Source organism: Noviherbaspirillum aridicola, assembly GCF_019656455.1.
GTDB lineage: Bacteria > Pseudomonadota > Gammaproteobacteria > Burkholderiales > Burkholderiaceae_D > Noviherbaspirillum > Noviherbaspirillum aridicola.
The window spans coordinates 332,396-383,009 of sequence record NZ_BPMK01000001.1 but is presented as its reverse complement, the minus strand read 5'-3'; the positions used below and the strand labels follow the sequence as shown (position 1 = coordinate 383,009).

The 50,614-nt window shown below is 65.3% G+C and carries 52 protein-coding genes and 1 rRNA gene (1 of these 53 only partly in view); 35 read left to right on the top strand and 18 right to left on the bottom strand.

Going from position 1 to position 50,614, the window contains the following annotated elements; all coding sequences use genetic code 11:
* The first annotated feature begins 127 nt into the window (after positions 1-127).
* Both rrf and NCCP691_RS01870 read left to right on the top strand, forming a co-directional pair.
* Positions 128-240, top strand: a 5S ribosomal RNA gene (gene rrf, locus NCCP691_RS01875).
* 167 nt (positions 241-407) lie between these two features.
* Complete coding sequence (locus tag NCCP691_RS01870) at positions 408-626, top strand: hypothetical protein (RefSeq protein WP_220806524.1); 219 nt, start codon at positions 408-410, stop codon at positions 624-626.
* Positions 627-656: 30 nt separating this feature from the next.
* Here NCCP691_RS01870 and NCCP691_RS01865 read toward each other — a convergent pair whose 3' ends face one another.
* From NCCP691_RS01865 to NCCP691_RS01855, 3 genes are all read right to left on the bottom strand, one after another.
* Positions 657-2,435 (bottom strand): carboxylesterase/lipase family protein, encoded by a 1,779-nt coding sequence (locus NCCP691_RS01865; protein ID WP_238482268.1) that lies wholly within the window; start codon positions 2,433-2,435, stop codon positions 657-659.
* Positions 2,436-2,592: 157 nt separating this feature from the next.
* Positions 2,593-2,982 (bottom strand): hypothetical protein, encoded by a 390-nt coding sequence (locus NCCP691_RS01860; protein ID WP_220806523.1) that lies wholly within the window; start codon positions 2,980-2,982, stop codon positions 2,593-2,595.
* A 91-nt stretch (positions 2,983-3,073) separates the two neighbouring features.
* The gene (locus tag NCCP691_RS01855; protein ID WP_220806522.1) at positions 3,074-3,772 is read right to left on the bottom strand and encodes an SDR family NAD(P)-dependent oxidoreductase; all 699 of its coding nucleotides are present in this window, start codon (positions 3,770-3,772) and stop codon (positions 3,074-3,076) included.
* A gap of 255 nt (positions 3,773-4,027) precedes the next feature.
* Here NCCP691_RS01855 and NCCP691_RS01850 point away from each other — a divergent pair, with 255 nt between their 5' ends.
* The 4 genes from NCCP691_RS01850 (at position 4,028) to NCCP691_RS01835 (ending at position 5,636) form a co-directional block, all read left to right on the top strand.
* The gene (locus NCCP691_RS01850; protein ID WP_220806521.1) at positions 4,028-4,366 is read left to right on the top strand and encodes a hypothetical protein; all 339 of its coding nucleotides are present in this window, start codon (positions 4,028-4,030) and stop codon (positions 4,364-4,366) included.
* Positions 4,367-4,518: 152 nt separating this feature from the next.
* Positions 4,519-4,704 (top strand): hypothetical protein, encoded by a 186-nt coding sequence (locus tag NCCP691_RS01845; RefSeq protein WP_220806520.1) that lies wholly within the window; start codon positions 4,519-4,521, stop codon positions 4,702-4,704.
* Between the two features lie 348 nt (positions 4,705-5,052).
* Entirely contained in the window at positions 5,053-5,277 is a 225-nt protein-coding gene (locus NCCP691_RS01840; RefSeq protein ID WP_220806519.1) for a hypothetical protein, read from the top strand.
* A gap of 161 nt (positions 5,278-5,438) precedes the next feature.
* Positions 5,439-5,636 carry a hypothetical protein gene (locus NCCP691_RS01835; protein ID WP_220806518.1) on the top strand — a complete coding sequence of 66 codons (198 nt, stop codon included), beginning with the start codon at positions 5,439-5,441 and terminating at the stop codon, positions 5,634-5,636.
* A gap of 66 nt (positions 5,637-5,702) precedes the next feature.
* On the opposite strand, the gene NCCP691_RS01830 is transcribed toward NCCP691_RS01835, so the two are convergent.
* Positions 5,703-6,002, bottom strand: a complete 300-nt coding sequence (locus NCCP691_RS01830) for a hypothetical protein (protein WP_220806517.1) — start codon at positions 6,000-6,002, stop codon at positions 5,703-5,705.
* A 9-nt stretch (positions 6,003-6,011) separates the two neighbouring features.
* The gene (locus NCCP691_RS01825) at positions 6,012-8,567 is read right to left on the bottom strand and encodes a DNA translocase FtsK (protein WP_220806516.1); all 2,556 of its coding nucleotides are present in this window, start codon (positions 8,565-8,567) and stop codon (positions 6,012-6,014) included.
* 174 nt (positions 8,568-8,741) lie between these two features.
* Here NCCP691_RS01825 and NCCP691_RS01820 point away from each other — a divergent pair, with 174 nt between their 5' ends.
* Positions 8,742-9,509 carry an SDR family NAD(P)-dependent oxidoreductase gene (locus tag NCCP691_RS01820; RefSeq protein WP_220806515.1) on the top strand — a complete coding sequence of 256 codons (768 nt, stop codon included), beginning with the start codon at positions 8,742-8,744 and terminating at the stop codon, positions 9,507-9,509.
* A 1-nt stretch (position 9,510) separates the two neighbouring features.
* On the opposite strand, the gene NCCP691_RS01815 is transcribed toward NCCP691_RS01820, so the two are convergent.
* From NCCP691_RS01815 to NCCP691_RS01805, 3 genes are read right to left on the bottom strand one after another with little or no spacing between them, the layout of a single operon-like run.
* On the bottom strand, positions 9,511-10,272 hold the full coding sequence (locus NCCP691_RS01815; protein WP_220806514.1) for an anti-sigma factor family protein: 762 nt from the start codon (positions 10,270-10,272) through the stop codon (positions 9,511-9,513).
* The gene (locus NCCP691_RS01810) at positions 10,269-10,787 is read right to left on the bottom strand and encodes a sigma-70 family RNA polymerase sigma factor (RefSeq protein ID WP_220806513.1); all 519 of its coding nucleotides are present in this window, start codon (positions 10,785-10,787) and stop codon (positions 10,269-10,271) included. Before NCCP691_RS01810 ends, NCCP691_RS01815 begins: the two co-directional genes overlap by 4 nt.
* A gap of 32 nt (positions 10,788-10,819) precedes the next feature.
* Complete coding sequence (locus NCCP691_RS01805) at positions 10,820-11,209, bottom strand: COG4315 family predicted lipoprotein (RefSeq protein ID WP_238482267.1); 390 nt, start codon at positions 11,207-11,209, stop codon at positions 10,820-10,822.
* A 169-nt stretch (positions 11,210-11,378) separates the two neighbouring features.
* Between NCCP691_RS01805 and NCCP691_RS01800 the strand changes: the two genes are divergently transcribed.
* From NCCP691_RS01800 to NCCP691_RS01775, 6 genes are all read left to right on the top strand, one after another.
* Complete coding sequence (locus NCCP691_RS01800; protein WP_220806512.1) at positions 11,379-13,037, top strand: GMC family oxidoreductase; 1,659 nt, start codon at positions 11,379-11,381, stop codon at positions 13,035-13,037.
* The gene (locus NCCP691_RS01795; RefSeq protein WP_220806511.1) at positions 13,034-14,770 is read left to right on the top strand and encodes an aldehyde dehydrogenase family protein; all 1,737 of its coding nucleotides are present in this window, start codon (positions 13,034-13,036) and stop codon (positions 14,768-14,770) included. The genes NCCP691_RS01800 and NCCP691_RS01795 overlap by 4 nt, the downstream gene beginning before the upstream one ends.
* 55 nt (positions 14,771-14,825) lie before the next feature.
* Complete coding sequence (locus NCCP691_RS01790) at positions 14,826-15,446, top strand: TetR/AcrR family transcriptional regulator (protein ID WP_220806510.1); 621 nt, start codon at positions 14,826-14,828, stop codon at positions 15,444-15,446.
* Between the two features lie 13 nt (positions 15,447-15,459).
* Positions 15,460-16,518: a heme-dependent oxidative N-demethylase family protein gene (locus NCCP691_RS01785; RefSeq protein ID WP_220806509.1), complete on the top strand. Its 1,059-nt coding sequence runs from the start codon at positions 15,460-15,462 to the stop codon at positions 16,516-16,518.
* Positions 16,519-16,582: 64 nt separating this feature from the next.
* Positions 16,583-16,750, top strand: a complete 168-nt coding sequence (locus NCCP691_RS01780) for a hypothetical protein (RefSeq protein ID WP_220806508.1) — start codon at positions 16,583-16,585, stop codon at positions 16,748-16,750.
* Positions 16,751-16,976: 226 nt separating this feature from the next.
* Complete coding sequence (locus NCCP691_RS01775) at positions 16,977-17,423, top strand: CBS domain-containing protein (RefSeq protein WP_238482266.1); 447 nt, start codon at positions 16,977-16,979, stop codon at positions 17,421-17,423.
* A gap of 90 nt (positions 17,424-17,513) precedes the next feature.
* On the opposite strand, the gene NCCP691_RS01770 is transcribed toward NCCP691_RS01775, so the two are convergent.
* From NCCP691_RS01770 to NCCP691_RS01760, 3 genes are all read right to left on the bottom strand, one after another.
* On the bottom strand, positions 17,514-18,788 hold the full coding sequence (locus NCCP691_RS01770; protein WP_220806507.1) for an RNA polymerase sigma factor: 1,275 nt from the start codon (positions 18,786-18,788) through the stop codon (positions 17,514-17,516).
* Positions 18,788-19,204 (bottom strand): YciI family protein, encoded by a 417-nt coding sequence (locus NCCP691_RS01765; RefSeq protein WP_220806506.1) that lies wholly within the window; start codon positions 19,202-19,204, stop codon positions 18,788-18,790. Before NCCP691_RS01765 ends, NCCP691_RS01770 begins: the two co-directional genes overlap by 1 nt.
* A gap of 118 nt (positions 19,205-19,322) precedes the next feature.
* On the bottom strand, positions 19,323-19,679 hold the full coding sequence (locus NCCP691_RS01760) for a YciI family protein (protein WP_220806505.1): 357 nt from the start codon (positions 19,677-19,679) through the stop codon (positions 19,323-19,325).
* A 460-nt stretch (positions 19,680-20,139) separates the two neighbouring features.
* On the opposite strand from NCCP691_RS01760, the gene NCCP691_RS01755 reads away from it, so the two are divergent.
* The 8 genes from NCCP691_RS01755 (at position 20,140) to NCCP691_RS01720 (ending at position 28,969) form a co-directional block, all read left to right on the top strand.
* Positions 20,140-21,528 (top strand): ethanolamine ammonia-lyase subunit EutB, encoded by a 1,389-nt coding sequence (locus tag NCCP691_RS01755; RefSeq protein ID WP_220806545.1) that lies wholly within the window; start codon positions 20,140-20,142, stop codon positions 21,526-21,528.
* Positions 21,525-22,271 carry an ethanolamine ammonia-lyase subunit EutC gene (gene eutC, locus NCCP691_RS01750; RefSeq protein ID WP_220806504.1) on the top strand — a complete coding sequence of 249 codons (747 nt, stop codon included), beginning with the start codon at positions 21,525-21,527 and terminating at the stop codon, positions 22,269-22,271. The genes NCCP691_RS01755 and eutC overlap by 4 nt, the downstream gene beginning before the upstream one ends.
* 109 nt (positions 22,272-22,380) lie before the next feature.
* The gene (locus NCCP691_RS01745; protein WP_220806503.1) at positions 22,381-23,286 is read left to right on the top strand and encodes a queuosine salvage family protein; all 906 of its coding nucleotides are present in this window, start codon (positions 22,381-22,383) and stop codon (positions 23,284-23,286) included.
* 440 nt (positions 23,287-23,726) lie between these two features.
* On the top strand, positions 23,727-23,912 hold the full coding sequence (locus tag NCCP691_RS01740) for a hypothetical protein (RefSeq protein ID WP_220806502.1): 186 nt from the start codon (positions 23,727-23,729) through the stop codon (positions 23,910-23,912).
* Positions 23,913-24,074: 162 nt separating this feature from the next.
* Positions 24,075-25,346 carry a polyhydroxyalkanoate depolymerase gene (gene phaZ / locus NCCP691_RS01735; protein WP_220806501.1) on the top strand — a complete coding sequence of 424 codons (1,272 nt, stop codon included), beginning with the start codon at positions 24,075-24,077 and terminating at the stop codon, positions 25,344-25,346.
* 104 nt (positions 25,347-25,450) lie between these two features.
* Complete coding sequence (locus NCCP691_RS01730) at positions 25,451-26,599, top strand: acyl-CoA dehydrogenase family protein (RefSeq protein WP_220806500.1); 1,149 nt, start codon at positions 25,451-25,453, stop codon at positions 26,597-26,599.
* 26 nt (positions 26,600-26,625) lie between these two features.
* Complete coding sequence (locus tag NCCP691_RS01725) at positions 26,626-27,765, top strand: CaiB/BaiF CoA transferase family protein (protein WP_220806499.1); 1,140 nt, start codon at positions 26,626-26,628, stop codon at positions 27,763-27,765.
* Positions 27,766-27,787: 22 nt separating this feature from the next.
* Entirely contained in the window at positions 27,788-28,969 is a 1,182-nt protein-coding gene (locus NCCP691_RS01720; RefSeq protein WP_220806498.1) for an acetyl-CoA C-acetyltransferase, read from the top strand.
* On the opposite strand, the gene NCCP691_RS01715 is transcribed toward NCCP691_RS01720, so the two are convergent.
* Complete coding sequence (locus tag NCCP691_RS01715; protein ID WP_220806497.1) at positions 28,966-29,760, bottom strand: helix-turn-helix transcriptional regulator; 795 nt, start codon at positions 29,758-29,760, stop codon at positions 28,966-28,968. The genes NCCP691_RS01720 and NCCP691_RS01715 overlap by 4 nt on opposite strands.
* A 141-nt stretch (positions 29,761-29,901) precedes the next feature.
* On the opposite strand from NCCP691_RS01715, the gene NCCP691_RS01710 reads away from it, so the two are divergent.
* Together NCCP691_RS01710 and NCCP691_RS01705 are read left to right on the top strand one after the other, a co-directional pair.
* On the top strand, positions 29,902-30,381 hold the full coding sequence (locus NCCP691_RS01710; RefSeq protein ID WP_220806496.1) for a DUF3237 domain-containing protein: 480 nt from the start codon (positions 29,902-29,904) through the stop codon (positions 30,379-30,381).
* Positions 30,382-30,426: 45 nt separating this feature from the next.
* Positions 30,427-31,425 carry a Bug family tripartite tricarboxylate transporter substrate binding protein gene (locus NCCP691_RS01705; RefSeq protein WP_220806495.1) on the top strand — a complete coding sequence of 333 codons (999 nt, stop codon included), beginning with the start codon at positions 30,427-30,429 and terminating at the stop codon, positions 31,423-31,425.
* Here the strand turns inward: NCCP691_RS01705 and NCCP691_RS01700 are convergent, their stop codons facing one another.
* A complete protein-coding gene (locus NCCP691_RS01700) occupies positions 31,426-32,826 on the bottom strand; it encodes an App1 family protein phosphatidate phosphatase (protein WP_220806494.1) in 1,401 nt (466 codons plus the stop codon). It lies immediately after the preceding gene.
* A gap of 192 nt (positions 32,827-33,018) precedes the next feature.
* Between NCCP691_RS01700 and NCCP691_RS01695 the strand changes: the two genes are divergently transcribed.
* A complete protein-coding gene (locus NCCP691_RS01695) occupies positions 33,019-33,714 on the top strand; it encodes a haloacid dehalogenase type II (protein ID WP_220806493.1) in 696 nt (231 codons plus the stop codon).
* A 3-nt stretch (positions 33,715-33,717) separates the two neighbouring features.
* Here NCCP691_RS01695 and NCCP691_RS01690 read toward each other — a convergent pair whose 3' ends face one another.
* Positions 33,718-33,885, bottom strand: a complete 168-nt coding sequence (locus NCCP691_RS01690) for a hypothetical protein (RefSeq protein ID WP_220806492.1) — start codon at positions 33,883-33,885, stop codon at positions 33,718-33,720.
* A 261-nt stretch (positions 33,886-34,146) separates the two neighbouring features.
* Between NCCP691_RS01690 and lhpH the strand changes: the two genes are divergently transcribed.
* Complete coding sequence (lhpH, locus tag NCCP691_RS01685; RefSeq protein WP_220806491.1) at positions 34,147-35,157, top strand: trans-3-hydroxy-L-proline dehydratase; 1,011 nt, start codon at positions 34,147-34,149, stop codon at positions 35,155-35,157.
* A 123-nt stretch (positions 35,158-35,280) separates the two neighbouring features.
* The gene (locus NCCP691_RS01680; protein WP_220806490.1) at positions 35,281-39,534 is read left to right on the top strand and encodes an ankyrin repeat domain-containing protein; all 4,254 of its coding nucleotides are present in this window, start codon (positions 35,281-35,283) and stop codon (positions 39,532-39,534) included.
* A 111-nt stretch (positions 39,535-39,645) separates the two neighbouring features.
* Here the strand turns inward: NCCP691_RS01680 and NCCP691_RS01675 are convergent, their stop codons facing one another.
* Positions 39,646-40,938 carry an MFS transporter gene (locus NCCP691_RS01675; protein ID WP_220806544.1) on the bottom strand — a complete coding sequence of 431 codons (1,293 nt, stop codon included), beginning with the start codon at positions 40,936-40,938 and terminating at the stop codon, positions 39,646-39,648.
* Positions 40,939-41,152: 214 nt separating this feature from the next.
* Here NCCP691_RS01675 and cyoA point away from each other — a divergent pair, with 214 nt between their 5' ends.
* Genes cyoA through NCCP691_RS01640 form a run of 7 tightly spaced genes read left to right on the top strand, consistent with a single transcriptional unit; the run spans position 41,153 to position 47,926 of the window.
* The gene (cyoA, locus tag NCCP691_RS01670; protein WP_220806489.1) at positions 41,153-42,181 is read left to right on the top strand and encodes a ubiquinol oxidase subunit II; all 1,029 of its coding nucleotides are present in this window, start codon (positions 41,153-41,155) and stop codon (positions 42,179-42,181) included.
* Between the two features lie 8 nt (positions 42,182-42,189).
* Positions 42,190-44,193: a cytochrome o ubiquinol oxidase subunit I gene (gene cyoB, locus NCCP691_RS01665; protein WP_220806488.1), complete on the top strand. Its 2,004-nt coding sequence runs from the start codon at positions 42,190-42,192 to the stop codon at positions 44,191-44,193.
* Positions 44,186-44,821, top strand: a complete 636-nt coding sequence (cyoC, locus tag NCCP691_RS01660; RefSeq protein ID WP_220806487.1) for a cytochrome o ubiquinol oxidase subunit III — start codon at positions 44,186-44,188, stop codon at positions 44,819-44,821. The genes cyoB and cyoC overlap by 8 nt, the downstream gene beginning before the upstream one ends.
* The gene (gene cyoD, locus NCCP691_RS01655; protein WP_220806486.1) at positions 44,818-45,240 is read left to right on the top strand and encodes a cytochrome o ubiquinol oxidase subunit IV; all 423 of its coding nucleotides are present in this window, start codon (positions 44,818-44,820) and stop codon (positions 45,238-45,240) included. Before cyoC ends, cyoD begins: the two co-directional genes overlap by 4 nt.
* A 29-nt stretch (positions 45,241-45,269) precedes the next feature.
* Entirely contained in the window at positions 45,270-46,070 is an 801-nt protein-coding gene (locus tag NCCP691_RS01650) for an SURF1 family protein (RefSeq protein ID WP_220806485.1), read from the top strand.
* Positions 46,071-46,092: 22 nt separating this feature from the next.
* Positions 46,093-47,400, top strand: a complete 1,308-nt coding sequence (locus tag NCCP691_RS01645) for an ATP-binding protein (protein WP_238482265.1) — start codon at positions 46,093-46,095, stop codon at positions 47,398-47,400.
* Entirely contained in the window at positions 47,384-47,926 is a 543-nt protein-coding gene (locus tag NCCP691_RS01640) for a response regulator transcription factor (protein ID WP_220806483.1), read from the top strand. The genes NCCP691_RS01645 and NCCP691_RS01640 overlap by 17 nt, the downstream gene beginning before the upstream one ends.
* A 15-nt stretch (positions 47,927-47,941) precedes the next feature.
* On the opposite strand, the gene NCCP691_RS01635 is transcribed toward NCCP691_RS01640, so the two are convergent.
* The gene (locus NCCP691_RS01635; RefSeq protein ID WP_220806482.1) at positions 47,942-48,187 is read right to left on the bottom strand and encodes an MbcA/ParS/Xre antitoxin family protein; all 246 of its coding nucleotides are present in this window, start codon (positions 48,185-48,187) and stop codon (positions 47,942-47,944) included.
* 38 nt (positions 48,188-48,225) lie between these two features.
* Positions 48,226-48,576 carry a winged helix-turn-helix domain-containing protein gene (locus NCCP691_RS01630; protein ID WP_220806481.1) on the bottom strand — a complete coding sequence of 117 codons (351 nt, stop codon included), beginning with the start codon at positions 48,574-48,576 and terminating at the stop codon, positions 48,226-48,228.
* 80 nt (positions 48,577-48,656) lie between these two features.
* On the opposite strand from NCCP691_RS01630, the gene NCCP691_RS01625 reads away from it, so the two are divergent.
* Complete coding sequence (locus NCCP691_RS01625; protein ID WP_220806480.1) at positions 48,657-49,226, top strand: hypothetical protein; 570 nt, start codon at positions 48,657-48,659, stop codon at positions 49,224-49,226.
* 231 nt (positions 49,227-49,457) lie between these two features.
* Positions 49,458-49,667: a hypothetical protein gene (locus NCCP691_RS01620; protein WP_220806479.1), complete on the top strand. Its 210-nt coding sequence runs from the start codon at positions 49,458-49,460 to the stop codon at positions 49,665-49,667.
* A gap of 4 nt (positions 49,668-49,671) precedes the next feature.
* Here NCCP691_RS01620 and NCCP691_RS01615 read toward each other — a convergent pair whose 3' ends face one another.
* Positions 49,672-50,614, bottom strand: the 3' portion of a protein-coding gene (locus NCCP691_RS01615) for an MFS transporter (protein ID WP_220806478.1). The gene runs 281 nt beyond the window's last position; 943 of the gene's 1,224 nt are visible here — the last part of the coding sequence; its start codon lies beyond the right edge, outside the window; it ends in the stop codon at positions 49,672-49,674.

Below are 50,614 nucleotides of genomic sequence, written 5' to 3'. Positions count from 1 at the left end.
ACAAGTATGCGTGTGAATGACTGATCACTCACACCCGCCAAAATAAATACCCGTAGGTCCCCTACGAAAACTACTGCTTCTTCCCAGATTGGGTTGCGCGTCCCCGACGAGCAACCAACAAGTCATGCCTGATGAACATAGCAAGTCGGAACCACCCCTTCCCATCCCGAACAGGACCGTGAAACGACTCCGCGCCGATGATAGTGCTGCAACCAGTGTGAAAGTAGGTCATCGTCAGGCTCTTACCCCAGAAAAGCCCCGACTCATACCGAGTCGGGGCTTTTTGCTTTGCAGCGACGATTTGCAGCGTGTGACCGCTGAGTGGGCATGTGCCCCGGCTTGTGCGGGAATGTTCCGGTCCCGCTCATGTCTCATTCTCAAGTTGCATGAATCGCAAGGAGTCGAGAATGGCAGCGGATGAAGCCAGCGACGAGCAGATCGAACAGATGGCCGCCCTGATGGCGCAAGCCATCCCGGAACTCGATTGCCCTGAATGCTGCGATTGTGGATGGGTGTTTCAGTACGTCGAGCGTAGTGCGCAGGTGTACCAGGAAGAGTATGAATGGGCCCTGCTGTTCCAGACACTGCTGGTCCGCCGGGCACGGCAACGCCAGTCCGGGAGCTAGCCGGACTGGCCTTGCTCGCATCAGCGTCAGTTACTGGACGCTGATGGCGAGTTCTGACGGCGTGGCGTCAAAGATCAACTTCTGCGGCCAGGTGGGCCATTGAACGCCGAGCGTCGCGTTGTTGGGGTCTCCTTGCCGCGCGAAGCTGCCGATACTGCGCATCATCGCGTTGGAAAGCGCGAGCCGTCCCGGCCGGTTCGCGGCGGTGTTCATAATGTTGGACATCAGGGACGGCCCAAAATTACCGAAGACAAACGGCAGGTCGAACAGATGCGCGGCACCGTAGATGTCGTTCCATGGCGCGGGTTGCTCATCCCAGTCGAAGCGGTAATACCAGACGTCGGGCTGCCTGGCCTTCAATGCGTTGAGAATGTTGTCGCGGCTCGCCAGGAAAAAGACCTGATTGAACTGTTCGGCACGCGCGGTAAACCCGGTGACTGGCGCATTGACCGGCAGATAAGCCGGCGCGATCCATTCTTCGACCCGCGTCTGCGGCGGTGCTTCCGGATTGTAGTTGAAGTGGTTGGCGAAGAGCTGGGCGTCGGAGACGATACGGGCGCTGCCGGGAACGCCGCTCACCAGGGGCAGGAAGGCGGGGAAGAGTTTTCCTTCGTCGCGTGTATTGCCTGCGAGGACCGGGACCCGAACATAGCTGCCGGCGTTGATTGCCCCGATCGGGTCACTGGCGACGACCGTGCCGTCGGGGATCGGCCCCGAGCCGGCGAGGCCGGCGGGTGCGAGTCTGGTGAGCAGTGTGGTGAACAAGGCCGACGGTGATTTGCCGCGCAGGTAAGCGGCGATCTGCTCCGGAGTCTGAGTGGCGACGTAGGCCTGCGCCGACGTCGTATCGGTAGCCTTGCCATCCGCGATCAACAGATTCTGAAGCAGGGCATTCCCCTGCGCGAGGTAGGTTGACGCCGGGGACATCGTCGGAATGCTTCCCGTCGGCAGAGTGGAGGCCAGCGACAGGCCGCCGCTCATCGGCACGACCCGGTGGAACAGTTTGTGGTTCGCTTGCGCGAGTCTGGGTGAGGTGAGCAGCGCGTAGACATTGATGGCGCCCGCCGACTCTCCCATGATCGTGACATTGCCCGGGTCGCCGCCAAAGCGCTCGATATTGCGCTGGATGAATTGCAGCGCCTTGATGCTGTCGAGGATGGCGAAATTGCCGGAGTCGGTGTCTGCATCCGCGCCGGTCTTGAGCTGGGGAAGATTGATGAAGCCGAGTATGCCGAGCCGGAAGTTCGCCGTGACCACGACGGCGTTCGCGGTGCTGGCCAGATTCGAGCCCTCGTACATGGGATCGGCCGTGTAACCCGACACGTTGCTGCCGCCATGGAAGAACACGATGACGGGCAGCTTCGGCTTGCCGGTCGCCGGCCTCCAGATGTTGAGGTAGAGGCAATCCTCGCTGCCGACCGCCTGGTTCAGGGTCGTGCCGATCGTCTCGTCATAGCGGTTGTTGGCGCCCGGACCATAGATGCGGCCGTACTGAGAGCACGCATTTCCGAACTGTTTCGTCGCCCGGATGCCCTGCCACGCTTCCGGATCCGCCGGCGGGCGCCAGCGCAGTTCTCCGACCGGCGGTTTCGCAAACGGTATGCCTTTCCAGGCGAGTGTCCTGGACGTGGCGGAATTGTCGATTCCCTCGATGGTGCCGTATTCGATGCTGCGGACGGTACTGCCGACGCCGTTGCTGCCGGCATCGGCGGCATTGCCGTTATCCCGGCCGTTTGACGCCTGCGCGCAGAGAAGGGGGAGGAAGAGGCTGGCCGCCGCCAGGTGGCGGGTAGTGCGACTGAACATCATGCGTCTCCTTGATCTATTGTTCGGTGTGCGGCGTCGCGCCGCTGAAGCAGCAGACCACGCCGACGCCCGCCGGACGTCGCGCCAGATCAAGGAGGCGTTTGCGTCAACTCAAGCGATTGCGGAAACGCATGGAGATACGGCGTCTTCGTGCCCGGAACTAGATGTTGTAGCGCTCAAGGGCTTCTTTCGCCGCCTCGTGATAGCAATCGTCGTTGAGTCGGATGTCGCAGCCGGAATCGCGCCGGCAGGGCTTGCGTGCCCTGGTGCTGGAGGCCATATTGTTGAGCTGCTTGCGAAGATGCCGGGCGAGCGATACCCGCTTGTCGGAACGGGTCAGCGGGTAGCGACTGTGCAGGCGGAAACCGTCTTCGAAGACGATGTGCACTTCGCATTCCGCGTTGCGCGTTTCCTGTTCATCATGCACCCATCGTTCCAGTACATGGTTCGCCGCTTCCATTGACGTGACACGCGCATTGGCACGCGTGCCTTCCACGGTTTCGAGTTCGATCTTCGATACGTCGACCTTATCAATTACGTCTGTTGCCACTTTATTCAATCCGCCAAAAAGGAAACCTTCACTTCGCGCAATTGGGGACGAACGGTGGCATTTCAATTGGTTTTATGGTGCTGCCCGCATGTCACACGCGGCCCGCTACCGGCAGGCAGGCGCCGGTGATCGGCGCGCTTTCATCCGACAGGAGAAAGGCGATCACGGCGGCAAGCGCCTGCGGGGTAACCCAGCGGGTCGGGTCCGCATCCGGCATGTCCTTGCGATTGGCTGGCGTGTCGATGATGCTGGGGAGGACGGCATTGACGGTAATACCGGTGTCCTTGAGTTCTTCCGCCAATGCCTCGGTGAAGCGGGCGACGCCCGCTTTCGACGCAGCGTAGGCGCCCATGCCCGTGCCTGCCTTCACCGAGGCCAGTGCGCCGACGTTGACGATTCGTCCTCCGGTGCGTTCGAGCAGATGCGGCAGGGCGGCCTGGGACGCGACCACGGCGGTGCGAAGGTTGATTTCATACATGCGGTCCCAGGTCGAGACCGCGCCGGATTGCAGCGTTTCCCATGCAAAGCCGCCGGCGACGTTGACGAGACCGTCGATGGCCCCAAGCTGCTCCCGCACCCGCGCAAGCGCGGCGCCGGCTGCCGCTTCGTCGCCGAGATCGACTCCGCCGATGGCGAGTGTGGCGGAAGGAACGCCGGCGCCGGCCGAGTCGCTACGGTCGAGCAAGGCGACTCGCGCGCCACGCTTGACGAGTTCTTCGCCCACTGCACGGCCCAGCGCGCCGAAACCGCCGGTAACGATGAAGACCTTGCCTGAAAGGTTTGCAGCCATGTCGTTTTCTCCTTGTGTTTTTGTCATGAGAGCGCAGTCGCTTGTGCCGCTATTGTAGTGAGAGCCGCACGGTTTCACAGCGCATGGAGGATGGTGAGCCGGCGGCGGATGCATGTCCGGTCAAGAAGTTGAAATTTTTCGAACGTGTATTTCGCGGAAACGCAAAATTGTCGGTATATATAAGGAACTTGATACGGGTTAAGGGCGTCTGTAGGGCATTGCTTGTCGTCGTTTCTTTTTTGCTTGGGAAGACAAATGACCTCCACTGAACACCCACTCCTTAACCAGGAATCCTACGACCCGAACCGCATGCTCGATGGCGTGATCGAGAAGATGGGTTTGAAAAACGATGCGGCATTGTCGCGGGTGATGGAAGTCGCGCCGCCCGTCATCAGCAAGGTCCGTCACCGCCGCCTGCCGGTCGGTGCGTCCCTGCTGATCCGCCTGCATGAAGTCTCCGGACTGAGCATTGCCGAATTGCGCCAGCTGATGGGCGACCGTCGGCAGAAATTCCGTGCCAGCGATACCTACGGTCGTCCGCCGTCGGCCCAGATGACCAACATGGGCTCTCAGGGAATGGGCAACCAGGCCTGAACGATACATATTCCGTAGCGCTGCCGCAGATCCGATGCCATCCGTGTCTTGACCGGATGGCATTTTTTCAATCGGCCGCAGGCGGCTTTGCTTGATTCTTTGGCTGTATGTTTGTACAGTATTCGCGTGTGCGAAGCGCGAAAGGAGATCCAATGCAAAGCGGCACCGCGCTGTCCCGTTTGAAGGACGGCGAACTCTGCGTCATCGTGACGAAGCGGGGAGAGTTGCAGGCGCGCTGGAGCGTGAGCGGCTGGTGTTTCTTTTATCTGGAACGGGGGACGCCGATAGTGTGCGATCCGGATCAGATCGAGGAATGGCGACCGTTGGAAAGGCAGTAGGCAGCCCTTCGGGTGGCCGTCGCACGCAGCGACGGCCACCGTCGTTTACATCCCTGCAAAGCGTGCGGCAAAGACTGCCAGGGCGGAAACGGAAACCGCGGCAATCGTGGTGCGAAGCATGATGTCGGCAATATCGCGAAGTAACATGGCGTGTGAAAAATCAGGTGACGGCACGCACAACAATAGCAGCGAAATTTCCTCCCATAAACTAGAAAATGAAGGCGCTTCCCATCGCAGTTCGATGACGTGGCGCAGCCGCTACACCACCCTTTACTGCATGGCATGGCGTGGCCTGGCACGAGACGTGCGACGCTGCACGGCTTTCGATTTCTTCTTGAAAGGTATGCCATGCAATCGACGCCACTCCCTCCCAAGCCACCGATAGAAACCCGTCTGCGAAGCCTGCTTCCCGATACGAGCGATGCGACCTATGTCGGCCAAAGAATGGTCAAGCTCACGCAGGAAGAACTGGAGGAAGCCATCGACACGATCACCCGGCTGCGGGACGCGGCGGGGAGCGGGTATCCGGGCAGCGACGAGGCAGGGTTGAATGCGGGGAATGAGCGGCGCTGACAGTGCCGGGGCACTGCCAGAAAGGGCTCCCACTGAAATTCCTATCCCGTGTAGGACAATTCCGAATTCTTCTTGCGAATGGTCAACGGGGCCCGGGCGGTGTGGAAGGATACTTTGGTTTCCCGAGTCACCCCCTTCACTACTTCACAGACCGTCCTACTATGTACACTGCACCTGCGATTGAAGACCTGATCCTCGCAACTCTCGGCGAACAAGCCAACGCGCGTGAACGTCACGTGCTTCGCCAGTCCCTGCTCAATCTCGTCCGTCTCGCACGCGCCGAGCAGTGCGCCGAGATGCAGGCAAGCGTCGACAAGGCGGTACAGGCGATGCCGGCGGAATCCGTCCTGCTTGCATAAGCGAAAACTGTTTGCATCAAGTCGGCGCAATCCTGAACGGAGGCTGCAATCGCAGCCTCTTTTTTTTTATGCGTCGGGCTGGAGTGTGTTGAGCTGATCGAGTTCGGCCGCCGCCCAGGCGACAAATGCCTCCACCGAGGCGCGAAGCGCGCGCAGTTCGGTTTCGTCATTGTCCTGCGCGCCACGGGCGCAGCGCAGCAATTGGGCCCATCCGCTCCCGGTCTGCAGCAGGTTCTCGAGGATCTGGCGCCGGTTGGCCATCATCATGATCTTGAACTGATCGGTCATCGCCGTTTCAAGGTCGACGGATTGGCGCCACGCCGCCAGCATTGCCTCCAGGTCTTCTACGGCGATATCCAGTCTCATGTCTCTCGCTTAGTCGGTGGAAGGAGGGACGAGTATCTCACGACTGCCGTTGGCGGCCATGGTGGAGAGGATGCCCGCGGTTTCCATCTGCTCGACCAGGCGCGCCGCGCGGTTGTAGCCGATGCGCAGCTGCCGCTGCACCGCGGAGATCGAAGCGCGCCGGCTGCGGATGACGAAGGCGACGGCTTCGTCGTACAGGGGATCCGACTCGGGATTGCCCTCTTCGCCGAATAGCTCGGTCTGCTGCTCTTCCGCAGCCGGCCCCGCGAGAATGGCTTCCTCATATTCGGGCTCGCCGAATTGCTTGAGGAACTCGACCACCCGGTGCACTTCCTCGTCCGACACGAAGGCGCCGTGCACGCGTTGCGGATAGCCGCTGCCGGGCGGGAGGAACAGCATGTCGCCGTGGCCCAGCAGGCTCTCCGCGCCCATCTGATCCAGCACCGTGCGCGAGTCGATCTTGGAAGACACCTGGAAGGCGACGCGGGTCGGGATGTTGGCCTTGATCAGTCCGGTGATGACATCCACCGAGGGGCGCTGGGTGGCGAGTATCAAGTGAATGCCGGCCGCGCGTGCCTTTTGCGCCAGGCGGGCGATCAGCTCTTCGATCTTCTTGCCGGCCACCATCATGAGGTCGGCGAGCTCGTCGATCACGACCACGATCAAGGGCAGCGTCGACAGCGGCTCCGGCGCGTCGGGCGTCAGCGAGAACGGATTGGGCACCTTGCATTCGCGTGCTTCGGCGTCGCGGATTTTCTGGTTGTAGCCCGCGAGATTGCGCACGCCGAGCGCGGACATCAGGCGGTAGCGTTTTTCCATCTCGCCGACGCACCAGTTGAGCGCGTTGGCCGCCAGCTTCATGTCGGTGACGACCGGCGCCAGCAGGTGCGGGATGCCGTCATAGACGGAGAGCTCCAGCATCTTGGGGTCGATCATGATCATCCGCACTTCGGCGGGCGTGGCCTTGTACAGCAGCGACAGGATCATGGCGTTGATCGCCACCGACTTGCCCGAGCCGGTGGTGCCGGCCACCAGCATGTGCGGCGCGCGGGCGAGATCGGTGACCACTGGCGCGCCGGTGATGTCCTTGCCCATGGCCAGCGTCAGGCGTGAGGCGGAGCCGCGATAGGCGGTCGACTCCAGCATCTCGGACAGCCGGATGGTCTGGCGGCGCGCGTTGGGCAGCTCCAGCCCCATGCAGGTCTTGCCGGGAATCGTCTCGACGACGCGGATCGATGTCAGGCCGAGGGCGCGTGCCAGGTCCTTCATCAGGCCCACGATCTGAGCGCCGCGCACGCCGACGGCCGGCTCGACCTCGAAACGGGTGATCACCGGGCCCGCGCACGCGCCGAGGACCGTGACCGGCACCTTGAATTCCTTGAGACGCTGCTCGATGAGCTGCCCGGTCTCCGCCAGCTCCTCTTCGCGGATTTCTATCGCGTCGGCGCGCACGTGGTCGAGCAGGTCCAGGCCCGGCAGGTCGATGGCCTGGGACAGGGGCGCGGGCGGGGCGACGGCGTCCATGGCCGGAACCGGCGCGGGCGCCCTGGCTGGCAACGGCGCCGGTGCAAGGACCGCGGGCTCGGGATCTGCTGCCGGCACCGCTTCGGGTGTTGCGGGTTCGAACGCGTCCCCGGGGAGAACATGATGCTCCGGCGCGGCGAAAGAAACGTCGGGTGGCAGGGCCGGCAGTCCGGGCTCGACTTCCCTGTCGAGGCGAGGCGGGGCCTCCGGGGCGGAGTCGATGACAGGAGACGGAGCGATGACAGGAGACGGAGCTTCGATGCTGCGGATCGGTTCGGGAGATGCGGAAGCGGCAGGGATGGCGCGCGGCTCTGCCCGCTCCTGGGCGCGGGGTTCGATGCGTGGCGGAGGCGGCTGCTCCACGGGCTTCGCCGGTGCTTTCTTGCCCGGGATGTAACGCGCGAACGACGGCAGGGGCTCGCGGACGTGCTGCGACTGGACCGCGCGTTCGCGCTGCCGCGCGAGCATGGCGGAAGTCGGGCGGATGCTCTCGAACGGCGCCCACTCGGTGCGCGCTTGCGGGGTCGCGCCGGCCGCCGTCTTCGGCGGGGCGGGTGCGAATTTTCGCTTGCGCTCCGCCTGAGGAGCGGGCAGGCGCCATGGCTCACGCCGGCGTCCGTCGGCCCGAGGGCGGGCATGATGGGGTTCCGGAAGGGGTGGCGCCACGGCGGCGGTCCTGGCGGGGAGGGGCCGACGCGGTGCCTCGCCTAGCCCCCGCCGGCGCAACAGCGCGGGCAGGCTGGTGCCGAACAGCCAGGGCAGCGCGAATGCGAATGTCAGGAGCAGCAGCAATGCGGAGAAGACGCCGCCGAACACCGCCGACAGCGCGCCGGACACGGCCGCGCCGAAGGCGGGTGCCGGTCCGGACATCATGGCCTCGAGGCCGCTGCCGCATGCAAGCACGAGCAGCGTGCCGAGCCAGAGCCGGATCGACCCCTGGCCCTGCAGGCGCGCGGACTTGAGAACCCACGCCCGGCATAGCCGCCACAGCAACGGGAGCAGCCACAGCACCGACCACCCGAACCACTCCGACAAAAGCATTTCTACTCTCTATTCCACATATGCCAGCGAATGCGTGCCGCGGTGGCGGGCGCAAAGCGCAGGGCAGTACTGTAGCAGATTGCCCGATGGGAAAGAATGGCGTTGCGGCCGGCGCGGGACGCGGTGAGCGATTAGAATCAGCTCTTGAAAAAATCACTAGACAAGGAGACAAGCATGAGCAGAAAAGTCGCGGTCGTTACCGGTTCATCGTCGGGCATCGGAGCGGCCACCGCGCGATTGTTCGCCAGGAAGGGCTATGACGTGGTGATCAATTACTCGCGCAATCCCGAGCCTGCTCACGCCGTGGCCGACGAATGCCGGGCCCTGGGCGCCGAGGTGCTGGTACTCAGGGCGAATGTCGCCGACGACGCCGATTGCCGCGCGCTGGCGCAGGCGGTGGAGGAAAAATGGGGACGCTGCGACGCGCTGGTCAACAATGCCGGGACCACGAAGTTCGTTGCCGCCGCCAATCTCGAAGGGCTGAGCGGCCAGGACTTCCACGACATCTATGACGTGAACGTGGTGGGCGCCTTTCAGATGATCAGGGCGCTGGCGCCGCTGATGAAGCGCCACCCCGGGGCGGGGATCGTGAATGTCTCTTCTGTCGCCTCTGTCTCCGGGATCGGATCGAGCGTGGCGTACATGGCGTCCAAGGGCGCGCTCAATGCCATGACTTTCGGCCTCGCCCGGGTGCTGGCACCGGAGGTGCGGATCAATGCGGTCGGTCCGGGCATGGTCGAGACGCCCTGGCTGCAGAACGGCCTCGGCGCCGAACGCTATGAGGCCACCCGGCAGGCTTACATGAAGTCGACGCCGCTGGCGGCCACGATACAGCCGGAGGATGTGGCGGATGCCTGCTTCTGGCTGTGCGACGGCGCACGCAAGACGACCGGGGAATTCATGCTGATCGACAGCGGCAGGGTGAAGTTTCCGCTGCTGTGAATCAGCGTCCGCCGAGCTGCGGGTAGGCGAGCCGGGCTACCCGCAGCAGGGCGTCGCGCTCGAGCGCGCCGGACAGCGCATAGCCGTAGCCGCCGTCGATCCAGTAGAAGACGCCCACCCGGTCCTGGTCCGCATAGCGGAAGGCGGTTTCCACCTCGCGCGGATTGCTGCGCACGTAGAGCGTCAGCCGCTGTCCGCCCTTGTCTTCATACATGAATTGCGCGGCCGGGCCGTCGGGGGAGGGCAGCAGGCGCCCGCCCATCAGGCGAAAACCGGCGGCGCCGAGGTCGGGTGCGGACAGCGTGCCGCCGAGGCGTTTCGACAGCCATTGCACGAGATGGGCTTCCTGGTCGGCGCCGACCTCCACCGGATGTCTGACCTCGGGCGTATAGACGACATGGGCGATCGCCGCGTGACGCGGCAGCGCGGCAAGGTCGTCGGCCGGCGCGGCCGGCACCACGCCGCGGGCGAGAAAACCGAGCAGGCCGCCGAGCGCGATCCATGCCAGCGCCGCCGCAAGGCGAGGCAAGCCCTGCCGCTGCCGTCCGGTCGTCAGCAGTCTCTGGCGCAGCACGTCCGGTTCGGGACCGGATGCGGAGCCGCCGTAGGCCTGGCGGAGCATCTCCTTCTGGGCCTGCCAGGCGCCGACCATCGCCGCATCGCCGTCGTTCTCGCGCAGCCAGGCCTCGACCTGCGCCGCGCGCTGCGGATCGAGGAGGCCATCGACGAAGGCGTGCAGTTCAAATTCGGAGGGACGGTTCATTTGACGACTTTCAGATGCATGACGGACTGCGGAGCGCTGGGAGTGTCGGCGCCAGCAAGGATGGCGCGCAGTTTCTCGCGCGCCCGCGCCAGCCGCGACATCACGGTGCCGACCGGCACGCCGAGGATATGCGCGGCTTCCTCGTAGGTGAACTCCTCGAGCGAAATCAGCAGCAGCACTTCCCGCTGCGCCGACGGCAGACGTGCGAGCGCCCGGTCCAGGTCGCGCAGTTCGAGCGCGTCGGTCTGGGTGCCCCGGACCGGCAGTTCGTCGGCGAGTTCGTCGGCGCTGTCTTCCTGCGGCAGGCGCGCGTCGCGACGCAGCTGACTGATGAAGAGATTGTGCATGACGGACAGCAGCCATGCATCGAGCCGGGAGCCCGGCCGGAACAGGTCGAGACGCGCCAGCGCGCGCTCGACCGTGTCCTGGACCAGGTCTTCGCTCGCCGCGGCGTCGCCGGTCAGTGCGCGCGCATAGCGGCGCAGACGCGGCAGGTGATCGACGATTTCCTTCATCCCGGCTCTGTTCCTTCTGATTGGATGGCTGCCTACTTTGCCACACGCCAGACGTTGTTGACGCCATCGCCGGTCCGGTCCCCGGGTTTCTGATCCTTGACCCAGTAGTAGAGCGGCTTGCCCTTGTAGGCCACCTGCTTCTTGCCATCATCGCGCGTGATGACGCTGAAATCGCCGGAGGGTGTCGTATCGTCCGCGTAGAGCGGCGGCCAGTTCTCGGCGCACTTGCCGTTGCACATGCTCTTGCCCTCGGCATCCTTGTCGAAGGTATAGAGCGTCATGCCGTTGCCGCCCACGAGCACGCCGTTTTCCACGCGTGCCGGGGCCTTGGAGGATTGCGCCGCCGCGCCGCCGGCGAGGCAGAGCGCGGACAGGAGGAAGGCAAGCTGGCTTGCCGAAGACCGCATTTTCTTGCTGTTCATTGCGACTCCTTCTTTGTTGGGTTGACGGGGACAGTCATGGAGTAAACGCGGCGGCGCGCCGGTTTATTCCATCTGTTCCAAGGCCCCGTCGCAAACATTTGGACAATTGTCCAAATCCTGCCTAAGATGCAAGACATAAAAAAACCCCAGCACCTCGCAGGAGGAGACAATGCAATTCGACTATGTGATCGTGGGCGGCGGCTCGGGCGGCGCCGTGCTCGCCTCGCGCCTGAGCGAAGACCCGTCGGTGAGCGTGTGCCTGATCGAGGCCGGCGGCGATGGCGGCGGAATCCTGGTGCGGGCGCCGGCGGGCATCGTTGCCATGCTGCCGGGTCGCCCGAAAATCAACAACTATGCCTACGAAACCGTACCCCAGCCGGGGCTCGACGGACGCCGCGGCTACCAGCCGCGCGGCAAATGCCTGGGCGGCTCGAGCGCGATCAATGCAATGCTCTACGTGCGCGGCCATCCATCCGATTTCGACGACTGGGCACACATGGGCTGCAGCGGCTGGTCGTTCGAAGAAGTGTTGCCGTACTTCCGCCGCTCGGAGGGCAATCAGCGCGGAGACAGCCGCCTGCACGGCGGAAGCGGACCGCTGAAAGTCGGCGAACAGCAGACGCCGCGCGGCATCACCGAAGATTTCATCCGGGCCGGCATGGAATGCGGCTACAGGCGCAACGACGATTTCAATGGCGAGGACCAGGAGGGCGTCGGCTACTACCAGGTCACGCAGTTTTACGAAGGGCCGCGCAACGGCGAACGCTGCTCGGCCGCCGCCGCCTACCTGCATCCCGTCATGGGACGCGCCAACCTCACCGTGCTGCTGCAGACCCAGGCGCGTCGCCTCCTGCTGCAGGATGGCCGCGCGGTCGGCGTGGAGGTCAGGCGCAACGGCAGGATCGAGAACATCCGGGCGCGGCGCGAGGTCGCCCTGTGCGGGGGTGCCTTCAACACGCCGCAATTGCTGATGCTGTCGGGGATCGGTGATCCGGACGAGCTGGGCCGGCACGGCATCCCGGTCCAGCACGCGCTGCCGGGCGTCGGCAAGAATCTGCAGGATCATCTCGACTTCATCATCTCCTGCAAGTCCGGTCATACCGACCTGTTCGGCCTGGGCATCGCGGGCGGCATCGCGCTGACCAGGGCGATCATGGAGTGGCGCAAGACCGGCAAGGGCATGATCGCCACGCCGTTCGCCGAAGGCGCGGGCTTCATCAAGTCTTCGCCGCAGCTGAGCCGGCCGGACCTGCAGCTGCATTTCGTCATTTCCATGGTGGACGACCATGCGCGCAAGCTGCATCTCGGTTACGGCTTTTCCTGTCATGTCTGCGTCCTGCGTCCCAGGTCGCGCGGTGAAGTCGGCCTGTTCGACGCCGATCCGCTATCGCCGCCGCGCATCGATCCGAAATACCTGTCCGACGAGGCGGATGCGGCGCTGCTGCTCAGGGGCACGCGCCTGATGCGCGAGATCATGCGCGCGCCGTCGTTGCGCAAGTATCGCCTGCATGAGCTCTACACCGAAGGCGTCGAGGACGACGCAGCGCTGATGCAGCACATCCGCTCGCGTGCCGACACGATCTATCACCCGGTGGGCACCTGCAGGATGGGCAGCGACGACATGGCCGTGGTCGATCCCCGGCTACGGGTGAAAGGCATATCGGGCCTGAGAGTGGTGGACGCGTCGGTGATGCCGACCCTGGTCGGCGGCAATACGAATGCGCCCACGATCATGATCGCCGAGCGGGCGGCGGAATGGATGCGCGACGGCGACGCCGCCGCGGATGCCGCAATCATCAACAATCACGGCAAGGAGCTGACCGCATGACGACCAACCTGCAGCAGGCAGTCGACATTCACTACCCGGAACTGGACGAGGCGCTGGCCGGCCTGGCCCACAAGAAGACCGAATGGCCGCGGGTCGGCGTCGCCGATCGCATCGCGATCCTGGCCGAGATCAAGGAATGCCTGATGCCCGTGGCCGAGGACTGGGCGCTGACTGCTTCGCGCAAGAAGGGCATTCCTGCCGGCTCGCCTCTCGAAGGTGAAGAGTGGCTGTCGGGACCGTACAGCCTCATGGCCTACTGCAATGCCCTGATGGACACACTGTCGAAGGTGGCGGACAAGCGGCACCTGGAGGGTTTGCCGATGCGCGAGCTGCCCAACGGTCAGCTCGCCGTCAAGGTGGTGCCGCACACCGTGTGGGACCGGCTGCTGCTCAGCGGCGTGAGCGCGGAAGTGTGGATGCAGCCGGGCGTCAATCGCGGCAATCTCGCGCGCCATACCGCCTCCGCGTATGAGAGCGGCAATCCCCGGCGGGGGAAGCTTGCGCTGGTGCTGGGCGCGGGTAATATTTCTTCGATCGCGCCGCTGGACTGCCTGTACAAGCTGTTCGCCGAGCACCAGGTCGCGCTGCTCAAGATGAATCCGGTCAACGAGTACCTGATCGCTTTCCTGGAGCCCGCACTCAAGCCGCTGATAGCGCGCGGCTACCTGCGCATCGTGCGCGGCGATACCGCGATCGGGCAGTATCTGTGCAATCATCCGCTGGTCGAGGAAATCCACATCACCGGTTCCGGTGCGGCGCATGATGCGATCGTCTGGGGCACCGGTGCCGAAGCGGCCGCCAACAAGGCCGCGGGCACGCCGAAGAACCGGCGCCGGGTTACCTCGGAGCTGGGCGCGGTGTGCCCCACCATCGTGGTCCCTGGACCATGGAACGCAGCGGACATCGCGTTCCAGGCGGAGCATATCGCGACCCAGAAGCTGCACAATGCGGGCTTCAACTGCGTGGCATGCCAGGTGCTGGTCATGCCCGGCGAATGGGAGAGCAGGCAGGCACTGCTGGATCAGGTCAGGAAGACGATCGCCGCGTCCACCCCGCGCCCGCTGTACTACCCCGGCACCGAGCAGCGGCTCGCCGGCTTCCGCTCCGCACTGACCGGTCATGCACTGGAACCCTGCGGCGACACGTCGCAGTGCGCGGTGGCCAGCTTCGCCGCGGGCGCCTGCAGCGGCATCGAGGAACAGGAGATCTTCGGGCCGGCGCTGTCGGTGACCGAGCTGCCCGGCAGGGATCCGGAGGCCTTCCTGATCCGCGCCATCGATTATGCGAACCGGCATCTGCACGGGACGCTCGGCGCCAATATCCTGATCCATCCGGCGACCATGCGTGTCATCGGCCGCAAGCGTTTCGAGGAAATCCTGGCCGGTCTGCATTACGGCTGCATCGCGATCAATGCCTGGACCGGCCTCGGCTTCCTGTCGGCGCCGACACCCTGGGGCGCTTTCCCGGGGCACAGTCTGCAGGACGTGCAGAGCGGAATCGGTTTCGTGCACAACACCATGCTGTTCGACCGGCCGGAACGTACGGTGCTGGAAGCGCCGTTTACGCCGTATCCGCGCAATCTCGCACGCCTGAACTTCAGCATGCTCCCGCGTCCGCCCTGGTTCATCACCAACCGGCGCGCGGCCACGCTCGGACGCCTGCTGACCCGCTTCCAGTACAGGCCGGCGGTGAGCAAGCTGCCGCGCCTCTTCGTCAACGCACTGCGAGGGTAGGCGAGGGTAGAATAGGCGGCGCCCGGGCCTTCCGCGGGCGTCCCTCACGAGCAAGATGCTGACGCTTAAGACTTCCGAACCGGAGTCCGGCCGCCGCGCGGAGAAGCGGCGCGAGCTGGCGCTCCATACGCTGACCGCGCTGGCGGAGCTGGGCTTTGCCCGCATCAACCTGCGCGAGGTGGCGGCGCGCTCCGGCACCCAGCTCGGCAGCATCCATTACTACTTCGAGGACAAGACCGATCTGCTGCTGTGCGCCGTGCGGCTGTACACCGAGGAATTCATCGGCGGCCTGGAGCAACTGATCCGCAACGCGACCAGCGCGCAGGAGCTGATCGAGCAGGGATGCGCGGCGCTCGCCTCGGCGATCACGGAAAAGGCCGAGATGCACCGGCTCTGGTATGACGCGCGCGCGCAGGCGATGTACGACCCGGCCTTCCGCGCCGTGGTGTCGGAACTGGAGACGGCGCTGACCGCGCTGACCGGGCATTTCCTCGAGAGGCTGCGACAGTTCGGTTTTGGCGGCCTTCCCGGGGACGCGCTGGCGACCTATCTGCAGATGGACGGATGGTTCCGTTACTGCCTGCAGCGCCATCTCGGCGGCGACCAGGGCGCGCGCGACGAGCTGGTGCGGAGGATGCGCGAGCTGATCGAAAACGCGCCGCGCGGACCGGCGTGAGGCGAGGCGGGGCATGGAACTGCACGGCGTCGATCCGCAGGACTGTACACCCGACTCCTCGCTGCTTGATGCGCTGCCGGCGGACCACATGCTGCGCTATCCGGTGGTGCCGAAGACCGTCATGATCAACGCCTGGCGCCCCGGCATGCGCTGGCTCAGCCTGGACGCCACCTATCCCCCGCAGATCGCCCGCCGCCTGGCGCTGCTGCGGGACAGACCGCAGATGGTCCTCGGCCGCCTTCCGGGGGACGAGGTGCGCAAAGCCGAGATCGAACTGCGCGACAGCGTGATGAATGCGCTGCTTGCGGATTACCCCGGTCACTTCCGGCGCGATGGCGATCGGGTTGTCTCGCTCCTGACCGGGATCGCGGTCGATGTCGGGAACCGCGGCGCCGATCCGCTGGCAGCTATCGCCCTGATGGCGAGCGAAGACATGCTGCTGCTGATGCCCCGGCCCGCGGCCGACGGCGCCGCAACCTACCTGCTGGCGGCCGGCGCGCTGCTGTTTCCGAACGACTGGTCGCTCGACAGCCATTTCAGGGAGCCGGAACCGCCCGAGACTGGCGCCGCCCACAGCGCATGGGCGGCGAGGCGGGCCGCCAGCCGGCGCGCTGCCCGCCTCGGAAAGACCCCGCGCGAGATTCACGATGGCAGGGTGGCCCACTACATGGCGCACTTCGCCGACCGCGTCGATCAATACTTTGCACGCATGCCCGCGGGGAGCATGAGCTGGCGCCGCAACTGGGGCATGCGTCTGACCGACGAGCTTTTCCTGCATGCGGATCTTTCGGTGGAAGTGCCGGAATCCAGCGCCGACAACTGGGCCGAGCACGGCTATCTTCGCTCCGAACACGAGACCTTCACCAAGCTTGCCGGCAGCGGCGCGGTGGTGTTCAGCATCAAGACTTACCTCTGGAAGCTCAGCGATCTGGTGCGCGAACCCTCGGCGCTCGCCGCCTTGCTGGAAGCCGATCGCAACTTGTCGCCGCTGATGGCGGAATACCGCGCCGACAGCCTGCCGGGCTTTCGCGCCTTCCTTGCCCGCCATGCGCCGCCGGCCGGACTCCCATAGACATGGCATGTACGACGACCGCGATTTGGAGTCTAATTGCGCGAGTTTGACTTTCAGTATCTCAATGCCACTACAGGCCTACAAGTCGATGATGTATGCGGGCGGCCTCCTGACCGTGCTCAGCGTGGTCGCGGTCGCGGTCGACGCCGGCCTCATCACCGTCCTGCTGTTCGGCGCCGGTCTGCTGACGCTGCTTGCCGGCGCCGTGGGCTATTTGTGGAACGGCGAATAGACCCTTCCGCCGCCCGACTTTCCCGCTTTCGTTAACGTAGCAGGCGCAGAACTACGCACAGGAAATCTCCGCCGCGGCTTAAGTCGCGGCAAGACCGCGTCCGGACAGGCTGGGCGATCGAACCCGGCGCATGCCCCGGAATCAAAGCTCCTCTGCCCGCGGCCAAGCGGCGGGGCGCGGGCGCGGTTACTTCAGTGCCGCCGCGCCAGAATTGAGGAGATGCATCATGCGAGTAGCCGAAGCGATGACACGCAGCGTTCAGCTGGCGAGTCCGGATCAGAGCATCGTCGATGCGGCGAAAATGATGGCCGACTGCGATTGCGGCGTGCTCCCGGTGGGCGAGAACGACCGGCTGGTGGGAATGATCACCGACCGCGACATCGTCGTTCGCGCCCTGGCAAAGGGCATGGATTCGTCCACCCTGATCCGCGACGTGATGAGCACCGACGTCAAGTACTGCTATGAGGACGACGACCTGGACGAGGTCGCGATCAACATGGGGGATCTGCAGGTAAGACGCCTGCCCGTGCTCAGCCGCGACAAGCGGCTGATCGGCATCATCTCGCTTGGCGACATCAGCGCAAGCGCGGACGTCGAGCCGACCGCCGAGGCACTGGCGGCGATTTCCGAGCCGGCGACCGAGCATATGCCGAGCGGATACCGGCCCCATTAGTACCCCCTGGCAGCGGGGCCGCAAGCAACGGCAGCCCGATGGCGGGCCCCTGCCATGGGCTGCCCGCCGCACGCCGCGGCGCGGCCGATGCTAGCGGCGGGCGGCCTGTTGCGCTCTTTCCAGCAGCAGTGCTTTCTCCCTGTCGTTCGCCGTGAGCGCCGCCGCCCGGAGAAATTCCTCGCGAGCTTCCTCATGGCGCCCCAGTCTTGCGAGCAAATCGCCCCGCACGCTGGGCAGCCATTGATATCGCTGCAGCGCGCGTTCTGCCCGCAAAGCATCCACGATGGCCAGCGCCGCCTCGGGGCCTTCTGCCATCGACACGGCAACGGCGCGGTTGAGTTCGACGATCGGCGAGGCCGTGATCGCGCCGAGGGCGGCGTAGAGCGAGGCGATGCGCGCCCAGTCGGTCTGCGCGGCGCTCGGCGCCTGCGCGTGGCAGGCGGCAATCGCGGCCTGCAAGGCGTATGGCCCGGACGGCCGGCCGAGCGCCTCCGCGCGCCGCAGCGCCGTCATTCCCCGGCGGATCAGCAGTCGGTCCCAGCGACTGCGGTCCTGGTCCGCGAGCAGCACCGGTCTTCCATCCGCACCGGTGCGCGCGGCGGCGCGTGAAGCCTGCAATTCCATCAAAGCGGCCAGCCCGTGCGCTTCCGGTTCACCGGGCGCCAGTTCGGCCAGCATGCGTCCCAGCCTCAGTGCCTCATCCATGAGGGCCGGCCGCATCCAGGCATCGCCCGAGGTCGCCGTATAGCCTTCGTTGAAGATCAGATAGACGACTTCCAGTACGGCTTCCAGCCGTTCCTGCAGGGCGGGGCCGCGCGGCACCTCGAACGGGACGCGCGCCTGCGCCAGCGTTTTCTTCGCCCGCACGATGCGCTGGGCGACCGTGGCCTCGGGTATCAGGAATGCCCGTGCGATTTCTTCGGTGGACAGGCCGCCCAGCAGTTTCAGTGTCAGCGCTACCCGCGCTTCCTGCGACAGCAGCGGGTGACAGGCGGTAAAGATCAGCCGCAACAGGTCATCGGCGACGCCGTCGCTGCGGTGCTCATCGAGACTGTCGCTGAAATCCGGCACGACGAGTGCCTCCTGTGCCTCGAGATCCTGCCCGATCTGCGCCAGCTTGTCGGCCAGCGACTTGTCGCGCCGGAACCGGTCGAGTGCGCGGTTCTTCGCGGTCGTCATCAGCCACGCACCGCGGTTGTCGGGAATGCCGTCGACCGGCCAGCTTTCCAGGGCGGCGACCAGCGCGTCCTGAGCCAGTTCTTCCGCCAGCCCGATATCGCGCACCATGCGCGCCAGCGCGGCCACGATGCGCGCCGACTCGATTCGCCAGACGCCGGCGACGGCCTGATGTACGGCGTCCTGCATCATCCGCCGCCGTCGACCGTCATGTCTCGGAAGCGTTCGATGGACGGCGAGGGAGCAAAGTCGTCGAGTTCGAAAAGCTGACGCACCTCGATTTCGGCATCCACGCCGGGTCCGTGCGGCGCGGGAAACCGGCGGGTCCATTCCAGCGCTTCTTCCCGGCTCCGGGTCTGGATGAGGGTGTAGCCCGCGATCAGCTCCCTGGTCTCGGTGAACGGGCCGTCAATGAGCGTGGTCCGACCGTCCGAATGGCGGACGCGCCAGCCCTGGGCACTGGGGCGCAGTCCATTGGCGTCGAGCAGGACTCCCGCCTTCGCCAGTTCTTCATGGTATCGGGCCATGGCTGCCAGCAGCGGCTCCTCCGGCATGACGCCGGCCTCGGTATCGGCGCTGGCTTTCACAATGATCATGAAACGCATGCAAGTTCTCCTTGTGGTCATGACGCTGGCCGGCGGCGTGGCCGGCAGCGGCTGTCATGCATACGACGAACGGGCAGCGTCGGATTCGACAACGCCGGCAGGATTTTTTGTGGCGGCGTCAGGCCTGGTAGCAGGGCGCCAGCGCGCGCACCTCCACCGTGCACCATTCCGCGGCCGGACAGCGCGCGGCGATGGCGATCGCCTGGTCGCGGTTGGCGCAGTTGAGGAGGAAGAAGCCGCCGACCATTTCCTTGGCCTCGGCAAACGGGCCGTCCATCACGCGCGCGCGGCCCCCTTCGGTGCGGACCCGCGCGGCGTTTGCATGAGACGCGAGCGATTCGACGGCGAGCAGTACGCCTTCTTCCTGCAGCTCGGCGGCGAATGCCTGCATCCGGGCATAGACTTCGCGGCCCTCCGCCTCGGAGCGTGAACGGCGCTGTTCGGTGGGTTCAACGATGAGGAGCATGTAGGACATGGCTGGCAATGGTCGATGTGGCAATCCGCCGGAACCCGATTTATAAACCAGATTGCCCGTGCCTGAAAAGCAAAAGCCCGCCGGTGAGACCGGCGGGCTTTCGGGATTGGTCTATGTGCGCTGCGGGAGCGGGACTGCCTCGGCGCCGCTGCGCATTCAGCCGCGGAAGCGCGCGGCGATCGATTGCCAGGCGGAGATGGCCGCGTCGAGCACGACGACGACGAGCGCGGCGCCGTTGCCGGCGGAACGAGGAACGGTTGCGGAGGCGGGCATGTTTTCTTCCTTGGGTTGAAAAGTATTGCTTGCAGTATCCGGCCCCGCCACGCGTACGGCCAATGATATGTTCGCATATCGTTCATTCACGCAGCCTATATGAGCAGCAATGGCATGGGATTTGCCTTGAGGGAGCCGGGGCGGGATACGACCGACAGTGAAGCACGATGTCTCGATGGGGGAAGCCATGGGATACCACAGCAGGGCAGGTGCCAACAGTTACCACTTCCCGGATCTGGCGACGCTGCTTGCGCGTGCCAGTCCGCTGCGTTCCGGCGACTGCCTTGCCGGTCTGGCGGCGGCCACCAACCAGGAGAGAATGGCCGCCCGCATGGCGCTCGCCGACCTGCCGCTGCGAGCCTTTCTCGAGCAGGCGCTGATCTCTTATGAGGACGACGAGGTGACGCGCCTGATCGTCGATTCCCATGACGCCGCGGCGTTCGCGCCCGTCGCTGCCCTCACCGTGGGGGAATTTCGCGACTGGCTGCTCGCCGATGAGACGGACAGCGCAACGCTCGCCGCGCTTGCCCCCGGCATCACGCCTGAAATGGCCGCGGCGGTGAGCAAGCTGATGCGCAACCAGGATCTCATCCTCGTCGCCAGCAAGTGCCGGGTGGTGACCCGCTTCCGCACCACGATCGGACTGCCCGGACATCTCGCGGTACGGCTGCAACCGAATCATCCGACAGACGACCTGCGCGGCATCGCCGCCAGCATGCTCGACGGCCTGATGTATGGCGCCGGCGACGCCGTGGTCGGCATCAATCCGGCCGGCGACAGCCTGCAGGCGATGCTGCCGCTATGGCGGGCGATGGACGAACTGCGCCGGCGTTTCGAGATTCCGATGCAAAGCTGCGTGCTCACCCACGTCACCACCCAGCTCCGGGCCATCGAAGCCGGCGCGCCGGTGGATCTCGTGTTCCAGTCGATCGCCGGCACCGAGCGGGCCAACGCGGGCTTCGGCGTGTCGCTGGCGCTGCTCGCGGAAGCGCAGGACGCCGCGGCGTCGCTCCATCGCGGCACGATAGGCGACAACCTGATGTACTTCGAGACCGGGCAGGGCAGCGCGCTGTCGGCCGATGCCCATCACGGTGTCGACCAGCAGACCTGCGAGGCGCGAGCCTATGCGGTGGCCCGCGCTTTCCGCCCGCTTTTGACGAACACCGTGGTCGGCTTCATCGGGCCGGAATACCTGTACGACGGCAAGCAGATCATACGCGCGGGTCTTGAAGACCATTTCTGCGGCAAGCTGCTCGGCGTACCCATGGGTTGCGACATCTGCCATACCAATCATGCCGAGGCCGACCAGGACGACATGGACAACCTGCTCACGCTGCTGGGCGCGGCGGGGGTGAACTTCATCATGGGCGTACCCGGGGCGGACGACATCATGCTGAACTACCAGAGCACCTCCTTTCACGACGCGCTGTACCTGCGTAGCCTGCTCGGTCACAAGCGTGCCCCCGAGTTCGAGGCCTGGCTGGCGCGCATGCGCATCAGCGACAACGACGGCAGGCTGTTGCCCGCGGTCGCCGGTCACCCGCTGCTGGCATCCGTCGCGGGGGTGCAGGCATGAGCCGGCCGCCCCGCACCGCCGGCGATCCCTGGCAGCAGCTGCGAAGCTGTACCCGCGCGCGCATCGCGCTCGGCCGTACGGGCTCCAGCCTGCCGACGACGGAAGTACTGCGTTTCGGGGTGGCCCACGCGGCGGCGCGCGACGCCGTGCATGCCGCCCTCGATGTCGCCGCGCTGGCGACCGCGCTCGCCGGCGGCGGCTTCAGGGTGCTGCAGGCGCATAGCGCCGCGACCGACCGGCAGGTCTATCTGCTGCGTCCGGATCTCGGTCGCCGGCTCGACGACGAGAGCCGCATGCGGCTCGAGAAGGAAGCGCCGGCGAGCGAGCTGGCGATCGTAGTCGGCGATGGCCTCTCGGCCGCCGCGGTGCAGGAACATGCGCTGCCCGTGCTGGAGCGGCTTCGCGGCGCACTGGACGGCGACTGGGACGGGAGGCCGGTCGTCATCGCCCGGCAGGCGCGTGTGGCGCTGGGCGACGGCATTGCCTGCGCACTGCGGGCACGTGCGGTGGCCGTACTGATAGGCGAGCGGCCGGGATTGAGTTCGACGGACAGCCTGGGCATCTATTTCACCTGGTCGCCACGCATCGGCAGCCTCGACAGCGAGCGCAACTGCATTTCGAATATCCGCCCCGCCGGGCTGGGGTACGACGATGCGGCGCGGCAGCTGGCGGCATTGATCAGGCTGTCGCGCCGGCTTGGCATGAGCGGCGTACGGCTGGGCGCCGCGCTCCTGAAAGCGTAGCGTAGGGTGCGGCGGCACGCGGACGCATCGTTTCCGCAATTCTTGATCTCCGAACTGGTTTCCGCGCCGGGACTCGGGTATTGTGCAGCTTGCTTACGCAGGAGCCGCCATGCCATCCGCAAAACAACAATTGCTCGACCAGGCCCGTGCCGACTACCAGCCCGAGCTGGTTCGATTCGATGAAGACGTGATCAGCCGCCTGCCGGCGCGCGGCGATCGTTTCAGTCACATGACCTCGGGCTTGTTCGGCAAGCCCGCAGGCAGCTCGCCGGAATCCGCCGCGGCCTACTGCATCGCCCTCAACAGCCTCAATTTCATGTTCTGGCAACCGGAGCCGGATGGGTTCAGCCGCTACCACTGGAACGGCTCGGGCGGCGCCCATGGCCTGGCTGCCGCCTTCGATCATGCATGGGGCGAACTGCAGGGACCCGAACGTCTGCGCGACTTGCTGGGTACGGGGGACGAGCAGGCGGTGCTCTCTGCGTTCGGCCAGATATCGCTCCCTCGCCGACGCGGACAGTTCCTGAGGGAGGTGCTGCAGGACAGGCAGCTGGAAGAGGCGGCGTCGGAACTGGTGGCCGCCGGCCGTTCGGGACGCATGAGTTCGGACGATGCGCAGCGGCTGGCCCAGCGGTTTCCGATGGCTTTCGGACAAGACGCCTACCTGATGCGGGCGCAGCTGGCGCTGATGTGGTACGCCGGCTACCTGATGGAGCAGGGCTCGGGCGTCGACTGCGACATCACCGTCGCGGCGAGCTACCAGATGCCCCGCGTAATGCGTTCGATCCGCGTCCTGCGCTTCGCGCCGGCGCTCGCGGAGATGATCGACAAGCATGTGCTCATTCTGCGCAACAGCCCCGAGGAACGGGCCATACGCTCGGCAACGGTGCTCGGCGCGCAGGCGATGGCTTTGCACCTCGGCGTGTCGGAGCATGCGATGGTCAACGTCCTCTGGCACAACCGGCATGCCAGCGGAAGCATTCCCTATCACCTCACCGTTACCACCGATTACTGAGTGAAGCGTGATCGACACGGCCCCCAAAAAAAATTCGTGCGCCTAAGCACTTTTACGCAATTTTGACAAAATCGGGTGTAGGATTGCGTCCGCAGTACCGAAAAAATCCAAGCCCAGGATGAGGTGGAGACAATGCAAAGAGGCCTGCGTCGTTCGCGCGACGCAGGCTTTTTTCATGTTATGCGTTATGGAAATATCTGTCATCACCAACGGAAAGCGGATGTTTTTTGTGCGCCGCAGTATTCTTCATCTGTCTCCTCCAACTCTCTTTGAATTGGATTCAGCCCGCTCCCGCAGCGGGCTTTTTTTTGTCCCTCACACCCCGTTTACTTCTCCCCCATTCTTCTTCCCGTCATCCAGTTGACGACAGTCAACATTGACGCCGGCCCGCCGTAGGAAAGTCCCTCCAGGCAATCAGCCTCGAATCCAGGGAGAGAAAAATGGACACCATTACCTTGCACGCATTGTCCGGCCGCGCGCCGCAGACCATCGAGCGCGCCCGTATCGCGGAAATTCTCGAGACCCGGTTCGGCGGTTGCGGGATCGTCCTCAAGGGCACCGCGCACCCGCTGCATTTCTGGGAGAGCAAGGAACAGGTGCTGAACCTGCTGGCGCCCCGGGGCTGACGGGGAAAACCGGGGCAGACAAGCCTGCGGATTCAGCAGCGCTTTGACAGACATCAGTGCTGTCGCGATTTCGGGACCGGCGAACGCCTGCGTCCCTATCATGGTGGGCTTGTCCAGACATCCGCATGGCCGCAGCCGCCGGCCTGTGCCACCGCTCCCCGCATGAATCACGAACCCTATCTTGCGTATGAGTTCGGCGTCGCCATCCTGGCGCCATGGCAGCAGGCATGTCTCGCCTCGCTGCGCACCATCAGCGCGCTTTCGGCGCCGTTGCCCGCCGCCATGCGCAATGCCTGTGCAGCCTGGGAGCTGCTCGCCGCGCTGCAGGTGTCCGGCGAGCGCCCTCCTTTTCGCCTGAGCGGGGGTGATACCCGGGAAGAAGTCGTCTGTTCGCTTCCTTTCTGCAGCCTCGTGCGTTTCCGGCGGGGGGCGGGCGGGCCGCCCGTCATGCTGGTGGCGCCCCTGTCGGGGCATTACGCATCCCGCCTGCGCGATACGGTCGGTGGACTGCTCGACGGTCATGACGTCTATGTCACCGACTGGCATAACGCGCGCGACGTCCCGCTCGGGCAGGGCGGATTCGATCTGGATGACTACATCGACTATCTGCTGCATTTTCTTCGCCGCATCGGACCCGGCGCGCACCTCGTCGCGATATGCCAGGCGAGCACCGCATCGCTGGCCGCGACCGCCTTGCTGGCCGAGGACGATGACGACGTGCGTCCACTCAGCTTCACGCTGATGTGCGGGCCTGTCGATCCGCGCATCAGCCCGACCGCCATCGGGCGGTTTGCGGCCGGCACGCCCGTGACGTGGTTCGAGCGCTGCATGACGACCGTCGTGCCTCCCGGCTTCGCCGGAGTCGGCCGGCGCGTCGCGCCCGGCTTCCTGCAGGTACCCAGTTTTTCCCGGAACGAGTCGACCGAAAGGTTTTCCGCGCTGCTGCAGTCCTGCGCCGGGCTCGGCGTATGGGACCGGGCGCAGATCGAGCAGGCGCGCCACGGCTACCTGGACGAACTTTCGCTGCTCGACCTGAGCGGCGAGTTCTATCTCTCCACGATCCGGCAGGTCTTTCAGGAGGCGGCCCTTGCGCGCGGGCGCCTGTACTGGCGCGGCAGACGGGTGCGGCCGGAGGCGATCCGGGACTGCGCCCTGATGACGATCGAGGCGGCGGAGGACGATGTCTGCGGACCCGGGCAGACGCATGTCGCGCATGAACTCTGCAGCGGACTGCCCCCCGCCTTGCGCCGGCGCCTGACCCAGCCGCGCACCGGCCACGTCGCCTTGTTCAACGGCCGCACGTGGCAGGATGACGTGTGTCCGGCGGTGCGCGCGATGATCGCGGAACGCGGAGGGGACCCGAAGCGCCCGCCGCAAGACGGCGAAGCAAGCCGGCCTCCTGCCCGGCCTCTGCTGCAGACCGCGCCGCTCTAGCCTCGGCAGCCGCGCTGGATGCGCCCGCACGGCTTGCGGTATGCTCACTGCTGCGGGGCCGCCGGTGCCCCCGCGCATATAACGATAAAACGGAGACAACAGGCATGGCGATCGGCTTCAGGCGCTCCTGGATGAACGAGGAGCTGGAGATGGTGCGCGACACCGTCCGCCGCTTCCTAGATCACGAAATGATTCCCGACGACGAGGCCGCCCGCAAGCGCGGTCATGTCGATCCCGCCCTCTGGCGCAAGGCGGGCGCACTCGGCCTGCTGTGCGCCGACATACCGCAGGAATACGGCGGTGCGGGCGGCGACTTCCGGCACGAGGCGGTCGTCCATGACGAGATGGGCCTGCGGGGCCTGACCGGCATGAACGTGGCGGTGCACAGCATCGCCGCCCATTACCTGCTCAATCACGGCACCGAGGCGCAGAAGCACAGGTATCTTCCGCGCCTGGCAAGCGGCGAACTCGTCGGCGCCATCGCCATGACCGAGCCGGGCGCCGGTTCCGACCTGCAGGGGATTCGCACCCGCGCCGAGCGCCATGGCGACGGCTGGCGGATCAACGGTTCCAAGACATTCATCACCAACGGCTATCTCGCCGGCCTCGTGCTGGTGGTGGTCAAGACCGATCCCTCGGCGCGCGCGCGCGGCATGTCGATCATGATCGTGGAGACCAGGGACCGGGCCGGATTCCGCGTCGGCCGCCTGCTCGACAAGATCGGCATGAAGGCGCAGGACACGGCCGAGCTTTTCTTCGACGACGTGCAGGTGGATGCCGACTGCGTGCTGGGCGGCGAAGCGGGCAAGGGCTTCTTCCAGCTGATGAGCGACCTGCCCTATGAGCGTACGCTGATCGGGGTGCAGGCAGCGGCCGCGATGGAGGGTGCCTACCGGGCGACGCTCGACTATACGAGGGAGAGGCAGGCATTCGGACAGGCGATCGCCGACTTCCAGAACACCCGCTTCAAACTGGCCGAGATCGCAACCCAGGTCAGGGTCGCCCGCAGCTTCGTCGACCGCTGCATCGAAGACCTGGTCGCCGGCCGGCTCGACACGGTCGATGCGTCGATGCTGAAGTACTGGAGCACCGACCTGCAGAACCGGGTCGTCGATGAATGCCTGCAGCTGTTCGGCGGCTACGGCTACATGAACGAATACCTGATCGGGCGCATGTACGTCGACGCGCGCATACAGCGCATCTACGGCGGTACCAACGAGATCATGAAAGAAGTGATCGCGCGCGCACTGTAGCCGATCCTATCGAAAGCGAGGAGAACATGGCGGGACCGCTGGCAGGGCTGAGAATCATCGAGATGGTGGGGCTGGGACCGGCTCCGTTTTGCGCAATGATGTTCGCGGACATGGGCGCGGAAGTCATTCGCATCGACCGGCCGCCGGGCACGGGGACGCCGGTGGTCGATCCGCGTTTCGACGTCACCGCGCGCGGCCGCCGCTCGCTCGCGATCGACCTCAAGAAGCCGGGTGCGACCGAGACGGTGCTGCAGCTGGTGGAAAAAGCCGATGCCCTGATCGAAGGCTTCCGCCCGGGCGTGATGGAGCGCCTCGGGCTGGGGCCGGACATCTGCCGCGAGCGCAATCCCTCGCTCGTCTACGGACGGATGACGGGCTGGGGGCAGGACGGCCCGCTGGCGCATGCCGCGGGACACGACATCAACTATGTCGCGCTGTCGGGCGCGCTGCATGCGATCGGCAAGGCAGACGAACCGCCGGCGGTGCCGCTCAACTACATCGGCGACTTCGGCGGCGGCGCGATGCTGCTGGCGTTCGGCGTCCTGTGCGGCCTGCTGGAAGCGCAGCGCAGCGGCAAGGGCCAGGTGGTGGACGCGGCGATGACGGACGGGGCGGCGCTGCTGTCGGCGATGATGTACGGGTTCAGGGCGGAGGGCACCTGGAGCAACCGGCGCGGCGAGAACCTGCTCGACGGCGGCGCACACTTCTATACCACCTATGCCTGCCGGGACGGCAAGGCGGTCGCGGTCGGCGCGATCGAGCCGCAGTTCTACGAAACGCTGCTGCGCCTGTGCGAGATCGACGATCCGGAGTTCAGGCGCCAGAACGACAGGCAGGCCTGGCCCCTGCTCAAGCAGCGGCTGGCCGAGGTCTTCCGCACGCGCACGCGGGACGAGTGGTGCGCGCTGCTGGAAGGCACCGATGCCTGCTTTGCGCCGGTGCTGGACTGGGACGAAGCACCCGAGCATCCGCACAATGCCGCCCGCAAGACCTTCATCCGCCTCAACGGCATCACGCAGCCCGCGCCCGCGCCGCGGTTTTCCGCGCGCCGCGCGGAACTGCCGTCGCCGCCCGCGCAGCCGGGAGAGCACAGCGAAGCCATCCTGCGCGACTGGGGCATCGCGCCGGCGCTGGTGGACGATCTGAAACAGCGCGGCGTGATCTGAGACATTCAACCAAGGAGACGACATGGCAGAAGCATTTATCGTTGCAGCAGTACGGACCGCGGGCGGCAAGCGCGGCGGCCGGCTCTCGGGCTGGCATCCGGTCGACCTCGCCGCGCGCGTGCTCGATGAACTGGTGGAGCGCAGCGGCGCCGACCCGGCCCTGGTGGAAGATGTGATCATGGGCTGCGTCAGCCAGATCGGCGAGCAGTCCACCAACGTCGCGCGCAACGCGGTGCTGGCCTCCCGGCTGCCGCAGTCGGTGCCGGGCACTTCGGTCGACCGCCAGTGCGGCTCTTCCCAGCAGGCCCTGCATTTCGCCGCGCAGGCGGTGATGTCGGGCAGCATGGATGTGGTGATCGCGGCGGGCGTCGAGAGCATGAGCCGGGTGCCGATGGGGTCGACCAGCGTGCTGCCGGCCAAGAATGGCATGGGTCACTACATGAGTCCCGCCATCCGCGCGCGCTACCCGGACACGCCGGAGTTCAGCCAGTTCATGGGGGCGGAGATGGTGGCGAAGAAATACGGCCTGGCGCGGGAGGCGCTCGATGAATACGCGCTGGGCAGCCACCAGCGCGCCATCGCCGCCAGCCGCGAAGGATTGTTCCGGCGCGAGATCCTGCCGCTGCCCGTGCGCACCGCGGACGGCGCCGAGACGGGCGATGTGCATGAGGTGGACGAGGGTATCCGCTTCGATGCCTCGCCCGAGGGTATCCGCGGCGTCAGGCTGCTGCAGGAGGGCGGCGTCATCACGGCGGCCAACGCGAGCCAGATATGCGATGGCGCCAGCGGCGTGATGGTGGTCAATGAAAAAGGCCTGAAGAATCTCGGCGTGCAGCCGCTGGCCCGCATTCATCACATGTCGCTGCTCGGCCACGATCCGGTGATCATGCTCGAGGCGCCGATTCCCGCCACCGTGCATGCGCTCAGGAAGGCAGGCATGAAGATCGACGACATCGACCTGTTCGAGGTCAACGAAGCCTTTGCATCGGTGCCGCTGGCCTGGATGCAGGCAACCGGCGCCGACCCCTCGCGGCTGAACGTCAACGGCGGCGCGGTCGCGCTCGGCCATCCGCTCGGCGCGTCCGGCACCAGGCTGATGACGACGCTGGTGCACGCGCTCGCGCAGCGTAACGGGCGCTATGGCTTGCAGACCATGTGCGAGGGCGGCGGCATGGCGAATGTGACGATCGTCGAGCGACTCTAGCGCGACCGGAGCGCACCCTCGTCGCCGCGCAGCACGGCGGCGAACAGCTCATTGTTGCGGTGTATGCCGAGCCGGGCGAAAGCCCGGTTGCGGTAAGTCTTCACCGTGGTAGCGCTGATGCCGAGATCGCAGGCGATGCCGTCATGGCTCATGCCTCTGAGCAGCCGCAGGCAGACATCCATCTCGCGCGCGGCGAGGTCGGGCGCCAGCCGCCTCAGCGCCTGCTCGTCATTGCGCAGCCCGCACTCGGGCTGCAGCGCGATCTGCCGCTCCACCGCGCTGAACAGTCCGCGCGCCATGATCCCGAACTCCGCCAGCTCGCGGTCCCGAAAGCCCGCCTGGTCGTCGTGCCGGTACAGATTGACCGTAAGTATGCTGCCGTCGTCGCGGCGCCGCGCGGCCGACAGCCGTTCACGCAGCCGGTGGCGCTCATAGATCATCCGGCGGTGGCCCGCGTTGCGCACGTCGCCGGCCGTCAGATGGACGATGCCCAGCGTATTGCCCGTCAGCGCCTCGAAGGTGCTGTCTTCCCGGTAGAGGCCGTCACGGTAGGCGCGGAAGCAATGGCCGGTCGCGTCCCGGCGCAGGTAGCTGCCGGACAGGTAGCAGACCGGCGCGGACGCGGTCGAGGTGCGGTAGACGCTCCACGAGCCGGCGGGCAGCCCGCGGTTGATGTCGCTCAGCGCCGCCGAGGCGAACCCGGGCGAGCCGATGTGCGCGATGATGCGCGACAGGGCGTCGAGCGCGAAAGAGCCGGAAGGATTTTCCTCTGCAAGCGTCCAGGCATTCATCGGGCATTCGCCAGTGCAGTCTTGTCCTCCTTTCGGAGGACATTCATTTGTCGCCGCAGGTCCTATCATGGAAGAACCGGAAGGAGCCGCGACAGAATCCCGGCAGCGCCGGGGGCGGATTCGGACAACACGGGGACATTAATGGAATTCCAGTCGCAGGACAAGCACGGCATCGGGCTGAGTCCATTCTGCCGGATCACCGCGCGGGTGGATCCGGTCGTCAGCCTCGGGCACGCGGCGCACGGCGAGCGGCGCTTCGTCCCGATCATCGGCGGCACGGTGGAAGGGGAGCAGCTGCGGGGCGAGGTGCTGGCCGGCGGCGTGGACTGGCAGGTGCAGCGTGCAGACGGCACACTCGAAATCGCCGCCCACTATGTACTGCGCGGCGACGACGGCGCGCTGATCGAGATCCGCAGCGAAGGCTACCGGCACGGCCCGCCGGACGTCATGCAGAAACTTGCGAGGGGAGAGCAGGTGCCGGCCGACCAGTACTACTTCCGCACCGCGATCACTTTTCAGACCGGCAGCGAACGCTGGCGCCACCTGAACTCGCTGCTGGCCATCGGCCGCGGCGCCCGCACCGCCGGGGCCGCCCTGATCGACGTCTTTCTGGTCCGCTAGAGACCCGGGGACGGCATTACATCAACAAGGAAAGAGGAGACAAACATGTACAAGCAAGGACTCTGGAGAAGGGCCGGCCGTCTGCTGGGAGGGGCCGCGCTCGTGCTGCTGACGGTCGTCGGCGCGGGTTCCGCCCATGCGCAGGGCTATCCGACGCGCCCGCTGCGGCTGGTGGTCGGATTCCCGGGCGGCACCGGTCCCGACCTGGTGGCGCGCGTGGTCGCGCAGAAATTGCAGGAAGCGCTCGGGCAGGGCGTGGTGGTCGACAACAAGCCGGGCGCGGCCGGACTGATCGCGGCACGCGAAGCCGCCAAGGCGGCGCCCGACGGCTACACGATTTTCCTCGGCGAAGTCGGCGGCATGGCGATCGCACCCAGCACCTACAGCCGGCTCGGTTTCGACCCCGTCAACGATTTCGCGCCGATCAGCCACCTGGTGACATCGGACTTCGCGTTCGTGGTCCCGGCGTCGCTGCCGCCGAAGAACCTGAAGGAATATGCGGACTGGGCGAAGGCGCAGAAGAATGTGTTCATGGGCACCTTCGGCGCCGGCACGCCCGGCCATTTCGGCATCGCCATGGTGACGGACGCCATGCAGATCAAGTCCGAGGCGGTGCATTACAAGAATACCGGCGATGCGATCAACGGCATCATCACGGGCGATACGCAGGGCATGTTCGGCACCCTCGCGCTGGTGGCGCCGCATGTGAAGGCAGGCAAGCTCAAGGCGCTGGCCACCTCGGGCTCGACGCGGTCGGCGATGCTGCCGGACGTGCCCACCGCACAGGAGCAGGGTTACCCGGCGGTGGAATTCGGCGCCTGGTTCGGCCTGTACGCGCCGGCGAAAACGCCGGCCGAGGTGCTGGAGACGCTGAGCCGGGCGACCATGAACGGGCTCAAGGCGCAGGACGCGAGAGAGCGGCTGCAGGGTGCCGGTTTCCGGATTGCCGGCAGCGGCCGCCAGGAGCTGGACCGTTTGCTGCGCGAGGACATTCCGCGCTGGGAAAAAGTGGTGAAGTCGACCGGATTCAAGGCGCAGGAGTAATCACGCCGGGGGCGTCGAGGGCTGCTCTTCCGCGCGCTTTTCGGAACGTACCGCGCGCACCTCGAGCGGCCTGATCAGGCCCTCGGCCGCCGCATGAGTGGCGGCGTATTCGCTGTCCGGCGCCAGCACCAGGTGCGCGCCGCTCTCCTGGACTTCCTGGATCAGGCGGTCGAGCGCATCGATGCGCTCCGGATCCGGGTTGACGTTGCGGATGTAGATGACCTTGATGCGGCCGGGATGCCGCGCCACGACCTCGCGGTAGATCTCCGGATCCTTTTGCCCGCTGTCTCCGATCAGCACGAAGGGCAGGTGAGGATAGGTGTTCATGATGCGCTCGATGTTGTCCAGCTTGTGCGCATGGTGGCGGCCCGACCCGAACATCGTCCTCAGGCGCAGCTGCTTGAGCATCAGCGGCCCGAGGGGAATGCGCTGGGTCTCGAAGAAATCCACCAGCGGCGTATAGAGGTGCCAGGGACTGCTGGATACATAGAAGAGCGGGTTGCCCTCGTCGCCGCCTGTGCCGTCGCGCAGGGCGGCGTAGAAGGCGGCGACGCCCTTGAAGGGCTTGCGGGTGTGCGCGTTCCTCACCGCGAGCATGGTCAGCATGCGCAGCTTGTTGGTGACGTTGCTCCACAATACCGTATCGTCGATATCGCTGATCACGCCGAAGCGAGCGCCGGGCGGCGGCACCAGGACCTGGGCCATGGCCCTGGGCTGAAGCTTGCGCGGACGCGGCGATAACAGCTCCAGCTCGACCTCGTGCCAGCCCGGCCCCGGCACGGGTCGCGGCAGGAGCAGCTCGATCGAGAAATAGCCGCCGCCATCGGCGACCACTTCCTGCTCCAGCCCGCCGAAGCGCGCCAGCAGACGCGCGCCCGGAATCTCATCGGCGCCGATACGCTTGGAAAGCTCCACCATGTTGCGCCAGGGCGAGACCTCGGGATGCGGGGAGGCAAAGCCTTCATCCTTGAGCACGCGTCCCTGCAGAAACAGGCGCTGCGCCGTGCCGAAGCCCATGTAGGGAATGATGACGGGGCGGCTGGCCAGCGCGGTCGCGCGCTTGAGATGATGCAGTGCCTGTCGCGGCCAGCGCATCGCCATCCTGTGATACGCAGGGGCGGCGACCGGATCGGGCGGCGCGTCGGTATCGACGGCCGGTGCGGCCGGACCTTCTATCCACAGACTGTCGCCGGGCTGCCGCCGCAGGCCCTGTACCGCGCGGTCGATCGCCGGGCGATCGCCGGGGGCGAGACGACGGGGCAGGATGTCGACCCCGATGCCCTGATCACGCAGCGCGGCGATCTCGGCGTCGGAAAGCAGATCCCTGTTCACCACCAGGGTGTCGCCGGGCTGCCCGCGCCATTGTTCGAAGCCGTTACGCGTGAGGATGAGATAGGTCATGACCGCGTCGATCGGAGAGGTTGATGCCGGTTCGATGGCGTCGACGCCGGCAAATTCCGGTACGGCGACGAGGCCTTGAGCCGCTGCAAGCCCGGGCGGCGGCAGCGGTTTGCGCCGGCGCGTTGCGCAAATCCGGACAATGGCGGAGACTGACGGCTCCACCCACCGGCTGCAGCCAGGAAAGGATCAGGCATGTCACAACCCGCAGTTCTTGCGTTCGATGTGTTCGGCACGGTTGTCGACTGGTACCGGCCCGTGTGCGCCGAGGTCCGCCGTCATTGCCCTCAGGTCGATGCCGATGCGTTCACGCTCGCATGGCGGGCCGGTTATCAGCCGGCGATGCGGCGAGTGATGTCGGGCGAACTGCCATGGATGACGGTCGACGAACTGCATCTGCTGATCCTGCGCGAGCTGCTGCAGCGCTTCCAGGTCGACGGCCTCGAGGAGGAGACGATTGCCCGCCTCAACGGCGTCTGGCACCGCCTCGATCCCTGGCCCGACAGTGTGGAAGGCCTGCGCCGCCTGAAGTCGAAGTACATGATCTGCACCCTGTCCAACGGCAACATCGGCCTGCTTGCCAACATGGCCAGGCACGCGGGACTGCCCTGGGACTGCATTCTGTCGGCCGAAATCTTCCGCGCCTACAAGCCGGACCCTGCCACCTACCTCGGCGTGGCCGGTATCTTCAGGCTCGCGCCAGGCGAGGTCATGATGGTCGCCGCGCACCAGGACGACCTGGCCGCCGCGCGCGCCTGCGGTCTGAAGACCGCCTATATCGAACGGCCGGAGGAATATGGCCCGCGCCGCCCGAAGGATGTGTCGGACAACGGTCTCAATACCTTCCACGCCGGCAGCCTGGTCTCGCTGGCGGATATGCTCGGGGTCTGAACCTCAGGAATTTGCAGCCGCGCCGTGGCACGGTCCCGCGGTGGTGGAGCGACACGCCGCGTCGGCGGCAATGCCGGGTACGCAGCCGTCATGCCCGCGCCCGCCGCCCTGCAGCAGGTAGGCAATCTCGCCGCGCCCGACGCCGAGATCGCTCAGGTCCCGCGCATCCATGGCGCTCCGTTCATCCGCAGCCCTTCCAGCTGTCCCGTGCCCACCCGCAGCAGACGTCCAAGGGCCTCTGATCTTCAACGACGCCGCCACGCGGATGTACCGGCTGACGATGGAGTGGTTTGCAAGCGCCGGCGAGAGCCCGACACTGAACGTGCTGGAAACCATGCGGCAATTCGGACAGGATTGAGGCCCGGCCGGGGTGCGCCGGCATGATCGTCCGCCTGTGAATATAATCCGCCATCACCGATCAAGAGCACGACCATGCCCAGCTACATCCGCACGATTCAGACCGTTGACGCACACACCGGGGGCGAACCGCTTCGCATCCTGGTGTCGGCCATGCCGCCCGTCCCCGGCAAGACGATTCTCGAGAAGCGCGCCTGGCTGAAGCAGAACCGCGATGATCTGCGCAAATTCCTCATGAACGAACCGCGCGGTCATGCCGACATGTACGGCGCCTATCTGCTGCCGCCGGTGACGCCGCAGGCGGATTTCGGTGTCATCTTCATCCATAACGAAGGCTACAGCGACATGTGCGGCCACGGCATCATCGCGCTCGGCCGCGTGCTCGTCGAGATGGGCTATGTCGAACGGACCTCGCCGGTGACGCGCATCGGTTTCGACGCGCCCGCCGGCTTCATCGAAGCGCAGGTGGAATGGGACGGCCAGCGGGCCGGCGCGGTCACCTTCCGCAACGTGCCTTCCTTCATCTACATGCGCGACCTGGAAGTCGACACGCCCGGTTTCGGCCGCATCACCGGCGACATCGTGTTCGGCGGCGCCTTCTACTACTACATCAATGCGGCGCAGGCCGGCCTCGACATCCGGACCGAACAGGTGCGCTCGCTGATCCAGCTGGGCGCGGAAACCAAGGCGGCGGTCAAGGCCGCGGTCTCGATACGGCATCCGCTGGAACCCGGCCTCAATGAGCTATACGGCACCATCATCGACGGTGCGCCCAACCGTCCCGGGGTGGATCAGTCCAACGTATGCATCTTCGCCGACCGTGAAGTCGACCGTTCGCCGACCGGCACCGGGACCTCGGGCCGCGCGGCACAGCTGTACTTCCGCGGCCGGCTGGGACTCAACCAGCCGCTGGTGAACGGCTCCATCGTCGGGAGCAGCTTTACGGTGCGCGTGATCGAAACGACCCGGGTGGGCGACTTCGACGCGGCGATCACCGAAGTCACCGGGACCGCGCATATCGGCGGCTTCAACCAGTGGGTGCTGGAGGAAGACGATCCTTTTCCCACCGGCTTCTTCTTCCGCTGATCCGGCCTCGGCGCACCATCTTCGATTCGCCGCGCGCCGGCTTATCCAGTCCCGCCCGCGAGGCGGGGCGACAGCCGGAACTATGTGTGCTGTGACACCACATACCGGCCACGACTTGTCTGCGTGGACGGGCCATCCGCATCATCGGCTCCTGATCCTGCCATCGCGTTCGGTACTCCTTCCCACGCAGGCAACCGCGTTTCAACGGCGGATACCCATCCCGGCGCGCTGGCGGGCCTGAATCTTGTCCAGTCGGCGGAAGCGCGGATCCTTGCCATTGTCAACTCGCCGATACCGTTTGCCATGGACACTCTTCGCAGCGCCATATCCTATCTCTACGCACCTCGCGCCCGCGAGGCTGAGCCCCTGTTGCCACCGCCCGTCCAAAGCCACGCAGGACGGTCGAGCGCGCATCATGTCGGGGAAGCGGCCGGGCCGCCAGGTGATGGAGGGTCGCCGCCTCACGCCCTGCGGCACCGGGGACGCGACAAGCCGCCGCCCTCCCTGCAGGCGCTGCTCGACACTTATGGAAAGCCGCAGCTGCGGGCTGAACAGATCGGACCGATGGCCAAAAAGGCGGGTGTGCGAACCCTGAGCGCGGTGGGAAACGCGGTACTCGGTGTTGCGCAGGCGGCCGCGACCACGGCGGTGACCTCGCGCGTGCTTCCCTATGTCACAGGCAGCGGCGGCGCATTGTTTTCGGCCGCAGCCAGCACGGTCAGTCATTTCACCGCGCGGCAGCGCCGCCAGCGGCCACTGGACCTGGAATCGGGCAGCGCGATGCCGCCCATCACACCCGGCGATCCCACCTCCGCGCTGCACTTCGTGCTGGCGAACCAGGTGTCGGCCAGTATTGGCGACACGATCAAGGGTTTCTTCGAGATCGCCAAGCAGCTCAAACTGCGTGACATGGATCTTTACGCCATGATTCACCAGAAAATGAAAGAGGGATCGAAGGACTTCGAAGCCGCGCACCCGGAGTTGCGCTCATCCTTCAGGGCCCTGGACGACGAGATCCAGTTCAGGATCGCCTCGCTTGAAGGCGACGCGAAAATGGATCTGAGCGATCTGAAGAACCTGTTGGAAGCCCGCGAGCTGCTGGCGCTGATACCGTATGAAAGCGTCAACATCTCGCATTGTGAACACGGAGGGGATGCGATCAAGCGCGCTGAGGCGGATGCCGCCCAGGCCGAAATCGTGCGGCAGGCGCCGGACAACGTGAAGCCGGTGCTCGACGCCTACATCCGCGACGTACGGGACGCGACGCTGCCTTTCAATCAGGAAGGGCGATCAAAATCCCTCATATGCCTGGCCGGGGCAGCCGGGACGGGGAAGTCGCATACTGCGACCCGGATATTCGAGGCCTTCGGCAAGACGCCGGTGCGCTGCACGATGGAAGAATTGATCGAAGCCCTCACCGGCAAGACGTCGGACGGAGAAAACCGGCTTTCCCGGCAGAGTACGCCGGCCGAATGTCTCGGACCGTTCTATCAATGGATCAAATCCGGGGACGCCTCCTGTCCGATCATCATAGAAGAGGTCAAGCTCAACGATCCGGCCTTGAGCGATATCAGCAAGCGCCTCCTCGATCCGGAGGTCAGGCGCTTCGAGATAAGCTATCCGGCGGTGCCCGGCGTGAAGTTCAAGCTGAACCTCGATCGCGTTCCGATCTGCTTCACCTCGAACGAGATCGCCACAGACCCGGCTATAATCCGCCGCGTGCCGCATGCCGTGTACGAAAGCGCCCCCGAGTGGGTCCGGCGTCTCGTCGCCAACCAAGACTTCAGCGCGCAAGTGAGAATGCTCGACAATTTCGCGCTGTCGGAAGAGCAGAAGCAGTCGGTGGTGAGCGCAGTGTCCGCGACGATGGAATACATGATCGCTCAGAATATGGAGAACGACCCGGGCCCCGCGATACTCCGGCAGGTCATTGCCCAGGTCTTTGCCTTCGAGAGGTCGAAGTTTCTGGGGACGGCGCCGGCGGACCCAGCGGGGGAGGCGGGTGCAGATGTCGAGCGTGACGCGCCGCGCTGGGAAATGGCGCCGGCCCTGTTGCCTGAAGAGACCAGAGCGTTCATCGACGCAAGCTTCAAGAAATGCCGCAGCGCAGGCCTGGCGACGATTTTGACCGAGGCGATCCAGAGCGAGAGCGAACAGACCGGAACGGTGCTTTCACTGCGCGAGCTGGCCGCGATCGTCGACGACAAGGGCAAGGATCTGAGCAAGCGGGAAAGGGTGCAAGTCATGTTCAACATATTGCGCCACCAGTCAGCCGGCTACGAAAACAAGCTCCGCGAGAATTACGAGCGTGTCCTCGCCGAACATGGTGGGGAGACGGGTGCGCGCGCGGTCGAAGAGGCACGGATGCCTCTGCAGTCCTTCACCAAGATCGATGACGCGATCGCGGCCGGCATGGTGCCTCTCAACCAGGAGAACGTTGCCGGCTACAACCTCGTCATGAAGATGCTGCGGGCGCGGGAACTCCTGTCCCTGGTGCCACTTGAAACGCCGAACATTTCCCATGCCGAAAAAGGCGGTGATGCCGGCAAGCGCCGGGAGATGAACAAGATACAGAGGAACATCGCCAGGCAGCTTCCGGAGGACGTCAAAAATGTCGTGAATACGTTCATCAGCGCGATGAGGGAAGCAAGCCTTCCTTTCCGCCAGGCCGGGCGTGCGCGGCCGGCGATCATCATCGCGGGCGGGCCGGGAACAGGGAAGACCACGCTTGCCAGAAGAATGTTCGAGGATTTCGGCAAGCCCTACATTGAGATGACGGTGGCGCAACTGATCAGCATCATGGACGCCAGCCGGCCGGGCGCCTTCGCGCCCATGACGAAGGACGCGGATGACGCGATCGGCGGACTGATGGCGTTCATCGACAAACAGGATGCGGGCTGCGGAATCCTGATCGACGAAGCCGAACTCGATAGCGAAAAAAATTTGGCGGCGTTGAAGCGTGTTCTCGACACGAACCTGACCAGGCTGATCGTGCCATTCGCCGACGTCAAAGGCGTGAATTTCGTCTTCGATATTTCGAAAAGCCCGATTTGCATGACGACGAACCATCCCACCAAGGAGGATGCGTTGCTGCGCCGGGCGCCACAGATCATGCTCAGTGCCGCGCCGGAACTGGTCAGACGGAGGATGGCCGAGCGCGACTTCAGGCAGCAAGTGCAATTGCTCGACCATTACAGTCTGAGCGAGGACGCGAAACAGAGCATAGTCGAACAGGTTTCGAATCTGATGGAATATGCGATCGAGCAGAACATGTCCAACCATCCCGGACCGGCGATCCTGCACGAATTGATTCCGGCCCTCTTTGCGCGCTTCCGGGACAACTACCTGCGTGCGCAGGAGGATGATGTCTCAGAGGTTTCGGAGACCGAGGAGGCGCCCAGGTGGAGCAAGCCGCCGGAAGATGAGCTGCCTCAGGAAGACAGGGTGTTCATCAATGATTTCTACACTACCCGCCAGCAGCAGGCGGCCGATGGCCGCGGTGAGGCGCCGGTGCGGCCAGTCGTTTCCACAGGCCTGTTCGGGGGACTCAATCTGGCGGGTCCGCTGGATGAATTGACGCCCACCGAACCGCCGTCTCCCGGCGTCGCATCGGGAGGTGTGCCTGCTTCCCCGACTGGCCATTCTCGGGCGGCCAGCACGGATGAGCCGGCGGAAGTTTCGCTCCGGGGCGAGGATGGACAGACGCTGCTGACCGATCATTTCAGACCGCTGCGGGTTTCTGTGCCCACAGACGAGGCCGAGCGGCTGCGGTTCGCCGCGGAGCGCGGGTCCGTGGACGACATCCGGGGTATTCTGCAAGACGCCGCCGGCCTGGATGTCAATGTGCCCGACAAATATGGAAACACGCCCTTGCTGCTGGCCGCCACTAAAGGTTGGAAGCCGGCCGTGGATGTGCTGATGGCCGATACACGGACTGCGTGGACCACCAACGTCCTCGGCCAGACGCCGCTGCACGTCGCCGCAGCCCGGGGGCACAAGGAAATTGTGCGGGAATTCCTGCGGCAGGCGGAGGAAGGCAGGCTCCCGATCGACTTGAATGCGCGAGACAACGCGGGCTTCACACCGCTCGCGCGCGCCGTCGCCGCAAGGATGCCGGACGTGGTGTCGATACTGCTTGCGCACGATTCCGTCAACGTGAACGCCGCGACTTCCGGCGGCGCGACGCCGTTGCATATTGCGGCGCGCGCGGGTGGGCTGCAGCTGGTCAGGTTGCTGGCGCAACATCAGGACACTGACCGGAGTGTCCGTGACAATGAAGGAAAGACCGCGTTCGATATCGCCTATGAAAAACATTCGACCAGACTGCTCAACTGGCTCGCGGTGGGCGACAGCAAACGGAGCCAGGCCGTGGCCTGACGTCTTCCATCCGGTCGACGACGATGGGTCGACGATGAAACGGCATGCCTCGCGACGCCGGGGAGAAGCGGACCCACGGCCGCTCTCCCGAGTGTCCGGGCAGCCGCCTCGTCAGTCCCGAATCTCCAGCGCCCGGTTGAGGCTCAGCGCCGCCAGCGATCCGGCGGCGCCGGAGAGCAGATAGAGGCTCACGTACGACAACCCGAAATGCGCCGACAGGCCGAGGGCCACCAGCGGCGCGAAGCCGGCGCCGGCGAGCCAGGCGAGATCGGATGTCAGCGCTGCCCCGGTATACCGGTATTTCGCCGGGAAATTGGCGGTAACCGCGCCGGCGGCCTGGCCGTAGGACAGGCCGAGCAGGGTGAAGCCGACAAGGATGAAGGCGGTTTGGCCGGCGTCGCCGCCATTCATCAGCGAGGGGACGAACCAGCTGAACAGCGCGATCAGCGCGGCGAGCGTGCCGAGCGTGGTGCGGCGGCCGACGCGGTCGGCGATGAGGCCGGACACGACGATGCCGCCGGCTGCAAGCACCGCGCCGAACATCTGCAGCGTCAGGAACTGGCTGACCGAGCGCGTCGAATACAGGCTGATCCACGACAGCGGAAACACGGTGACCAGGTGGAACAGCGCGTAGCTGGCCAGCGCGGCAAGGGCGCCGATGATCAGGTTGCGTCCCTGCGAGCGCGCCAGTTCGCCGACCGGGGTCGGCTCCAGTTCGCGCTCGGCCAGCAGGCGCGAGTACTCGCCGGTCGATACCAGCCGCAGCCGTGCAAACAGCGCCACGACATTGATGGCGAAGGCGACGTAGAACGGATAGCGCCAGCCCCAGTTCATGAAGCTTTCATGGGACAGCTCGGAAAGCAGGTAGGCGAACAGGCCGCCGGCGAAGAGGAAGCCGAGCGGCGCGCCGAGCTGGCCGAGCATCGCGTACCAGCCCCGGCGGTGCGGCGGCGCGTTCAGCGCCAGCAGCGAGGGCAAGCCGTCCCAGGAACCGCCGAGCGCGATCCCCTGCCCGATGCGCAGCAGCGACAGCAGCACGATGGAGGCAAAGCCGAGGTGGGCATAGGTCGGCAGGAAGGCGATGCCGGCGGTCGAGATACCCAGCAGGAAGAGGGCGCCGGTGAGCTTGGCCTCGCGCCCGAAACGGCGTTGCAGGGCCATGAACAGGATCGTGCCGAAAGGCCGGGCGACGAAGGCGAAGGAAAAGATCAGGAATGCATACAGCATCCCGTACAAGCGCTGCTCGAAAGGAAAGAACACCGCCGGGAACACCAGCACCGAGGCGATCGCATAGACGAAGAAATCAAAATATTCCGACGCCCGGCCGATCACCACGCCGACCGCGATCTCACCCGGCTTGATATCCGGGTGCCTCGGCCGGGCGTTCAGGATTTCGTCCACCATGGAACGCGAGGGGAGACCGTTCTGCCCGTCATCGCGGCCAGTGGTTCTGGATATCGACATTCGTCCTCCAAATTGTTGTCACTCTCTCATTGGTTTCGCGCGCTTGTGTAATTGATATATGTGCGTGACAAGGTGGGACAAAATGTCCAATCGCAAGTCCGCCCGCGCGCGAGTAGAGTAGCAGAATCTTGACCTGTATTCTTGACGCTACTGAATGTTTCTGATATCCGCCCGCCGCTGGCTGCTCATGCTGCCACTTGTGGTGTTGCTCGCAGGTTGCAACACCATCGTCATGAACCCCTTTGGAGACATCGCCGTTCAGCAGAGCAAGCTGATCGTCGTCTCCACGCTGCTGATGCTGCTGATCATCGTGCCGGTGATCGCGCTGACGGTGTTTTTCGCCTGGCGTTACCGCAAGGGCAATACCAGCGCCAAGTACGATCCGGACTGGGATCATTCTACCCGTCTCGAGCTGGTGATCTGGGGCGCGCCGCTGCTGATCATCATCGCGCTCGGCCTGATCACCTGGATCAGCACCCACAAGCTCGATCCCTACCGCCCGCTCGACCGCATCGACGCGCAGCGTCCGATCCCGGAAGGCACCAAGCCGCTGGTGGTGCAGGTGGTGGCGATGGACTGGAAATGGCTGTTCATCTATCCGGAGCAGGGCGTGGCCACGGTCAATGAACTCGTGACCCCGATCGACGTGCCGATCCGCTTCAAGCTGACCTCGTCGCATGTGATGAATTCCTTCTACATCCCGGCGCTGGCGGGCCAGATCTACGCGATGCCCGGCATGGACACCACGCTCAACGCGGTGCTCAACAAGACCGGCGAGTACGAGGGCTTCTCCGCCAACTACAGCGGCGCCGGCTTCTCGCACATGCGCTTCAAGTATCACGGCGTCTCGAACGCGGACTTCGACAGCTGGGTCGCCAAGACCAAGGCCGCCGGCGGCACACTGGAGCGCGCCGAGTACCTGGCGCTGGAAAAGCCGAGCGAGCGCGAGCCGGTGCGCCGCTACGGCGCCGTCGCACCGGAACTGTATGACGCCATCGTCAACCGCTGCGTCGCGCCCGGCACCACCTGCATGAAGGACATCATGGCCGCCGACGCCAAGCGCATGCGGGAAGCGGCCGCCGCGCGCAGGAACGGCGAGGGCAAGAACCAGCATGACGAGAAGGCCGTGGCGCCGGTCGCCCAGACCGAAGCCGCCGCCGCTTCGCACCAACATTCGCACTAAGAGACCCCATGCAAGTCCATAACGAAACGACAAGCTTCCTCTTCGGCCGCCTCGGCTGGAGTTCGCTTCCCTATCACGATCCCATTATCGCGAGCACCTTCGCGATGGTGATGCTGGGCGGCCTCGCGGTGTTCGCCCTGGTCACCCGCCACAAGCTGTGGGGCACGATCTGGCGCGACTGGATCACCAGCATCGACCACAAGAAGATCGGCATCATGTATATGATCCTCGGCCTGGTGATGCTGCTGCGCGGCTTCGCCGACGCCATCATGATGCGCGCCCAGCAGGCGATCGCCTTCGGCGACAACGCCGGCTTCCTGCCGCCGCACCACTACGACCAGATCTTCACCGCCCACGGCGTGATCATGATCTTCTTCGTGGCGATGCCGCTGGTGACCGGCCTGATGAACTATGTGGTGCCGCTGCAGATCGGCGCGCGCGACGTGGCCTTCCCGTTCCTGAACAACTTCAGCTTCTGGATGACCACCTTCGGCGCGGTGCTGATCATGGCCTCGCTGTTCATTGGCGAATTCGCCACCACCGGCTGGCTGGCCTATCCGCCGCTGTCGGGCATCCTGCAGAGCCCTGGCGTGGGGGTCGACTATTACATCTGGGCGCTGCAGATCGCCGGCGTCGGCACGCTGCTGTCCGGCGTCAACCTGATCGTCACCATCGTGAAGATGCGCGCGCCCGGCATGAGCATGATGAAGATGCCGGTGTTCACCTGGACCTCGCTGTGCACCAACGTGCTGATCGTCGCCTCGTTCCCGGTGCTGACCGCGGTGCTGGCCATGCTGTCGCTCGACCGCATGTTCGACACCAACTTCTTCACCAACGACCTCGGCGGCAACTCGATGATGTATGTGAACCTCATCTGGATCTGGGGCCACCCCGAGGTTTACATCCTGATCCTGCCGCTGTTCGGCGTGTTCTCCGAAGTCGTCTCCACCTTCACCGGCAAGCGCCTGTTCGGCTACACCTCCATGGTGTACGCCACGGTGGTGATCACCATCCTGTCCTACCTGGTGTGGCTGCATCACTTCTTCACCATGGGCTCGGGCGCGAGCGTGAACTCCTTCTTCGGCATCACGACGATGATCATCTCGATCCCGACCGGCGCCAAGATCTTCAACTGGCTGTTCACCATGTACCGCGGCCGCATCCGCTTCGAGCTGCCGATGATGTGGACGGTGGCCTTCATGATCACCTTCGTGATCGGCGGCATGACCGGCGTGCTGCTGGCGGTTCCGCCGGCCGACTTCGTGCTGCACAACAGCCTGTTCCTGATCGCGCACTTCCATAACGTGATCATCGGCGGCGTGCTGTTCGGCCTGTTCGCCGGCATCAACTACTGGTTCCCGAAGGCCTTCGGCTTCAAGCTCGATACCTACTGGGGCAAGTGGTCGTTCTGGCTGTGGGTGGTCGGCTTCTACCTCGCCTTCATGCCGCTGTACGTGCTCGGCCTGATGGGCGTGACCCGCCGCATGAGCCAGTTCCAGGATCCGTCGCTGCAGATCTGGTTCCAGGTCGCCGCCCTCGGCGCGCTGCTGATCGCCGCCGGCATCGGCGCGATGCTGATGCAGTTCTATGTCAGCTTCAAGCGCCGCCACGCGCTGCGCGACGTGACCGGCGACCCGTGGGATGGCCGCACGCTGGAGTGGGCGACCTCGTCGCCGCCGCCGGACTACAACTTCGCGTTCACCCCGCGCGTGCATGCGCTCGACGCCTGGGCCGACATGAAGAAGCACGGCTATGTGCGTCCGCTGGAAGGCTTCGTGCCGATCCACATGCCGAAGAACACGGCCGCCGGCTTCCTCATCGCGGCGCTGTCCGCGGTGATCGGCTTCGCCCTGATCTGGCACATGTGGGCCGTCGCCGTCGGCACGTTCGCCGTCCTCGTGGCCGGCACGATCGCCCATACCTTCAACTACAAACGCGACTATTACATCCCGGCGGACCAGGTGGTCCGCACGGAAAACGATCGCACCCGTCTGCTGGAAAGCCATGTCTGATATCACCGCATCCTCCGTCGACGCCCTGAAGGAGGCGTCCAGCTCGCGCTATTACGTGCGCGAGCACCATCCGCAGAACGGCACGCTGCTCGGGTTCTGGATCTACCTGATGAGCGACTGCCTGATCTTTGCGTGCCTGTTCGCCGCCTATGCGGTGGTCGGCCGCAACTATGCGGGCGGCCCGACCGGCGCCGAGCTGTTCGACCTGCCGCTGGTGGCGATGAACACGGCCCTGCTGCTGCTGTCGTCGATCACCTACGGCTTCGCGATGCTGGAGTCCCAGCGCAAGCGCCTCAACGCGACCCTGCTGTGGCTGGGCGTGACGGGGCTGTTCGGCGCCGGCTTCATCGCGCTGGAACTGTATGAGTTCGCCCACCTGATCCACCAGGGCGCGGGTCCGCAGCGCAGCGCCTTCCTGACCTCGTTCTTCGCGCTGGTCGGTACCCATGGCCTGCATGTGAGTTTCGGTCTCATCTGGCTGGTGACGCTGATGTTCCAGCTCAAGAAGCACGGCCTGATCCCGGAAAACAACCGTCGCCTGATGTGCCTGTCCATGTTCTGGCACTTCCTCGACGTGATCTGGATCGGCGTCTTTACCTTTGTCTACCTGATGGGAGTCCTGCCTTGAGCGCGCACCATATCGACCACAGCGACCATGCCGACGCGCATGGCCACCACGATCATGATCACGAGCACGACGGCCACGACCACGGCAGCCTGAAGAGCTACACCATCGGTTTCGTGCTGTCGGTGATCCTGACCGCGATTCCGTTCTGGCTGGTGATGGGCAACGTGCTCGAGAACTCGAGCACCACCGCGATGGTCATCCTCGGTTTCGGAGCGGTGCAGATCGTCGTCCACATGATCTACTTCCTGCACATGAACACCAAGTCCGAGGGCGGCTGGACCATGCTGGCCTTCATCTTCACGCTGGTGCTGCTGGTGATCACGCTGGCGGGTTCGATCTGGGTCATGTACCACCTCAATCACAACATGATGCCCGGCATGACGCACGAGTCGGCGCACCAGGTGCACGACATGCCATGACGAGACCGGACGGGCAGGGCGGAAACCGGATGCCAGAACCGGCATCCGCTCCGTCCGCTCGCGTCGGGAAACGCCGGCTCGCGCTTGTTGTCCTCGCGCTGCTGGCGTTTTCCGTTTTCGTGGCGCTCGGCACCTGGCAGCTGCAGCGGCTGCAATGGAAGCTGACGCTGATCGAGCGCGTCGGGCAGCGGGTGAACGCGGATCCGGCGGATGCTCCCGGCCCGCCACGCTGGCCGTCGCTGAGCGCCGAAACCGATGAATACCGCCGGGTGCGCCTGGAAGGCCGCTTCCTCTACGACAAGACCAGCCTGGTCCAGGCCGCGACCGCCCGCGGCGCCGGCTTCTGGGTGCTCACACCGTTGCGGACCGCGGAGGGCTGGACGGTGCTCATCAACCGGGGTTTCATCCCGGTCGATGCGACCGGCCGCATGGCGCCGCTGAACGACGCCGGCAAGTCCGCGGACGCCGAGGTCGTGACCGGACTGCTGCGCATCACCGAGCCCGGCGGCGGTTTCCTCCGCAGCAACGACCCCGCCGGCGGCCGCTGGTATTCCCGGGACGTGCAGGCCATCGCCGCCGCGCACGGGCTGCAGCAGGCCGCTCCCTATTTCATCGACGCCGATGCCTCGACCGCGGGGGCGGCGCCCGGCCAGCCGGTCGGCGGACTGACGGTCGTCAGCTTCCGCAACAATCACCTCGTCTATGCGCTGACTTGGTATGCTCTCGCCTTGATGGTGGCCGGTGCCTCCGTCTGGGTGTGGCGCACCGAGCGCCGCCGCGGCGGCAGGCCTGGCCTGGACCGGGAAGAGGACGATGACAGTCGGGACTGAAACTATTGCTGACCAGGGGAGCATGAAAGCATCCGCCGCGGCGCCGTCGCTGGCGAACGCGGCAGGGCACAAGAACATGCTGCAGCTGATCCAGCTGCGCTGGCTCGCGGTGATCGGCCAGATCACGACGATCTGCGTGGTCACGCTCGGCTTCGGCATCAGCCTGCCGCTGCCGCAGATGCTCGCGGTGCTGGCCTGCCTGATCGCCTTCAACATCGCCAGCCATCTGCGCTGGCATGAAGAACCCGTCGTCACCAACCGCGAGCTGTTCTTCGCGCTGCTCGTGGATGTCGGCAGCCTGACCGCGCAGCTCTACTTCACCGGCGGCACCGCCAATCCCTTCGCCTTTCTCTATCTGCTGCAGGTCACGCTCGGCGCGGTCCTGCTGGACCGCCGCTCGGTCTGGCTCATCGTCGCCATCACCAGCGCCTGCCTCGCCGGACTGTCCCTGTACAAGGTGCCGCTCGAGCTGCCGCCGGAGGGGTGGTTCAGCATCGCCAGTCTTTATGTGCAGGGACTGCTGCTGTGCTTCGTCCTCAATGCCGCGTTGCTGGTGTTCTTCATCACCCGCATCACGAGCAACCTGCGGGCGGGCGACGCCCTGCTGGCCGACCTGCGGCAGCGCGCGGCGGAGGAAGAACATATCGTGAGGATGGGGTTGCTCGCGTCCGGCGCCGCGCACGAACTCGGCACGCCGATGGCGACCATGTCCGTCATCCTCGGCGACTGGAAGCGGATGCCGGAGTTTCGCGACGATCCCGACCTGCAGGAAGAAATCGCGGAAATGGAAGCCCAGCTCCAGCGCTGCAAGAAGATCGTCAGCGGCATCCTGCTGTCCGCCGGCGAAGCGCGCGGCGAATGGTCGGGCAAGACCACCATCGTCAGTTTTCTCAATGAGCTTGCCCGTGAGTGGCGCGGCAACCGCGCCGGGCTGAGCTTCAGCTTCGAGAACCATATCGACGCCGACCTGCCGGTGGTGTTCGACTCCGCGCTCAAGCAGACCATCTTCAATCTGCTCGACAACGCTTACGATGCGTCGCCCAACTGGGTGCGCATGGAAGCCCGCAACGAGGATGGCTGGCTGAGGCTCGCCGTGAGCGACGACGGCCCCGGATTTGCCCCGGAAATGCTGGCCCAGTTCGGCAAGCCCTATCAGTCCAGCAAGGGACGGCCCGGCGGCGGCCTCGGCCTTTTCCTCGCGGTCAATGTATCGCGCACACTCGGTGGATCGGTCGCCGCCCGCAACCGGCCGGAAGGCGGCGCCGTGGTCGAACTGCGCCTGCCGCTCACCGCCATCACGCTCGAGACGGACAATGGACACCGGGACTGAACGACAGCTGCTGATCGTGGAAGACGATGCGGCGTTCGCCCGCACGCTGGCGCGTTCCTTCGAGCGGCGTGGCTACCGCGTGCTGCTGGCTGCCAGCCTGGAAGAGGCCGAGGCGGTGGTGAAGCAGCACACGCCCGGCTACGCGGTGGTCGACCTCAAGCTCAACGGCAGTTCCAGCGGCCTGGCGTGTGTGCAGATGCTGCACGGGCACGACCCGGCGATGCAGATCGTGGTGCTGACCGGCTATGCCAGCATCAATACCGCGGTCGAGGCGATCAAGCTCGGCGCCTGCCAGTATCTGGCCAAGCCCTCCAACACCGACGACATCGAGGCCGCCTTCGGCCATGTGGCGGGGACCACCGATATCGAGCTCACCAACCGCGCGAGCTCGATCAAGACCCTGGAGTGGGAGCGCATCCACGAGGTCCTGGTCGAGAGCAATTTCAATATTTCGGAGGCGGCGCGGCGACTCGGCATGCATCGGCGCACGCTCGCCCGCAAGCTGGAAAAGCAGCGGGTGAAATAGCCGTCCCGGCCGTCCTCAGAGCGACTCGATGTAGTTCAGCAGCTCGTCCGCGCGGTTTTCGCTGACCATCTGCGCGGGTGTCTTGCCGTCGAAGGCCGGCAGCGCCTGTTCCATCCATGCGCTGGCGGCCTCATCGCTTCCCGCAAGCTGCCGCATCCTGTGCATCACCGCGTAATAGGCCTGGGCCTTGCGCGACTGCTCCTGAAACCTCGCCTGCAGTGCGCCGAGTCCCTGCGGCGACGGCTGGTCATCCTTGCTCATGATTGTCTCCGTCTGAAGAAATTGCCGGCCTGTCCCGTTCAGCCCTTGGTTGCCTTGAGCATGCATTTCGAAAGCCTGTCGAAATGCGCCAGCGCTTCGGTCGTCAGCTCGATCTGCTTGCGTCGCGCATCCTCGGTATCGACCAGCATGATCCAGCCCTTGCTGCGCATCGACTTGAGCCTGCCGTGTATGGTCGCGGGAGAACCGAGCTGGTCGTTGGCCATCATGTCGCGCACGGACAGCCTGTCCATTTTCTGGTTCGCCTGCGCGATCAGGCTCAGGATCCTTTCCTCGAGCGGGTCGAGAGCGGGCAGGGCGGGCAGGCCGCGCAATGCCTCGGCGAGATTGAGGAAACGAAGATAGATGTCGGCGGGTCGCGTTTTTTTCATTGCCATCCGGCTGCCCCGGTACGTGCTGATATCATTCCGCGAAACTCTTTCGGGCATCAGGCCGACACGGGGCGTATGTCATGTTTTCAGATCTGCGATGGAAGGCCGGTCTCGTCGTTTTTTCCGCCTTCCTGTTCCTGCTTGTATTTGTCATCAACGAGTGGCTTTTCAACAGCGCCACGTTCGAGTTCATCCGGGGGATGAACTGGATCTACCTGCCCGCCGGCATGCGCCTGCTTTGCACGCTGCTTTTCGGCGGCGCCGGGGCAGTCGGTATTTTATTCGCGTCGTGGCTGACCTGCGTTTTTTATTTCTTCCCGGATGATCCGCTGCGGTCCTTCGCCGGCGGCATCGCCTCCGCCGCCGCCCCCTATCTCGTCTACAGGCTTGCCCAGCTGGTGTACGGCCTGCAGGCATCCCTGTCCAACCTGACGCCCGCGCGCCTGCTCTTTCTCAGCGTCTGCTATTCCGTCGCCAGTCCCCTCCTGCATCATGCGTGGCTGCTGCTCAACGGAGACCCGGTCGGAACCGGTTTCTTCGTCATGGTGCTCGGCGACCTGCTCGGCACGCTGGTCGTGATCTACACGGTCAAGGGCCTCCTGAATTTCCTGCCCGGTCCGGCCGGCCTGTCATCGCGCCAGTCGCGCTGACCGTTAATTCCCCGCTTTTCGCATCGCCCGGCGGCAAATCCCTTTGCCCGCCGGCCGGAAATTGGTTAGACTCGCCGCAAATTTTAGAACGTTATGATTTCTAGAGCGGTCCGAAGTCCCCTTCGGATCGGATCACGCCGGGTGCCGGAAAGCGGCCGCCCAAAGCGGGGAAACATGACTGAGAACAAGCGTGCGAAGAGGGGGGCGGATTCTCCGCCCGATGGAGAAAAAATGCTGTACTCGGAATACGGCGGGGCGGACGGCGACGATCCGATGGCCGGGGCCGGACGCAACCCGCGCAACACATGGGCAAGATGGGCAGTGGCGATCGCGGTGGCGGCGGTACTGGTCGGCCTGGTGGCCGCGATGGTCATCTCCGCCTACGATAACTATGTCAGCCACGGCACCGGCCAGGTGCCGATGTGGCCGAAGAACAGGTAGCGCATCAACGCGCCGCTTCCATGCCGGCGCCGAGGCGCTCGCGAGCCGTCAGCGATGGAAACAGCTTCATCCATGCGGCGACGATGAGCAGCGTGCCGGCACCGCCGAGCAGCACCGAACCCACCGGTCCCAGCCAGGCGGCCGTCACCCCCGATTCGAATTCCCCGAGCTGGTTGGAGGCGCCGATGAAGATGGCATTGACCGCGCTCACCCTGCCGCGCATTGCATCCGGCGTGTCGAGCTGTACCAGCGACTGCCGGATCACCACGCTGACCATGTCGAAGGCGCCCGTGAGCGCGAGCGCCGCGAGCGACAGCCAGAACGATGTGGACAGCGCGAACACCAGCGTCGCCACGCCGTAAAGCGCGACCGCGCCGAACATTACCTTGCCCACCCTGCGCTGAATCGGCCTGCGCGCGAGATAGAGCGATACCAGCAGCGCGCCGACGGCCGGCGCGGCACGCAGCACGCCGAGACCCCAGGGGCCGACGTGCAGGATGTCGCGGGCGAAGATGGGCAGCAGCGCGGTCGCGCCACCGAGCAGAACGGCGAACAGGTCGAGCGAGATGGCGCCGAGCACTTCCTTGCGGCGCCAGATGAAGCCGATGCCGGCAAACAGCGTTTCAAGACTCACCTTTTCACGCGGCGCGGGCGGGCGCTCGACGCGGATCAGCAGCGTGGCCACGATCGCCAACATAAAAAGCACGGCGGACGTCGCATACACCACGGGCGCGCCGGCGACGTACAGGAAGCCGCCCGCTGCCGGGCCGATGATGATGGCGAACTGGGTGGCGGCGGAGTTGACCGCGAGCGCGCGCGGCAACACGGAAGGCGGTACCAGCAGCGGCCCGAGTGCCTGCTGCGTCGGCATTTGAAAGGCCTTGGCCGTGCCCAGCACCACCGAGGCGAGCAGGATGAATTCCCGATTGAGCCAGCCGCCGAGCGTG

What these genes read in the sequence shown, in the direction of transcription:
- NCCP691_RS01870 (WP_220806524.1), top strand. Translation starts at nt 408, where the DNA reads ATGGCAGCGGATGAAGCCAGCGACGAGCAGATCGAACAGATGGCCGCC.
- NCCP691_RS01865 (WP_238482268.1), bottom strand. Translation starts at nt 2,435, where the DNA reads ATGATGTTCAGTCGCACTACCCGCCACCTGGCGGCGGCCAGCCTCTTC.
- NCCP691_RS01855 (WP_220806522.1), bottom strand. Translation starts at nt 3,772, where the DNA reads ATGGCTGCAAACCTTTCAGGCAAGGTCTTCATCGTTACCGGCGGTTTC.
- NCCP691_RS01850 (WP_220806521.1), top strand. Translation starts at nt 4,028, where the DNA reads ATGACCTCCACTGAACACCCACTCCTTAACCAGGAATCCTACGACCCG.
- NCCP691_RS01845 (WP_220806520.1), top strand. Translation starts at nt 4,519, where the DNA reads ATGCAAAGCGGCACCGCGCTGTCCCGTTTGAAGGACGGCGAACTCTGC.
- NCCP691_RS01840 (WP_220806519.1), top strand. Translation starts at nt 5,053, where the DNA reads ATGCAATCGACGCCACTCCCTCCCAAGCCACCGATAGAAACCCGTCTG.
- NCCP691_RS01835 (WP_220806518.1), top strand. Translation starts at nt 5,439, where the DNA reads ATGTACACTGCACCTGCGATTGAAGACCTGATCCTCGCAACTCTCGGC.
- NCCP691_RS01830 (WP_220806517.1), bottom strand. Translation starts at nt 6,002, where the DNA reads ATGAGACTGGATATCGCCGTAGAAGACCTGGAGGCAATGCTGGCGGCG.
- NCCP691_RS01825 (WP_220806516.1), bottom strand. Translation starts at nt 8,567, where the DNA reads ATGCTTTTGTCGGAGTGGTTCGGGTGGTCGGTGCTGTGGCTGCTCCCG.
- NCCP691_RS01820 (WP_220806515.1), top strand. Translation starts at nt 8,742, where the DNA reads ATGAGCAGAAAAGTCGCGGTCGTTACCGGTTCATCGTCGGGCATCGGA.
- NCCP691_RS01815 (WP_220806514.1), bottom strand. Translation starts at nt 10,272, where the DNA reads ATGAACCGTCCCTCCGAATTTGAACTGCACGCCTTCGTCGATGGCCTC.
- NCCP691_RS01810 (WP_220806513.1), bottom strand. Translation starts at nt 10,787, where the DNA reads ATGAAGGAAATCGTCGATCACCTGCCGCGTCTGCGCCGCTATGCGCGC.
- NCCP691_RS01805 (WP_238482267.1), bottom strand. Translation starts at nt 11,209, where the DNA reads ATGAACAGCAAGAAAATGCGGTCTTCGGCAAGCCAGCTTGCCTTCCTC.
- NCCP691_RS01800 (WP_220806512.1), top strand. Translation starts at nt 11,379, where the DNA reads ATGCAATTCGACTATGTGATCGTGGGCGGCGGCTCGGGCGGCGCCGTG.
- NCCP691_RS01795 (WP_220806511.1), top strand. Translation starts at nt 13,034, where the DNA reads ATGACGACCAACCTGCAGCAGGCAGTCGACATTCACTACCCGGAACTG.
- NCCP691_RS01790 (WP_220806510.1), top strand. Translation starts at nt 14,826, where the DNA reads ATGCTGACGCTTAAGACTTCCGAACCGGAGTCCGGCCGCCGCGCGGAG.
- NCCP691_RS01785 (WP_220806509.1), top strand. Translation starts at nt 15,460, where the DNA reads ATGGAACTGCACGGCGTCGATCCGCAGGACTGTACACCCGACTCCTCG.
- NCCP691_RS01780 (WP_220806508.1), top strand. Translation starts at nt 16,583, where the DNA reads ATGCCACTACAGGCCTACAAGTCGATGATGTATGCGGGCGGCCTCCTG.
- NCCP691_RS01775 (WP_238482266.1), top strand. Translation starts at nt 16,977, where the DNA reads ATGCGAGTAGCCGAAGCGATGACACGCAGCGTTCAGCTGGCGAGTCCG.
- NCCP691_RS01770 (WP_220806507.1), bottom strand. Translation starts at nt 18,788, where the DNA reads ATGCAGGACGCCGTACATCAGGCCGTCGCCGGCGTCTGGCGAATCGAG.
- NCCP691_RS01765 (WP_220806506.1), bottom strand. Translation starts at nt 19,204, where the DNA reads ATGCGTTTCATGATCATTGTGAAAGCCAGCGCCGATACCGAGGCCGGC.
- NCCP691_RS01760 (WP_220806505.1), bottom strand. Translation starts at nt 19,679, where the DNA reads ATGTCCTACATGCTCCTCATCGTTGAACCCACCGAACAGCGCCGTTCA.
- NCCP691_RS01755 (WP_220806545.1), top strand. Translation starts at nt 20,140, where the DNA reads ATGGGATACCACAGCAGGGCAGGTGCCAACAGTTACCACTTCCCGGAT.
- eutC (WP_220806504.1), top strand. Translation starts at nt 21,525, where the DNA reads ATGAGCCGGCCGCCCCGCACCGCCGGCGATCCCTGGCAGCAGCTGCGA.
- NCCP691_RS01745 (WP_220806503.1), top strand. Translation starts at nt 22,381, where the DNA reads ATGCCATCCGCAAAACAACAATTGCTCGACCAGGCCCGTGCCGACTAC.
- NCCP691_RS01740 (WP_220806502.1), top strand. Translation starts at nt 23,727, where the DNA reads ATGGACACCATTACCTTGCACGCATTGTCCGGCCGCGCGCCGCAGACC.
- phaZ (WP_220806501.1), top strand. Translation starts at nt 24,075, where the DNA reads ATGAATCACGAACCCTATCTTGCGTATGAGTTCGGCGTCGCCATCCTG.
- NCCP691_RS01730 (WP_220806500.1), top strand. Translation starts at nt 25,451, where the DNA reads ATGGCGATCGGCTTCAGGCGCTCCTGGATGAACGAGGAGCTGGAGATG.
- NCCP691_RS01725 (WP_220806499.1), top strand. Translation starts at nt 26,626, where the DNA reads ATGGCGGGACCGCTGGCAGGGCTGAGAATCATCGAGATGGTGGGGCTG.
- NCCP691_RS01720 (WP_220806498.1), top strand. Translation starts at nt 27,788, where the DNA reads ATGGCAGAAGCATTTATCGTTGCAGCAGTACGGACCGCGGGCGGCAAG.
- NCCP691_RS01715 (WP_220806497.1), bottom strand. Translation starts at nt 29,760, where the DNA reads ATGAATGCCTGGACGCTTGCAGAGGAAAATCCTTCCGGCTCTTTCGCG.
- NCCP691_RS01710 (WP_220806496.1), top strand. Translation starts at nt 29,902, where the DNA reads ATGGAATTCCAGTCGCAGGACAAGCACGGCATCGGGCTGAGTCCATTC.
- NCCP691_RS01705 (WP_220806495.1), top strand. Translation starts at nt 30,427, where the DNA reads ATGTACAAGCAAGGACTCTGGAGAAGGGCCGGCCGTCTGCTGGGAGGG.
- NCCP691_RS01700 (WP_220806494.1), bottom strand. Translation starts at nt 32,826, where the DNA reads ATGACCTATCTCATCCTCACGCGTAACGGCTTCGAACAATGGCGCGGG.
- NCCP691_RS01695 (WP_220806493.1), top strand. Translation starts at nt 33,019, where the DNA reads ATGTCACAACCCGCAGTTCTTGCGTTCGATGTGTTCGGCACGGTTGTC.
- NCCP691_RS01690 (WP_220806492.1), bottom strand. Translation starts at nt 33,885, where the DNA reads ATGGATGCGCGGGACCTGAGCGATCTCGGCGTCGGGCGCGGCGAGATT.
- lhpH (WP_220806491.1), top strand. Translation starts at nt 34,147, where the DNA reads ATGCCCAGCTACATCCGCACGATTCAGACCGTTGACGCACACACCGGG.
- NCCP691_RS01675 (WP_220806544.1), bottom strand. Translation starts at nt 40,938, where the DNA reads ATGGTGGACGAAATCCTGAACGCCCGGCCGAGGCACCCGGATATCAAG.
- cyoA (WP_220806489.1), top strand. Translation starts at nt 41,153, where the DNA reads ATGTTTCTGATATCCGCCCGCCGCTGGCTGCTCATGCTGCCACTTGTG.
- cyoB (WP_220806488.1), top strand. Translation starts at nt 42,190, where the DNA reads ATGCAAGTCCATAACGAAACGACAAGCTTCCTCTTCGGCCGCCTCGGC.
- cyoC (WP_220806487.1), top strand. Translation starts at nt 44,186, where the DNA reads ATGTCTGATATCACCGCATCCTCCGTCGACGCCCTGAAGGAGGCGTCC.
- NCCP691_RS01650 (WP_220806485.1), top strand. Translation starts at nt 45,270, where the DNA reads ATGCCAGAACCGGCATCCGCTCCGTCCGCTCGCGTCGGGAAACGCCGG.
- NCCP691_RS01645 (WP_238482265.1), top strand. Translation starts at nt 46,093, where the DNA reads ATGAAAGCATCCGCCGCGGCGCCGTCGCTGGCGAACGCGGCAGGGCAC.
- NCCP691_RS01640 (WP_220806483.1), top strand. Translation starts at nt 47,384, where the DNA reads ATGGACACCGGGACTGAACGACAGCTGCTGATCGTGGAAGACGATGCG.
- NCCP691_RS01635 (WP_220806482.1), bottom strand. Translation starts at nt 48,187, where the DNA reads ATGAGCAAGGATGACCAGCCGTCGCCGCAGGGACTCGGCGCACTGCAG.
- NCCP691_RS01630 (WP_220806481.1), bottom strand. Translation starts at nt 48,576, where the DNA reads ATGAAAAAAACGCGACCCGCCGACATCTATCTTCGTTTCCTCAATCTC.
- NCCP691_RS01625 (WP_220806480.1), top strand. Translation starts at nt 48,657, where the DNA reads ATGTTTTCAGATCTGCGATGGAAGGCCGGTCTCGTCGTTTTTTCCGCC.
- NCCP691_RS01620 (WP_220806479.1), top strand. Translation starts at nt 49,458, where the DNA reads ATGCTGTACTCGGAATACGGCGGGGCGGACGGCGACGATCCGATGGCC.